Source organism: Aeromonas sp. FDAARGOS 1407 (assembly GCF_019048725.1).
Lineage (GTDB): Bacteria > Pseudomonadota > Gammaproteobacteria > Enterobacterales > Aeromonadaceae > Aeromonas > Aeromonas enteropelogenes.
The window spans coordinates 1,502,050-1,557,206 of sequence record NZ_CP077399.1 but is presented as its reverse complement, the minus strand read 5'-3'; the positions used below and the strand labels follow the sequence as shown (position 1 = coordinate 1,557,206).

At 59.0% G+C, this 55,157-nt stretch carries 58 protein-coding genes and 1 pseudogene (2 of these 59 only partly in view); 25 read left to right on the top strand and 34 right to left on the bottom strand.

The annotated features are described in order from the left end of the window. The 3 genes from ileS to murJ form a co-directional block, all read right to left on the bottom strand. A protein-coding gene (gene ileS / locus I6L37_RS07565; RefSeq protein ID WP_216993668.1) for an isoleucine--tRNA ligase crosses the window boundary here: on the bottom strand, window positions 1-1,063 show its 5' end (the start). The gene continues 1,799 nt to the left of window position 1, outside the view; the window shows 1,063 of its 2,862 coding nt (coding positions 1-1,063); its start codon is at window positions 1,061-1,063; the stop codon falls past the left edge of the window. After that, window positions 1,063-2,037: a bifunctional riboflavin kinase/FAD synthetase gene (gene ribF, locus I6L37_RS07560; RefSeq protein ID WP_216993667.1), complete on the bottom strand. Its 975-nt coding sequence runs from the start codon at window positions 2,035-2,037 to the stop codon at window positions 1,063-1,065. The genes ileS and ribF overlap by 1 nt, the downstream gene beginning before the upstream one ends. A 61-nt stretch (window positions 2,038-2,098) precedes the next feature. Beyond that, window positions 2,099-3,664: a murein biosynthesis integral membrane protein MurJ gene (gene murJ / locus I6L37_RS07555; RefSeq protein ID WP_216993666.1), complete on the bottom strand. Its 1,566-nt coding sequence runs from the start codon at window positions 3,662-3,664 to the stop codon at window positions 2,099-2,101. Between the two features lie 191 nt (window positions 3,665-3,855). On the opposite strand from murJ, the gene rpsT reads away from it, so the two are divergent. Beyond that, on the top strand, window positions 3,856-4,119 hold the full coding sequence (gene rpsT, locus I6L37_RS07550; protein WP_042025858.1) for a 30S ribosomal protein S20: 264 nt from the start codon (window positions 3,856-3,858) through the stop codon (window positions 4,117-4,119). A 49-nt stretch (window positions 4,120-4,168) separates the two neighbouring features. Here rpsT and I6L37_RS07545 read toward each other — a convergent pair whose 3' ends face one another. The 5 genes from I6L37_RS07545 to I6L37_RS07525 all read right to left on the bottom strand — a co-directional run bounded on the left by I6L37_RS07545 (window position 4,169) and on the right by I6L37_RS07525 (window position 8,080). Next, complete coding sequence (locus I6L37_RS07545; RefSeq protein ID WP_026457879.1) at window positions 4,169-4,471, bottom strand: metalloregulator ArsR/SmtB family transcription factor; 303 nt, start codon at window positions 4,469-4,471, stop codon at window positions 4,169-4,171. 48 nt (window positions 4,472-4,519) lie between these two features. Then, window positions 4,520-5,452 (bottom strand): transcriptional activator NhaR, encoded by a 933-nt coding sequence (gene nhaR, locus I6L37_RS07540; RefSeq protein WP_042025859.1) that lies wholly within the window; start codon window positions 5,450-5,452, stop codon window positions 4,520-4,522. After that, a complete protein-coding gene (locus tag I6L37_RS07535) occupies window positions 5,439-5,843 on the bottom strand; it encodes a hypothetical protein (protein WP_042025860.1) in 405 nt (134 codons plus the stop codon). The genes nhaR and I6L37_RS07535 overlap by 14 nt, the downstream gene beginning before the upstream one ends. Then, window positions 5,840-7,030, bottom strand: a complete 1,191-nt coding sequence (gene nhaA, locus I6L37_RS07530) for a Na+/H+ antiporter NhaA (protein WP_026456084.1) — start codon at window positions 7,028-7,030, stop codon at window positions 5,840-5,842. The genes I6L37_RS07535 and nhaA overlap by 4 nt, the downstream gene beginning before the upstream one ends. A 468-nt stretch (window positions 7,031-7,498) precedes the next feature. Continuing rightward, on the bottom strand, window positions 7,499-8,080 hold the full coding sequence (locus tag I6L37_RS07525; protein ID WP_216993665.1) for a YjaG family protein: 582 nt from the start codon (window positions 8,078-8,080) through the stop codon (window positions 7,499-7,501). 163 nt (window positions 8,081-8,243) lie between these two features. Between I6L37_RS07525 and I6L37_RS07520 the strand changes: the two genes are divergently transcribed. Further along, a complete protein-coding gene (locus I6L37_RS07520; RefSeq protein WP_042071058.1) occupies window positions 8,244-9,188 on the top strand; it encodes a D-2-hydroxyacid dehydrogenase in 945 nt (314 codons plus the stop codon). A 75-nt stretch (window positions 9,189-9,263) separates the two neighbouring features. On the opposite strand, the gene mepM is transcribed toward I6L37_RS07520, so the two are convergent. Then, a complete protein-coding gene (gene mepM, locus I6L37_RS07515) occupies window positions 9,264-10,601 on the bottom strand; it encodes a murein DD-endopeptidase MepM (protein WP_026456082.1) in 1,338 nt (445 codons plus the stop codon). Window positions 10,602-10,861: 260 nt separating this feature from the next. Between mepM and I6L37_RS07510 the strand changes: the two genes are divergently transcribed. Both I6L37_RS07510 and I6L37_RS07505 read left to right on the top strand, forming a co-directional pair. Beyond that, window positions 10,862-12,160 carry a LapD/MoxY N-terminal periplasmic domain-containing protein gene (locus tag I6L37_RS07510; RefSeq protein ID WP_216993664.1) on the top strand — a complete coding sequence of 433 codons (1,299 nt, stop codon included), beginning with the start codon at window positions 10,862-10,864 and terminating at the stop codon, window positions 12,158-12,160. Further along, window positions 12,157-13,086: a TAXI family TRAP transporter solute-binding subunit gene (locus I6L37_RS07505; protein WP_042071054.1), complete on the top strand. Its 930-nt coding sequence runs from the start codon at window positions 12,157-12,159 to the stop codon at window positions 13,084-13,086. The genes I6L37_RS07510 and I6L37_RS07505 overlap by 4 nt, the downstream gene beginning before the upstream one ends. Here I6L37_RS07505 and I6L37_RS07500 read toward each other — a convergent pair. Together I6L37_RS07500 and znuA are read right to left on the bottom strand one after the other, a co-directional pair. Next, entirely contained in the window at window positions 13,081-13,755 is a 675-nt protein-coding gene (locus tag I6L37_RS07500; protein ID WP_042071052.1) for a transglutaminase-like cysteine peptidase, read from the bottom strand. The two genes, I6L37_RS07505 and I6L37_RS07500, sit on opposite strands and share 6 nt — an antisense overlap. A 73-nt stretch (window positions 13,756-13,828) precedes the next feature. Next, on the bottom strand, window positions 13,829-14,743 hold the full coding sequence (znuA, locus tag I6L37_RS07495; protein WP_042071050.1) for a zinc ABC transporter substrate-binding protein ZnuA: 915 nt from the start codon (window positions 14,741-14,743) through the stop codon (window positions 13,829-13,831). 95 nt (window positions 14,744-14,838) lie between these two features. Here znuA and znuC point away from each other — a divergent pair, with 95 nt between their 5' ends. Both znuC and znuB read left to right on the top strand, forming a co-directional pair. After that, entirely contained in the window at window positions 14,839-15,603 is a 765-nt protein-coding gene (gene znuC / locus I6L37_RS07490) for a zinc ABC transporter ATP-binding protein ZnuC (RefSeq protein ID WP_026456078.1), read from the top strand. A gap of 21 nt (window positions 15,604-15,624) precedes the next feature. After that, on the top strand, window positions 15,625-16,404 hold the full coding sequence (gene znuB / locus I6L37_RS07485; RefSeq protein ID WP_026456077.1) for a zinc ABC transporter permease subunit ZnuB: 780 nt from the start codon (window positions 15,625-15,627) through the stop codon (window positions 16,402-16,404). A 97-nt stretch (window positions 16,405-16,501) separates the two neighbouring features. Here the strand turns inward: znuB and I6L37_RS07480 are convergent, their stop codons facing one another. After that, window positions 16,502-17,419 carry a LysR substrate-binding domain-containing protein gene (locus tag I6L37_RS07480; RefSeq protein ID WP_216993663.1) on the bottom strand — a complete coding sequence of 306 codons (918 nt, stop codon included), beginning with the start codon at window positions 17,417-17,419 and terminating at the stop codon, window positions 16,502-16,504. A 91-nt stretch (window positions 17,420-17,510) separates the two neighbouring features. On the opposite strand from I6L37_RS07480, the gene I6L37_RS07475 reads away from it, so the two are divergent. After that, window positions 17,511-18,368 carry a DMT family transporter gene (locus I6L37_RS07475; protein ID WP_216993662.1) on the top strand — a complete coding sequence of 286 codons (858 nt, stop codon included), beginning with the start codon at window positions 17,511-17,513 and terminating at the stop codon, window positions 18,366-18,368. A gap of 13 nt (window positions 18,369-18,381) precedes the next feature. Here I6L37_RS07475 and I6L37_RS07470 read toward each other — a convergent pair whose 3' ends face one another. Further along, entirely contained in the window at window positions 18,382-18,963 is a 582-nt protein-coding gene (locus tag I6L37_RS07470; protein ID WP_216993661.1) for a uracil-DNA glycosylase family protein, read from the bottom strand. Window positions 18,964-19,061: 98 nt separating this feature from the next. Here I6L37_RS07470 and rarD point away from each other — a divergent pair, with 98 nt between their 5' ends. Then, entirely contained in the window at window positions 19,062-19,949 is an 888-nt protein-coding gene (rarD, locus tag I6L37_RS07465) for an EamA family transporter RarD (RefSeq protein WP_216993660.1), read from the top strand. On the opposite strand, the gene I6L37_RS07460 is transcribed toward rarD, so the two are convergent. Further along, the gene (locus I6L37_RS07460; RefSeq protein ID WP_201979709.1) at window positions 19,931-20,665 is read right to left on the bottom strand and encodes an ABC transporter substrate-binding protein; all 735 of its coding nucleotides are present in this window, start codon (window positions 20,663-20,665) and stop codon (window positions 19,931-19,933) included. The genes rarD and I6L37_RS07460 overlap by 19 nt on opposite strands. Before the next feature lie 44 nt (window positions 20,666-20,709). Here I6L37_RS07460 and I6L37_RS07455 point away from each other — a divergent pair, with 44 nt between their 5' ends. Further along, entirely contained in the window at window positions 20,710-21,045 is a 336-nt protein-coding gene (locus I6L37_RS07455; RefSeq protein ID WP_216993659.1) for a GIY-YIG nuclease family protein, read from the top strand. A 75-nt stretch (window positions 21,046-21,120) separates the two neighbouring features. Here I6L37_RS07455 and pspG read toward each other — a convergent pair whose 3' ends face one another. From pspG to I6L37_RS07435, 4 genes are all read right to left on the bottom strand, one after another. After that, entirely contained in the window at window positions 21,121-21,339 is a 219-nt protein-coding gene (gene pspG / locus I6L37_RS07450; protein WP_042025875.1) for an envelope stress response protein PspG, read from the bottom strand. 45 nt (window positions 21,340-21,384) lie between these two features. After that, window positions 21,385-21,591, bottom strand: coding sequence for a PspC domain-containing protein (locus tag I6L37_RS07445; RefSeq protein WP_026457503.1), 207 nt, complete (start codon window positions 21,589-21,591; stop codon window positions 21,385-21,387). A gap of 2 nt (window positions 21,592-21,593) precedes the next feature. Further along, window positions 21,594-22,256, bottom strand: a complete 663-nt coding sequence (pspA, locus tag I6L37_RS07440) for a phage shock protein PspA (protein ID WP_216993658.1) — start codon at window positions 22,254-22,256, stop codon at window positions 21,594-21,596. 208 nt (window positions 22,257-22,464) lie between these two features. After that, window positions 22,465-23,193, bottom strand: coding sequence for a 1-acylglycerol-3-phosphate O-acyltransferase (locus I6L37_RS07435; RefSeq protein WP_216993657.1), 729 nt, complete (start codon window positions 23,191-23,193; stop codon window positions 22,465-22,467). A gap of 164 nt (window positions 23,194-23,357) precedes the next feature. Here I6L37_RS07435 and I6L37_RS07430 point away from each other — a divergent pair, with 164 nt between their 5' ends. The 9 genes from I6L37_RS07430 (at window position 23,358) to I6L37_RS07390 (ending at window position 30,719) form a co-directional block, all read left to right on the top strand. Next, on the top strand, window positions 23,358-23,732 hold the full coding sequence (locus tag I6L37_RS07430) for a hypothetical protein (protein ID WP_216993656.1): 375 nt from the start codon (window positions 23,358-23,360) through the stop codon (window positions 23,730-23,732). A gap of 51 nt (window positions 23,733-23,783) precedes the next feature. Then, a complete protein-coding gene (locus I6L37_RS07425) occupies window positions 23,784-25,838 on the top strand; it encodes a protein-disulfide reductase DsbD (protein WP_216993655.1) in 2,055 nt (684 codons plus the stop codon). A gap of 10 nt (window positions 25,839-25,848) precedes the next feature. Further along, entirely contained in the window at window positions 25,849-26,595 is a 747-nt protein-coding gene (locus I6L37_RS07420; protein ID WP_216993654.1) for a DsbA family protein, read from the top strand. Window positions 26,596-26,598: 3 nt separating this feature from the next. Beyond that, entirely contained in the window at window positions 26,599-27,120 is a 522-nt protein-coding gene (locus I6L37_RS07415; protein WP_216993653.1) for a protein disulfide oxidoreductase, read from the top strand. 299 nt (window positions 27,121-27,419) lie between these two features. Next, window positions 27,420-27,704 carry a J domain-containing protein gene (locus tag I6L37_RS07410; protein ID WP_026458058.1) on the top strand — a complete coding sequence of 95 codons (285 nt, stop codon included), beginning with the start codon at window positions 27,420-27,422 and terminating at the stop codon, window positions 27,702-27,704. Between the two features lie 6 nt (window positions 27,705-27,710). Further along, window positions 27,711-28,241 carry a hypothetical protein gene (locus tag I6L37_RS07405; RefSeq protein ID WP_216993652.1) on the top strand — a complete coding sequence of 177 codons (531 nt, stop codon included), beginning with the start codon at window positions 27,711-27,713 and terminating at the stop codon, window positions 28,239-28,241. A gap of 12 nt (window positions 28,242-28,253) precedes the next feature. Beyond that, window positions 28,254-29,021 carry a hypothetical protein gene (locus I6L37_RS07400; protein ID WP_124240262.1) on the top strand — a complete coding sequence of 256 codons (768 nt, stop codon included), beginning with the start codon at window positions 28,254-28,256 and terminating at the stop codon, window positions 29,019-29,021. An 11-nt stretch (window positions 29,022-29,032) separates the two neighbouring features. Then, window positions 29,033-29,935: a hypothetical protein gene (locus tag I6L37_RS07395; protein WP_216993651.1), complete on the top strand. Its 903-nt coding sequence runs from the start codon at window positions 29,033-29,035 to the stop codon at window positions 29,933-29,935. 343 nt (window positions 29,936-30,278) lie between these two features. Further along, window positions 30,279-30,719, top strand: a complete 441-nt coding sequence (locus I6L37_RS07390) for a hypothetical protein (RefSeq protein WP_197064454.1) — start codon at window positions 30,279-30,281, stop codon at window positions 30,717-30,719. 199 nt (window positions 30,720-30,918) lie between these two features. Here I6L37_RS07390 and I6L37_RS07385 read toward each other — a convergent pair whose 3' ends face one another. From I6L37_RS07385 to I6L37_RS07370, 4 genes are all read right to left on the bottom strand, one after another. Next, on the bottom strand, window positions 30,919-32,133 hold the full coding sequence (locus tag I6L37_RS07385) for an aromatic amino acid transporter (RefSeq protein WP_042072636.1): 1,215 nt from the start codon (window positions 32,131-32,133) through the stop codon (window positions 30,919-30,921). A gap of 82 nt (window positions 32,134-32,215) precedes the next feature. After that, window positions 32,216-33,673, bottom strand: a complete 1,458-nt coding sequence (tnaA, locus tag I6L37_RS07380) for a tryptophanase (protein WP_216993650.1) — start codon at window positions 33,671-33,673, stop codon at window positions 32,216-32,218. Between the two features lie 180 nt (window positions 33,674-33,853). Continuing rightward, window positions 33,854-33,928: a tryptophanase leader peptide gene (tnaC, locus tag I6L37_RS22210; RefSeq protein WP_223380490.1), complete on the bottom strand. Its 75-nt coding sequence runs from the start codon at window positions 33,926-33,928 to the stop codon at window positions 33,854-33,856. Between the two features lie 421 nt (window positions 33,929-34,349). Continuing rightward, window positions 34,350-35,771, bottom strand: a complete 1,422-nt coding sequence (locus tag I6L37_RS07370; RefSeq protein ID WP_032495448.1) for an IS66-like element ISKpn15 family transposase — start codon at window positions 35,769-35,771, stop codon at window positions 34,350-34,352. Between the two features lie 435 nt (window positions 35,772-36,206). On the opposite strand from I6L37_RS07370, the gene I6L37_RS07365 reads away from it, so the two are divergent. Continuing rightward, window positions 36,207-36,458, top strand: coding sequence for a hypothetical protein (locus I6L37_RS07365; RefSeq protein ID WP_042025886.1), 252 nt, complete (start codon window positions 36,207-36,209; stop codon window positions 36,456-36,458). 140 nt (window positions 36,459-36,598) lie between these two features. On the opposite strand, the gene I6L37_RS07360 is transcribed toward I6L37_RS07365, so the two are convergent. Together I6L37_RS07360 and I6L37_RS07355 are read right to left on the bottom strand one after the other, a co-directional pair. Beyond that, on the bottom strand, window positions 36,599-36,811 hold the full coding sequence (locus I6L37_RS07360; protein WP_026457462.1) for a hypothetical protein: 213 nt from the start codon (window positions 36,809-36,811) through the stop codon (window positions 36,599-36,601). 64 nt (window positions 36,812-36,875) lie between these two features. Next, on the bottom strand, window positions 36,876-37,199 hold the full coding sequence (locus I6L37_RS07355; RefSeq protein WP_216993649.1) for a hypothetical protein: 324 nt from the start codon (window positions 37,197-37,199) through the stop codon (window positions 36,876-36,878). Window positions 37,200-37,413: 214 nt separating this feature from the next. Here I6L37_RS07355 and I6L37_RS07350 point away from each other — a divergent pair, with 214 nt between their 5' ends. Both I6L37_RS07350 and I6L37_RS07345 read left to right on the top strand, forming a co-directional pair. Next, the gene (locus I6L37_RS07350; protein ID WP_216993648.1) at window positions 37,414-38,133 is read left to right on the top strand and encodes an SDR family oxidoreductase; all 720 of its coding nucleotides are present in this window, start codon (window positions 37,414-37,416) and stop codon (window positions 38,131-38,133) included. A 111-nt stretch (window positions 38,134-38,244) separates the two neighbouring features. Then, window positions 38,245-39,633, top strand: a complete 1,389-nt coding sequence (locus I6L37_RS07345) for a hypothetical protein (RefSeq protein ID WP_216993647.1) — start codon at window positions 38,245-38,247, stop codon at window positions 39,631-39,633. 78 nt (window positions 39,634-39,711) lie between these two features. On the opposite strand, the gene parC is transcribed toward I6L37_RS07345, so the two are convergent. The 9 genes and pseudogenes from parC to nudF form a co-directional block, all read right to left on the bottom strand. Continuing rightward, a complete protein-coding gene (parC, locus tag I6L37_RS07340) occupies window positions 39,712-42,003 on the bottom strand; it encodes a DNA topoisomerase IV subunit A (protein WP_216993646.1) in 2,292 nt (763 codons plus the stop codon). Window positions 42,004-42,066: 63 nt separating this feature from the next. Next, window positions 42,067-42,378: an antibiotic biosynthesis monooxygenase gene (locus I6L37_RS07335; protein WP_216993645.1), complete on the bottom strand. Its 312-nt coding sequence runs from the start codon at window positions 42,376-42,378 to the stop codon at window positions 42,067-42,069. Window positions 42,379-42,398: 20 nt separating this feature from the next. Next, on the bottom strand, window positions 42,399-44,285 hold the full coding sequence (gene parE, locus I6L37_RS07330) for a DNA topoisomerase IV subunit B (protein ID WP_216993644.1): 1,887 nt from the start codon (window positions 44,283-44,285) through the stop codon (window positions 42,399-42,401). Window positions 44,286-44,399: 114 nt separating this feature from the next. Next, window positions 44,400-44,513 (bottom strand): annotated as a pseudogene (locus I6L37_RS07325) (GFA family protein); the annotation flags it as partial. A gap of 36 nt (window positions 44,514-44,549) precedes the next feature. Next, window positions 44,550-45,173 (bottom strand): NUDIX hydrolase, encoded by a 624-nt coding sequence (locus I6L37_RS07320; RefSeq protein WP_216993643.1) that lies wholly within the window; start codon window positions 45,171-45,173, stop codon window positions 44,550-44,552. Window positions 45,174-45,175: 2 nt separating this feature from the next. Beyond that, window positions 45,176-45,763 carry a YqiA/YcfP family alpha/beta fold hydrolase gene (locus I6L37_RS07315; protein WP_216993642.1) on the bottom strand — a complete coding sequence of 196 codons (588 nt, stop codon included), beginning with the start codon at window positions 45,761-45,763 and terminating at the stop codon, window positions 45,176-45,178. Between the two features lie 10 nt (window positions 45,764-45,773). Beyond that, a complete protein-coding gene (gene cpdA / locus I6L37_RS07310) occupies window positions 45,774-46,592 on the bottom strand; it encodes a 3',5'-cyclic-AMP phosphodiesterase (protein WP_201941705.1) in 819 nt (272 codons plus the stop codon). Between the two features lie 22 nt (window positions 46,593-46,614). Beyond that, window positions 46,615-47,064, bottom strand: coding sequence for a DUF1249 domain-containing protein (locus I6L37_RS07305; RefSeq protein WP_026456746.1), 450 nt, complete (start codon window positions 47,062-47,064; stop codon window positions 46,615-46,617). Window positions 47,065-47,160: 96 nt separating this feature from the next. Beyond that, the gene (nudF, locus tag I6L37_RS07300; protein WP_026456747.1) at window positions 47,161-47,802 is read right to left on the bottom strand and encodes an ADP-ribose diphosphatase; all 642 of its coding nucleotides are present in this window, start codon (window positions 47,800-47,802) and stop codon (window positions 47,161-47,163) included. A gap of 309 nt (window positions 47,803-48,111) precedes the next feature. Between nudF and tolC the strand changes: the two genes are divergently transcribed. Beyond that, window positions 48,112-49,434: an outer membrane channel protein TolC gene (gene tolC / locus I6L37_RS07295; protein WP_026456748.1), complete on the top strand. Its 1,323-nt coding sequence runs from the start codon at window positions 48,112-48,114 to the stop codon at window positions 49,432-49,434. 101 nt (window positions 49,435-49,535) lie between these two features. Here tolC and hldE read toward each other — a convergent pair whose 3' ends face one another. After that, a complete protein-coding gene (gene hldE, locus I6L37_RS07290) occupies window positions 49,536-50,963 on the bottom strand; it encodes a bifunctional D-glycero-beta-D-manno-heptose-7-phosphate kinase/D-glycero-beta-D-manno-heptose 1-phosphate adenylyltransferase HldE (protein ID WP_042025895.1) in 1,428 nt (475 codons plus the stop codon). A gap of 204 nt (window positions 50,964-51,167) precedes the next feature. Between hldE and lpxL the strand changes: the two genes are divergently transcribed. From lpxL to I6L37_RS07275, 3 genes are all read left to right on the top strand, one after another. Further along, entirely contained in the window at window positions 51,168-52,091 is a 924-nt protein-coding gene (lpxL, locus tag I6L37_RS07285; protein WP_042025896.1) for an LpxL/LpxP family Kdo(2)-lipid IV(A) lauroyl/palmitoleoyl acyltransferase, read from the top strand. A gap of 643 nt (window positions 52,092-52,734) precedes the next feature. Further along, a complete protein-coding gene (locus tag I6L37_RS07280) occupies window positions 52,735-54,663 on the top strand; it encodes a PTS mannitol transporter subunit IICBA (RefSeq protein WP_216993641.1) in 1,929 nt (642 codons plus the stop codon). Between the two features lie 37 nt (window positions 54,664-54,700). Continuing rightward, a protein-coding gene (locus I6L37_RS07275) for a mannitol-1-phosphate 5-dehydrogenase (protein ID WP_042025898.1) crosses the window boundary here: on the top strand, window positions 54,701-55,157 show its 5' end (the start). Its footprint extends 692 nt past the window's final position; the window shows 457 of its 1,149 coding nt (coding positions 1-457); the start codon lies at window positions 54,701-54,703; its stop codon lies off the right edge, out of view.

Here is a 55,157-nt window from a genome sequence, read left to right as displayed (position 1 = left end):
ATTTCTGGCCGACCACGAAGTCTTCCTGACCATGGCCAGGAGCTGTGTGAACGGCGCCGGTACCGGCATCCAGGGTGACGTGATCACCCAGCACCACAGGCACGTCGAAGCTGTAGAAAGGGTGGTTAAAGCGCAGCAGCTCGAGGGCCGCCCCCTTGGCGTAACCCAGGTTGTGGTAGTGCTCGATGCCGGCGCGGTCCATCACATCCTTGACCAGCTCTGCAGCCAGGATCAGGCGCTCGGGGTTGTCACCTTCGACCTGCACCAGGGCATAGTCGAGGTCGGCATGCATGGCGATGGCGCGGTTGGCCGGCAGGGTCCACGGGGTGGTGGTCCAGATCACCGCAGAGAGGGTGCCCTTGCCGGTGTGCCCTTCGGCACAGTCAAACTTGGCCGCAACGGCTGCTTCATCGACGGCCTTGAAGCGCACGTCAATGGAGGGGGAGTTCTTGTCGTAGTACTCCACTTCGGCTTCAGCCAGGGCAGAGCCGCAATCGGTACACCAGTGCACCGGCTTGGAGCCCTTGTGCAGGTGGCCGTTCTCGACGATCTTGGCCATGGAGCGGATGATGTTGGCTTCGGTGCCAAAGTCCATGGTCAGGTAGGGGTGTTCCCAGTCACCCAGCACGCCCAGACGGATGAAGTCGGTCTTCTGCGCTTCAATCTGGGTCTTGGCATACTTGCGGCACTCGGCGCGGAACTCGGCGGCGGAAACCTTCTCGCCCGGCTTGCCGACCATGCCTTCCACTTTCAGTTCGATGGGCAGACCGTGGCAGTCCCAACCCGGGACATAGGGGGAATCGAAGCCGGACAGGCCCTTGGACTTGATGATGATGTCTTTGAGGATCTTGTTGACCGAGTGACCGATGTGAATGTTGCCGTTCGCATAGGGGGGGCCATCGTGCAGAATGAAAGAAGGCTTGCCCGCTTTGGCGCGGCGAATAGCGCCGTAGAGATCCTGATCGTACCAACGCTTGAGCATGTTGGGTTCGCGCTTGGCCAGATCGCCACGCATCGGAAACTCGGTTTCCGGAAGATTCAGGGTGTGTTTATAGTCGCTCATCAGTCCTGGGTTCCCTTCTTTTCTAAAAGAGTGCTGGGTAAATGAAATTGTGGCAGCCCGAACCAGGCTCGGGCCGCCAGGGCATCTCGTTCGATTTGCTCTTTCAAGGCAGAGAAAGAGGCAAACTTCTGCTCTTCGCGCAGCTTGTGGCGAAGCAGCACCTTGACCTGTTGACCATATAGATCACCAGAAAAATCAAATAGATGTACTTCCAATCTAGCTTGTGTACCGCTCAAGGTAGGCCGTACACCCACATTGGCGACACCGGGGAAGGTCTTGCCGGAACATAACACTTCCACCGCGAACACGCCACCGACCGGGATAACCTGGCGCTTGAGGGCCAGATTGGCGGTAGGAAAACCTATGGTGCGCCCCAGCTTGTCGCCGTGGGCCACTCTGCCGCTGATGGTATAGGGGCGGCCAAGCATCAGTTCCACCTCGGCCATCCGGCCAGCCTTGAGGGCTTCGCGAACCAGGGTGCTGCTCACCCGTTGGCGGGACAGCTGGAAACTTTGGGTGCTGATCACTTCGAAACCGAAGCGGCGGCCCGCCTCTTCCAGCAGGTGAAAATCCCCTTCCCGCCCCTTGCCGAAGCGAAAGTCATCGCCGACCACCAGGTAACGCACGCCGAGTTTCTCGACCAGCAGTTGCTCGATGAAGGTAGACGCCGCCTGTCCGGCAAAACGGTGGCTGAAGCGCACGCAGAGCAGGCGATCGATCTGCAGCCCCTTGAGCGCTTCATACTTTTCCCGCAACCGGCTGAGCCGGGCCGGGGCCGCAGCGCCAGCAAACAGCTCCAGCGGCTGGGGCTCAAACAGCATGACGCAGGCGGGCAATCCCAGATGGGCCGCTTTCTCCTTGAGACGTGTCAGTACCGCATGGTGACCCTGATGAACCCCATCAAAGTTGCCAATGGTCAATACACATCCCCGGTGTCGGGGCTTGAGATTATGAATGCCGCGAATAAGCTCCATCGGTGCCTTGTACGTTGCTGTTATGAAAATCGCCGGATTATATATCAGGCAGCAATCAGGATCAGCCCTCATGCCCCGATTTCAGGTGTCTTGGCCGAATTCCCAGCGCCAGCAGCGCCACCGCATAGATGGCAGCCCCCAGGGAGAGCAACATGGCCAGTTCCAGGGTGGCCTTGCCCATGCCCCAGGCGCCCCACTGGGCCAGATCCGGCGACAGATAAGCCAGCACGCCCCCCATCAGCAAGGTCGCCGCCAGCAATTTGAGACAGAACACTCCGGTCTGGCGGGATGGACGGTAGACGCTCTGCTGATACAACCCCTTGAACAGCAAGGCCGCGTTCAGGGTGCCGGAGCAAGCGGTGGCCAGCGCCAACCCCACATAGCCCAGGGGATAAATAAAGATGAGGTTGCATACCATGTTGGCCACCATGGCCATGATGCCGATGCGTACCGGGGTTTTGGTGTCCTGACGGGCGTAGTAACCGGGCGCCAGCACCTTGATCAGCATCAGCGACAGCAGGCCTGTGGTGGAAGCCAGCAGGCTCGCGCTGGACATGCTCACCTCGTGCAGCCCGAACTCGCCGCGCATGAACAGTACCCGCAGTATGGGCTCACGCATCACCGCAATCCCCACCATGGCAGGCAAACCAAGCAGCACCACCATCCGCACCCCCCAATCCATGGTGTGGGAGAAATCGGCCGGGTCGGCATCCACATGTTTCTTCGACAAGGCTGGCAAGATCACTGTGCTGATGGCCACTGCAAACAGGCCGAGGGGGAATTCCAGCAGGCGATCAGAATAGTAGAGGTAGCTGATGGCACCGGTGGCCAGAAAAGAGGCCAGCATGGTGTTGATCAGCAGGTTGATCTGGCTGACCGAGACGCCGAACAACGCCGGGATCATCAGGGTGCGGATTTTCACTACACCGGGGTGATACCATCCCCACTTGGGCCAGACCAGCATGTTGATTTGCCGTAAAAACGGGAACTGGAACAAAAATTGAACCAAGCCGCCCAAAAATACCCCTATTGCCAGCGAGAGCTCGGGCTTCTCCATCATGGGCGCTATCCACCAGGCGGCCGCAATCATGGTGATGTTGAGAAATACCGGGGTAAATGACGAGACGGCAAAGCGGCCGAAGGTATTGAGGATGGCCCCCGCCATGGCGGTAAAGGTGATGAACCAGAGATAGGGGAAGGTGATCTTGAGCATCAGACTGGCCAGCTCGAACTTCTCGGCGGCAGGTCCGCCATGCAGCCAGTCCCAGAACCAGCCCCAGCCAAAGATGGCGGTCAGTACGCCCGATCCCACCACGCCGAGCAGGGTCACCACGGTAACTATTCCCCCCAGAGTGCCCGCTACGGCGGCCAGCAACTCGCGCACCTCCCGCTCGTCACCGTTCTTTCTGTACTCAGTCATCACGGGGACAAATGCCTGGTTGAAAGCCCCTTCGGCGAACAGGCGGCGCAGAAAATTGGGAATGCGATTGGCAAAGAAGAAGACGTCGGCAGCCACCCCGGCACCGAGCAGATTCGCGATGACCACATCGCGGATCAGCCCCATCACACGGGATGCCAACGTCATTCCGGACACTATCATGCCGGATTTGATCAATTTCTTACTCAAGACGGGGCCTCTGGAACTGTCAGAATGAAAAGAATGCTGCTAGAATCGGCCGACAGTTTAACCGTCTCCCATCTGACACACCACCGGGGGGCGGTGTTTATTTGCACAAATCATTTGACAATATGTGGTTGGGAAGGCATATTTCTGGGCCTTTTCAATACACTCGCTAAGACAGTTTTAGGAGTTTTACCTTGGCTAACATCAAATCTGCTAAGAAGCGCGCGATTCAGGCAGAAAAACGCCGTCAGCACAACGCCAGCCGTCGTTCCATGACCCGTACCTACCTGAAAAAAGTAATTGCTGCCATCGCCTCTGGCGATAAAGCTGCTGCTGTTGCTGCTTTCGCTGTTGCTCAGCCGATCATGGATCGCATGGCGACTAAAGGCCTGATCCACAAGAACAAAGCAGCTCGTCACAAGAGCCGCCTGTCTGCCCAGATCAAAGCTATGGCTTAATCAGCTCACGCTGATCAAAGCTGAAAAAACCGGCCATTGTGCCGGTTTTTTATTTCTCTTCGCTGCAGTAGAGTCGATGCAGCAAACTGATCACCTCACGCACCTCATGGCTACGCAGCGAATAGAAGACCGTCTGGGCCTCTTTTCTGGTCGTGACCAATTCATCCCGCCGCAACAAAGCCAGGTGCTGTGACAGGGCAGACTGACTCAGCCCCAACCGCTCGTTAAGCTCCCCGACCGACAGCTCTCGCTCCAGTAGCTGGCACAGGATAAACAGCCTGCGTTCATTGGCCAGCGCCTTGAGAAGCGCCACCGCCTGACCGGCTTTGGCTTCCATCTCTTCCAGTTGCATCAAATGTCTCCTCTGCCAGTCGGCGATGATACGTGGTGACGAGCCGTTTTAAAACGACAGGGTGGCAGGCTGGATCGCCGAGAAGTTCTCCTGCCCGGCAAACAGGGAGGTGAAATCACTCTCGCATACCCGTTTGACTGCGGGGTGCTGGATCATCCGCTCGGCGAAGATGACGTAGTACTCCTCCGTCAAATCCTGGGTTTCCCCCAGCAACATCACCTCTTCCCCCTCCAGGATCTCCTCCCGGTAGATGGTGGGAGCCATGAAGATACCCTGATTGAAGAAACCGAATGCCTTCATCAGGGCCGCATCGTCGAACTCACCCAGGATACTCGGCGATACCCCCTGCTGCTCGAACCACTGGGTCAGTTGACGTCCCATGGCGGTACGGCGTCCGGGAATAAGCAGCTTGCGCTCCTCCAGACAGGCCGGAAAGGGTTTCTCGGGCAACGGCGCCTTGCAGAAGAAGCTGACACCACAGCCCCCGAGCCGCTTGGAGAGCAGCCCCGCATGCTGGCTGGAATCCACCGGACAGTCGGAGAGGATCATGTCGAGCTTGTGCTCACTGAGCTGCTCCAGCAAGAGTTCGTGGGTCGATTCGAAACAGCGCAGATGAATGGAGCCATCGTTGGGGATGACAGATAGCAGCACCCGGCTGGCGAGGCGTTTGGAGAGGGCATCGGCAATACCAACGTCGAACAGGATCTGGCTCTCCTTGCGATAGTTGACGATATCCAGCATCTCGTAGGAGAGGCTGAACATCTTGTCGGCATAGCGAAAAACCAGTTGGCCAAGTTCGGTCGCTTCGAGGGAACGTCCCTTGCGCTTGAGCAGTTTGCCACCCAGGCGCTGCTCCAGCAGCTTGATCTGGCCGGTCACGGTTTGTGGTGTCAAAAAAAGGGCTTCCGCTGCCTGGGTAACGGAGCCCTTCTTTTGAGTCATCCAGAAATAATAGAGGTGGTTGTAGTTAAGGTGTGACATCCGATGGGGTTACCGCTTTTCGCGGGCTCCGGTAGCAGCTGAGTTCAACCGCCAGAATGTCATACATGTCGCTGACCGAGTCAACCTTGTTCAAGGTAAACTGCTCCATCAAGCTGGCCTTGAGACGATCTTTATCCGGCTGGCGATCACCACAATAACGCTTGTTGGTGTGCTTGAGCCGCTCCCCCGCCCGGCTGCTCAAGGCCCGCTCATAGAAGGTTTCTCCGAAACGAGCCTTGGCCTGCTTGTCACCGAGCAGCAGGGCGCTGTCCACTACTCCGTTCAGGTAGGTAGAGCAGCTGGCCGAGGCTGCGTCCCGCTTGCACTCTTCCAGACCATCAGCCCAGACAAGGGGGCTGGCCAGTAACAGTAACAACCATGGTGTTTTCATAATCCCTCCGCATTTTGATCTCCCTCCCCCTTGGGAAGAGACAACCGCAGTGCCAGATAGCCAACCAGCGCTGCCATGGTGGAACCCGCCAGGATCCCGAGACGGGAGTAACTGCCATAATCCATCCCGCCATGCTCGAAGGCCAGCGATGCGATAAACATCGACATGGTAAAACCGATACCACAGAGAATGCTGACCGCAAAAATCTGCTTGAAATTGACTCCATTCGGCAACTGGGCGATCCCCAGCTTGACCGACAACCAGCTGATGGTAAACACCCCGAGCGGCTTGCCGACAAACAATCCCAGCATGATCCCCATGGGCACCGGGCTCATCAGGGAGGAGAGACCTATCCCCTCCAGCGAGACCCCGGCGTTGGCAAAGGCAAACAGCGGCAGGATCAGGAAGGCGGACCAGGGGTGCAGCGCATGCTCCAGATGCTTGAGCGGCGACGCATAACGCTTGCCATTGAGCGGGATCATGAAGCCCACCACCACACCAGCCAGAGTCGCATGAACACCGGACTTGAGCACGGCCACCCAAAGTACCAGACCCACCACCATGTAGAGGCTAATTCTGTCCTCGCCACGGCGGTTCATCCAGAACAGGATCAGGGTCGCCATGATGCCTACCGCCAGCGCTGCCAACGACAGCTGTTGGGTATAGAAGAGCGCAATGATGATGATGACCCCCAGGTCATCCATGATCGCCAGCGCCAGCAGGAACACTTTCAGGCTCACCGGCACTCGCTTGCCCAGCAGCGCCATCACGCCAAGGGCAAATGCAATATCGGTAGCGGCAGGGATCGCCCAGCCAGCACGGGCTACTTCGTCCGAATAGTTGAAGAAGGCATAGATGAGGGCCGGAGCCAGCATGCCGCCTACGGCCGCAATGGCCGGGAAGGTCGCCTGCACACGGGACGAGAGCGCCCCTTCCAGCATTTCGCGTTTGACTTCCAGACCAACCAGCAGGAAGAAAATCGCCATCAGGCCATCGTTGATCCAGAGCAGCAGCGGCTTGTTGATGTCAAGGGCGGAGATACGTACCTGTACCTGGGTATCGAGGAATGCCTGATACCCACCAGCCAATCCTGTGTTGGCCAATACCATTGCCAGCAATGCCGCCATGATCAGAATAATCCCGGAGGCAGCCTCCAGTTTCAGAAACTTCTTGATTACGTCACTCATGGTTAAAAAGTCCACAGTATTGCTTTTGTTTGAGTCTATAACGCGTAACAACTGATGGAAAATCGTTTCTTGTTGCTCAATACAACGGAAATACCGAAACGAAAAACGAAGGCGCACAATTTCCATGCGCCTTTTCCATCCCCATTCACTACCGATAACCTAGTCATTAAAATGAATTTCCAGTTATTTTCATGAATAAACTCCACTCTGGTTGGTACTGCTCCATCCAGGTTGTCACAGGCTTGCTCAAAGGCCCCATGAGCCGTCGCCGGAGTAGTTGAGTCATGTTCATCCTGGTGCGTTGGAAATCTTCGCAAGCAACAACATATGACGCGCCAGTCACCCCTCCCCCCTGACTTAAGGCTATACCCTGAGACGGTAAATAAAAACTCGATAAAAAAAGCCAGTCAGGAGAATGACTGGCTTTTTGATTGAGTGACGAAGGTGTCACCTCGAATTAAAGAGAGATTACTCTTCCAGGCTGATGCCTATGTTGGAAACGCCCCCTTGGGAGGCAAACTTCTTGATGGCAAGGATGCGATCACCGTCGCGCTCGTGAGCAACCCGCTTGAGTAGTTCAACCTGAAACTCCAGCTCGGCCTCCATGTATTCGTGCTCGTAGAGCTCCTCTTCGCTCAGCTCGCGCTCTTCCAGCATATCGATAAAGCCTGCCACGGTACCAACCGAGGCATGGCTGGCGTCATTGGCCTCTTCCCCCACCCGGCAAATGACAGAGTTGTAGGCACAACCCAGCGCCACACAGGCATCCAGTGCCGGGTAGGCACCGTAAGATTCAAACTTGCGGGGATCCGGAATGTGCGACTCGAAATCTTCGAGGATTGCCCCCAGATTGACCCGGGATCCCTTGACGGTGAGGTAGTTCCACATCTGGTCCAGCGCATGCCGGAAAGAAGCGGCATTGCCAAAACCGGAGGCCTGGCTGAACAGGGCATAGTTGGGGTACATGCGCTCTGCCAGCGCCAGGGTGTAGACGGTCTGCTGCCAAGGCTGTAGCTCGGCCAGTCGCTTATAAAACTTGTCACCAAACACTGGAGTCGGATCCTTTGCAAAATGTGGGGCAGATTGTAGCCCACACAGGACGTGGCGAAAACGAAAATGCGCCCTGGTCGGCTATGTTGCAACATCAACTCGGGTAAGATGAGGGCAAGGGCGACATCTCGTTGCGCCGCGAATTCTGATAAGGAACAAGAGTATGAGCCAACGCACCCTTCTTTTGCTCAGCCAGGATAATGCTCACTACGAACGTCTGCTCAAGGCCGCCAACCTCCCTCACCTGCGCATTCTGCGGGCAGACAATCAGGCCGATGCGGAAAAACTGATCGGCGAAGCCCATATCCTGATGGCGGAACCGGCCCGCGCCAAACCCCTGATCACCAAAGCCCGCAAGCTGACCTGGTTGCAATCCACCTATGCGGGGGTCGACGTCTTGCTGGAGGCGGGTAGCCGTCGAGATTACCAGCTAACCAATGTACGCGACATCTTCGGACCGCTGATGAGCGAATATGTGTTCGGCCATCTGCTCAGCCTGATGCGTCAACTACCGCTCTACCGGGAGCAACAGAAGCAACGCCTGTGGCAGAGCCACCCCTATCAGGGTCTCAAGGGGCGCACCATGCTGATCCTGGGTACCGGCAGCATTGGCCAACATATCGCCCATACTGGCAGACACTTTGGGATGAAGGTGCTCGGCATCAGCCGATCCGGGCGGGAACGAGCCGGATTTGAGCAGGTCTATCAGCTCCCAGCTCTGAACAAGCTGCTGGCCCAGGCCGATGTCATCGTCAGCGTGCTGCCTGCCACGCGGGAAACTCGCCATCTCTTCAATGCGGCCCGTTTCGAACACTGCAAGCCGGGGGCCATTTTGTTCAATGTGGGACGTGGCAGCGCGGTCCAATCCGATGATCTGCTTGCCGCCCTGCGCACCGGCAAGCTGGCCATGGCGGTACTGGATGTGTTCGAACAGGAACCCCTGCCGGCTGACAGCCCGCTTTGGGGGCAGCCCAATCTGATCGTGACCCCGCACAACGGCGCCTACAGTTTCCCGGAAGATGTGGCCCAGATCTTCGTGCGCAACTATATCCGCTTCATCGACGGTCAACCGCTGGAGGGTAAGATCGATTTCGACAAGGGGTACTGATCCGGCCCCACCTCCCAATGAAAAAGGCCCCGCCTGTGTGGCGGGGCCTTTTTATTACGTCAGCAAGAGACGATATCAACTCGCCTCCAGCTCCTTGCGATAACTCTTCACCTGGGCCAGGAACTGACGACGTTCCTTGCCACTGAGCGCTTCGGCCATCGGCAACTTGGCTGTCATGGCATTGACCGGACGGTTGTTGATGCGCAGCTCGTAGTGCAGATGGGCACCGGTAGAGCGGCCGGTATTGCCCGACAGGCCAATCTTGTCGCCCATCTTCACCCGTTGGCCCGGCTTGACCAGCAGCTTGCTCAGGTGCAGATAGCGGGTCGCCAGGGTTCGTCCATGTTTGATGACGATATAGGTGCCCGCCAACGGGTGACTGGTCGCCTTCTGGACGACGCCATCACCGGTTGCCAACACTGGCGTCCCTATCGGCAAAGCAAAGTCGGTGCCTTCATGGGGACGGATAGCCCCCGTCACAGGGTGTTTGCGCGCCGGGTTGAAGTTGGAACTGATCCGGTAACGGCTGTGGGTGGGATAACGGCGGAAACCGCGCTCCAGACTGTTGCCCTCACCATCGTAATAGTTGCCATCTCCGGCAAGCCAGGCCGATACCGTCTTGCCCTGACTGGTCACTTCGACTCCCAGCAGCTGGCTGTTGCCCGTGCCCTTGCCTTCAACCGTCTCCTGACGCACCAGCACCTTGAATTTGTCGCCCTTTTTCAAGTCCTTGGCAAAGTTGAGCCGCCATTGAAACAGGTTTGCGATCTTCTGGATGTGGTTGGCCGGAATGCCAGCATTACGGGCACTGACATAGAAGCTGCCGTTGATCACCCCGTTGTAACGCTGCGGCTGCCACTCCACCTTTTCGTTGAGCATGGAGGAGGTGTAGGCATCATCGCTGCGCGACATTACCAGTGTTTGCTTGATATTCAGACGGATCTTGAGTTGCTGCAGTATGTTGTCCTGATCGATCAGCAGCTCGATATTTTGCCCGGGTTTGAGACGAGCCAGATAGTTCTTGTTGTCAGCATCCAGCACCTTGTAAAGGGTGGTGGTAGAGAGTCCCAGATTGTTAAAGATCGCCGTCAGATTCTCGCCACTGCGGACCTGATAATCCTGCCATTGTGGGGTGGTATCGACCGGGATGTCATCTTCGGGTGTGCTCGGCTCAACCAGCTCGTGATCCGGGATTTCGTTGAAGTCGGTGTTGTTTTCGTTGGTTGCCGTACCGGCAGTATCAATTGGCAACTCAAGGCGCAATGGCCGTTCCAGGATATCGCCTGGTGCCGGGAGCAATGCGACGGCTGAAAGGGTCATGGCCGTCAACATTACCATGGCATAAAAGTGTTTGCGGGGAACCGGTGGTTCCCAGTTGGCAGCCTGCGCGACCAAGGGACGGAGACGTTTCATCCGCTATCCTGTGTTTAGATCTAAATAGTGTGAGTTGCGATGTCAGTTGTGACAAAACCGTATAAAACTGATTTTTGGACAAATAAAGATACAAAAAGTTCATCGCAATCTGCATGAACCTCACATTTTATGCATAACCTTCCCTTATGGGCAGAAATGATCGCCTTTTTTAACGATTTTTTCTTATTTTTAAGAACTGGGTCAGACTCGATTCGGAACAAGGCACATAAATGTTGCAATAACTTTTCCATGGAGTGGATATGTCGCTAGCCAAATTGTTAAACAGAATGATTTTCGTTCTGTTTCTAATCGGTGCCGTTCTGCTGCTTCTGCTTGAGATCACGACCGTCCGCCAATCCATCATCGACCAGATGTCGGCCAATCTGGAGACGGCGATTACCGCCCTGGGTCTGGTACTGCAGGGCACCCTGCTCAACGATGACAAGGTACTGGCCGAAACCATCGTCAATGCCATGTTCGATGGCGGTTTTGTCAGCGCTGTGACCCTGGTTGATCCCGATGGCCAAATACTGCTCAACAAGGTATTTCAATCCTCCCAGCAGAATGTGCCGTCCTGGCTCCCTTCGGTCATTGACATGCCACCTGTCAGGAGCGAACAAGAGCTGACCGATGGTTGGCGCATACTGGGCACACTGACGCTGGAAGGACACAGTGGTTATGCCTATCAGCATCTGTGGAATGCCATCAGCCGCACCGGCTTTGCCTTGCTGGCAGGGCTGCTGGTTTTTACCCTGGCGATCTCCTGGGCCTGCAAGCGACTGCTGCAACCACTGACAGAGATCAACCTGCAACTTGGCCGGCTTCGCAAGCATCAGTACAACAACACCTTGTCCACCCCCTGGCTGCACGATCTCAGAGAAGTGACATCCTCCATCAATCAACTGATCTCGGAACGAAAACGGGATCTGCTGCAACAACGCCTCAAGATCACCCAACTGGGTAAACAGCTTCCTATGACACCTCACGTTCCGTTGCATGGAATGGTTTCACAAGCTAGAGGAGGCTATCTGCAAACATTTTTCTCAACCCAGGGAGAGATCCCCCTCTATCAACGATTCCTGCCTGAGCAAACAGTGTCAGCCGACAGTGAGCTCTCAGTTATCGAAGCGGCCCTGGCGCCATGGCTACAACAAAACGTCGAGGGCATCTCTTTGCCGCTTTCCCTGCTCAACCACCCACAATGGCCGGAAATAGCCCCCTTGCTGACCCAGGGCCGTGGCAAGACACTGGATTGGCGCTGGGATCTCCCCGCCTTTCCGAATCAAGGGCAGTCCCTCCTGCTCTCACTGCAAGAGCAGGGGGTTGAACTCGCTTTCAGCGCCATTCCTCTCAATGCGGACACCCTCAATCAACTCGATCCTCTCAATCCCGTGTTTATCTGCTGCCAGATAACGGAGGCTCCTCTTTACTGGCATCTGGTCTCGCAAACCATGCATGCAGCCGGTTACACCCTGTTGGCCGAGGCGGGCGAGCTGGCTGAAGTAGACAAGTTGCGCAGTTGGGGGATCGACGGATATGCCAGGGAGGTTCAATCATGAGAAGGATAAGCCTGTTATTGGCCCTGCTTTGGCAACCGGCTGCCACGGCAGCCTCCGTCACCATTGGCACCGGGGGTGAACAGGGGATATACCATCAAATCATGGGGGAATTTTGTCGCCTGGCTCCGCAGTTGAACTGCCAGTTGCAAGCCACCTCCGGCTCACTGGAGAACTTGCAGCGCCTGAAGAGCAGCGACGTCTCTTACGCCATGGTGCAGTCAGACTGGCTCTACCAGGCCAGCCAGGGCGCAGGCCCTTTCACCGGCAAGCCACAACCCGAGTTGCGAGCCTTGTTCGCCACTCATGCCGAGCCTTTTACCATAGTGATCCGCGCCGATGGTGATATCACCAAACTGGAGCAGCTCAAACTTGCCCCCATCGACATGGGATTGAAAAACTCCGGTACCCGCCAAACCGCTCTGGCGCTGTTCAACCTGCTGGGAATAAAAGAGCAGGATCTCGACCTCAAGAGCATGGCGAACCTGCCCGAGTCCCTGTGCAGCAAACAGATAGATGCCTTCGCCGTCGTCATGGGCCATCCGAACCGCCATGTACTCAATGCCGCCAAACGCTGCGCCATTAGTTTCTTGCCGGTAGATGGAGAGCTCAGGGAACAACTGATCAAAGACGTCAAATACTACCAGCGCAGTCAAATACCAGCCCGCATCTATCCGGGCAATCTCAAGGCGACCCCGACCTTCGCCATCGCCGCCACTCTGGTCACCAATGCCACTATGCCGGAAGAAGCTGTTTACCAGCTGACCAAGGCCATGGTGGACCAGCAAACCAAGTTCAATGAACAGACCTATGGGTATGCCAATATGTTTTATCGGGCCCGCAACAAGACGGGTCCTGTGCTGAGCATTGAACAACACCCCGGTGCGGCGCGTTATTTTGCCGAGTTGAAAGCGGCCGGGAAACTATAACTGACGGCGTGGCGTGCGCAGATGTTCGCTGGAAAAGCGGGTCTTCATGGCAGTCCACTGCGCCAGCCTGTCTGCGCTCCCCGCCAGGGTTCCCTCCCGACGGGACTTCATGATCCAGATGCTTTTGGCATCGAAGCTGTAGACGGGAATAAGATCGGTGCGCTTGCTGCCTGGCAGGATCCGGCTGTTGATATTGTCGAGCACTAGCGGGTCTGATTTTGGGGTCGGAAAATAAAGCGTCACCATGTGAAACTGGTTGTATCTCACCGCCTTGACGTAAGCCAACCGCAACTTCCCCTCCGCTACCCCCAGCTCCATGAGTGTGTAGTATTTGGAAATGCTGTAGTCCTCGCAGTCACCACCGCGGGCGCCGATAAATTCCAGCGGATTGGCCCAGTAATCCTCCATCCCCCACAGCTTGGGATCATCGCTGTAGGTCAGATTGTTGAAGTAATTGTTCACCAGCTCGAGCTTTTGCTGATCCGTGGTGCCGGCCCGCGGCGCAAGCAGGCGGGAGAATGCCTCGGCCCGCTGGATCGCCCTGCCGCCATACACTTCCTGCAATTTGGCCTGCAATTCGGGGCTGGCGATATAGTCGGAGAGACGAGAGGCCTGCACGCTGTTCCCCAAAAGGACCAACGCACAGGCAGGGATGAGCCACCATTTCATACCGGACACTCCATGCCAGATGCTGGAGGTCAGTATAGTAGGCGGGCCAAGCGCTATCGCGACAAGGACAGGCTTAACGGCACTGGGCGAAGGCATCCGCCAATTGCTGCATGAACTGGGGATAGCCATCCGGACCGAGCGGCACCTGCTCACCCACTTCGTCCAGCAGCAATACCCTGGCCCCGGTATTGCGGGCCACCGACTCTATGACGGCGGGGGAAAACTGCGGCTCGGCATAGATGCAACTGGCCTGCTTCTCTTCCAGCGCCTTGCGGATCTCCACCAGCGTCCTGGCTCCCGGGCGGCGTTCCGGACTCACGGTGAAGTGGCCCTTCGAACTCATGCCGTAGTGGCGCTCCCAGTAGCCATAGGCTTCATGGAACACGAAATATCCCTTCTGGTTCACCGCCTTCATCTGTTCGGCAATGATCTTGTCCTTGGCATCGACCTTGGCATCAAAGGCGGCGAGATTGGCCTCATAACGAGACTTGTTGGCCGGATCCTGCTTGCCGAGCTCGACGGCGATGGCGCGAGCGATGACCTTGGCCTGGGTCGGTCCCAGCCAGAGGTGGGGATCGATGCCCTCGTGGTGATGTCCCTCGTGGCCATCGTGGTCATGACCTTCATGTTCTTCATCTGCGTGCTCTTCATGCCCCTCCTGCCTGGCGTAGTCAAACAGCGGCATGCCCTCGACCTGGGTCAGGGTCAACACATGAGGATGGTTGGCCAGTGGTTTGGCCATGAAGCCTTCCAGTTCAGGGCCGACCCACACCACCAGATCGGCGTCATTGATGCTGCGAATATCGGAAGGACGCAGGGAGAAATCATGGGGAGACGCGCCGGTGGGCAGCAGAACCTTGGGCTCGCTCACGCCGTCAGTGATGGCGGCGGCGATAAAACCGAGGGGCTTGATGGTAGTCAGTACCTCGAGGGCACGAACGGGCAAACTCACTGCCAGCAGGGCAGTGATCAGGGCAAGAATTCGCATTGGGGGTCTCGTCAGCAGGTGTCAGTGTGATAATATAACAAACCATTTTTTTTGTTATATTATAACTCTCACTGGCTGTAAACCCCGGAGTTGTCATGACCCAACTGGTGGAGCTGAAAGAGGTCAGTCTGTCGTTCGATGGACGCTCTGTGCTCGACAAGGTCTCCTTTACCCTCAATAAAGGCAAAATTACCACCCTGGTCGGCCCCAACGGGGCAGGCAAAAGCACCCTGAGCAAACTGGTGCTGGGCCTGCTCACCCCGGATTCCGGCGAGATCAACCGTAGCCGTGATTTACGGGTCGGTTATGTCCCCCAGCGCCTCTATCTCGATCCCACCTTGCCGCTGACGGTTCGCCGCTTCCTGCAACTGGGCAAAAACAGCCGCCTCTCCATTGAGGAGGCACTGGGCCGGGTCGGTGCTCAGGAATTGCTGGACAACCGGATGCAGAAACTCTCAGGCGGCGAGATGCAGCGGGTGCTGCTGGCCCGCGCCCTGCTGGTCAAACCCGAGCTGCTGGTACTGGACGAACCGGTACAGGGGGTCGACATCAACGGCCAGATCGAGCTCTATGCCCTCATCGGTCAACTGGCCGCCGAGCTCAACTGCGCCGTGCTGATGGTCTCCCACGACCTGCACCTGGTGATGGCCAGCACTCACGAGGTGATCTGCCTCAATCGCCACGTCTGCTGCCATGGCGAACCGGAGAGCGTGGCGCGCCACCCCGAATTTGCCCGTTTGTTCGGGCGGCCCGAGCAGGAGGTACTGGCGGTCTACACCCACCATCACCACTGCGATGGCGAACACCATCATCATGAACCGCAGGCTCCCGTCATTCGCCTGCCCTCTCGCAACAAATAGCGCAAGCAATAGGACCTTCAAGTGGACAGCTTTCTGTTATACGCCCTCGCGGCAGGTCTCGGCATCGCCCTGCTGGCCGGCCCCCTCGGCAGCTTCGTGGTATGGCGCAAGATGGCCTATTTTGGCGACACCCTCTCCCACGCCTGCCTGTTTGGCATCGCGCTGGGCATCCTGCTGCAGGTGGACCTCACCCTGGCGGTGGTGGTCTGCTGCCTCGCCATGGCCATGCTGCTGGTGATCATGAGCCGCAACCAGCAGGTGGCCACCGACACCCTGCTCGGCATCCTGGCCCACAGCGCCCTGTCGCTGGGTCTGGTTACCTTGAGCTTTATGGACAATGTACGGGTCGATCTCATGGCCTACCTGTTCGGTGACCTGCTCTCGGTGCAGCCGATGGACCTGATCTGGATCTATGGTGGCGGCGCCCTGGTGCTGCTCACCCTGTGGCGATTGTGGGATCCCCTGCTCTCCATGACCATCTCGGAGGAGCTGGCGCGGGTTGAAGGGATCCGGGTCGATGTGCTGCGCTGCGTGCTGATGTTGCTGATTGGCCTGGTGATCGCCGTGGCGATGAAGTTTGTCGGGGCTCTGATCATCACCTCGCTCTTGATCATTCCCGCTGCCACCGCTCGCCGCTTCAGCCAGACGCCGGAGCAGATGGCCGGCTTTGCCGCGCTGATCGGCTGCCTGGCGGTACTGGGCGGCCTCACCCTCTCCTGGTATCAGGACACCCCGGCCGGTCCATCGGTCGTCGTCTGCGCCACCAGCCTCTTTATCCTGAGCCAGTTCAAACGCGCTTAAACATCGCACCTCCTGATAGCGGTGGACTCTCCACCGCTATCAGGGCACGCCCGGGATCGGCCCCTCGGCCATCCAGTCTCTTTATCCAGAGCACAGTTCAAACGCGCCTGAGCGGCTCCGTCTCCCCGGGGCGCAGGCTGGCCTGCGCCTCCTGCCAGAGCCACTGGCGCAGCCGGTTGATGGCGGGTTCATGGGCCCGCGAGCGCTTGCAGACAAAATAGAAGTTGTCCCCGGTCTCGAGGGCATGCAGCGGCAAGCGCACCAGACGGGGATCCTCCGGCTGCAGCATGTAGTCATTGATGAGTGCCACCCCCTGATCCCAGTTGGCCGCCTCCAGCGCCAGCAGGATATGGCTGAAGTGGTGCATTCTTGCCTCGGGCGCAATCATCAGCCCGCCCGCCTCCGCCCAGCGCCGCCAATCCTCCCCCTTCTCCCTGTAAATCGCCTGGATGGAGAGCAGCGGCAGCTGCCACAGGGCTGACGGCCACTCCCCCTCCACCTGCTGCCACAGGCGCCGGCTGCACACCGGCATCAACCGCTCCCGATAGAGCAGATCGTGGACATAGCCGCGCCCCTCGGGGGAGACAGTGATGAAGCAATCCGCCACCCGATCGGAAAGTTCGGGATCCTCTGCCACCATCTCCAGGCTCAGATCCAGTTCGGGGTAAAGTTGGCGCAGACCGGCCAGGCGCGGGATCAGCCACTTCACGGCAAACGAGCTGTAGACCGCGAGGCGCAGCCGCATCTCGCCGCCACCACGCAGCTGCTCGCTGCACTGGGCAATCTGGGCCAGACCCGCAGCAATGCCCTCGAAATAAACCTCCCCTTGCGGCGTCAATGACAGCACTCGCCCCTGGCGCAACAGCAGCCGCTCCCCCAGAAAATCCTCCAGCAAGCGTATCTGGTGGCTGACCGCGCTCTGGCTGACGTTCAGCTCAAGGGCCGCGCGGGAGAAGCTCAACAAACGGGCAACCGCCTCAAAATATTGGACGGCGCGCAGGGGGGGCAACTTCATTATCCAAAAATCTCATAGATGGTTATTTTTTATCATTTTACTGGATAACTGCGCCCGAGCTACCCTTCTCTACTCTGAAACGGGAGGCGGTATGAATGCAGTCGGGATCGGCATCCTCTATCTGGTGCTGGGCAACATGGTGGCGGTTTTTTCTGATGCGCTGGTCAAGGTGCTGGAACCAAGCCAGCCCGTCTTTCAGTTTGTCTTTTTCCGCCAGCTCTCTGCCGCCATCCTGCTGGCCCCCTGGCTGCTCTGGTCGTGGCGTCGCCACCCGCCGGTGGCGCTCAAGTGGCATCTGCTGCGTGCCCACATCTGGGCGGTCGGCGTCTGCCTGATGGTGATCGCCCTCACCCGCTTGCCACTCGCCACCGCCAACGCCCTCTTCTACGCTGCGCCCCTGATGATGGTGCCGCTGGCGGTATGGCTGGCGGGGGAGGCCATCTCGCGCCAGAAGGTGTTGACGGCCTTTATCGGCTTCGTCGGGGTGCTCATCGTGCTGCGCCCGACCGAGGTGAACTGGGCTGCACTCGCGGCACTCGGGGTGGCGCTCTCCATGGCGGTCAACAATTTGCTGATCAAGCGGATCCCGCTCAAGCAGCCCATCGCCCAGACCCTGTTCTTCACCAATGTGCTGAGCATGCCCTTCATCCTGGCGCTGGCCTTCTGGGAAGGGGGAGAGTGGCAATGGCAGATGTGGTGGCCCGCCTTCGGCTCGTCGGCACTCATCATGGTCTATGCCGGATTGTGCGTGATGGCCTATCGCAAGGCGGAGGCGAGCAAGATCGCCTCGGCGGAATACACGGGGCTGTTGATGGCGGTCGCCATCGGGGTCTGGCTGTTTGACGAGCAGCCCGGCCTGCCGCTGCTGCTGGGCTGTCTGTGCATCATATTGCCGCTGGTGGCCATGGCTCGTGGCAAGCCAAAACCGCTGGCCGAACCTGTGGTCTGAACAAAACCTAGGGTCACGCCAGCAGGGGAGCGACCCTCTTCCTCAGGTGCGGGAGCACATCCTGCTCGAACCAGGGATTTTTCCTGAGCCAGAAGGTGTTGCGCGGTGAAGGGTGCGGTAACGGCAGCCAGCCGGGCCCGTACTCTGCCCAGCTGCGCACTGTTTCGGTCAGCGACCCCTTGCCCGCCTCGCGCAGATAATAGTTTTGCGCGTACTGGCCGATGAGCAGGGTCAGCTCGATATTGGGCAGCAACATCAGCACCTTGTCGTGCCAGGTCGGGGCACACTCGGGCCGGGGCGGCAGATCCCCCGACTTGCCCTTGCCGGGGTAGCAGAGGCCCATCGGCATGATGGCGATGCGGGATTCATCGTAGAAGGTGGCCTTGTCCACTCCGAGCCAGTGACGCAGCCGGTCGCCGGACGCGTCGTCCCAGGGGATGCCGCTGGCATGAACCCGGGTACCGGGCGCCTGGCCGATGATCAGCAGGCGAGCACTCCCGGCTCCCCGGATCACCGGGCGCGGCCCCAGCGGCAGATGGGCTTCGCACAGACGGCAGGCCCTGATTTGCTCAAACAGGATATCGATTCGTTGCATGGGGCTCATAGTAACAGCTTTTGCCAGCTTTCCTCTTGTGAAAGCCAAACGAGACACATATCATCTCAACGTGTGTTTAATTTAATAAACAGGTAATCATGAAAAACTGGCTAGGTACAGGCACGGCCGCCCTCTCCTTCATTCTGTGGGGCATGCTGCCGCTCTATTATCAGTTCATGCCCGAGGTCAACATGTGGGAGCTCATCTCTCACCGGGTGCTCTGGTCCGTGGTGCTGCTGGGTGCCCTGTTCCTGTTGATCGGTCACAAGGTTCCCTGGGCCAGCCTGCGCAGCGAGCCACGCCAGCTTGGCCTCATCCTGCTGGCGGGCCCCGTCATGTCCATCAGCTGGTGCATGTTCACCTGGTGCCTGACCACCGGCCAGGTGCTGGCAACCAGCCTCGCCTTCTTCATGACACCGCTGTTCAATATCGTGTTCGCCGTGCTCTTCCTCAAAGAGAGGCTCACTCCGCAGAAGCACCTGGCGGTCGCCCTGGCGCTGGCAGGGCTCGCCTACATGCTGTTTTGCTACGGCCAGTTGCCCTGGTTCTCCCTCATCATGGGTGCCAACTTCGCCCTCTATGGCCTCATCAAGAAGAAGATCCACTACGACACCGGCACCTGCCTCTACCTTGAAGCGCTGGTACAGCTTCCCGTCGCCTTGCTGCTGATCGGCCTGCTCGCGTGGCAGGGCGAGGGAATGTTCGTCAATGGCGATCTGACCGACAAGCTGCTGCTGATGGGCAGTGCTCCCGCTACCCTGCTGCCGGTGGGGCTGTTCTGCTACGCCGTCGCCAGAACCCGGATGAGCACGGTGGGATTGTTGCAATATATCGAGCCGAGCCTCGCCTTCCTGATCGCCATCTACTGGTTTGGCGAGACGCCGGACCCGGTGAAATCGGTAGGATTTGCCTTCGTCTGGGCCGGCCTGCTGGTCAGCCTGCTGCCGCTGCATCGCCTCAGACGACCTCAGGGGGCCGTGCGGTAGGACTCCAGAACCTGATGCCAGCGGGGATCCCTGTCCATCTGCTCGGCGATGTCGTTCAATCTGGTATGCAGATCGCGGCGAGACTTGGGCAACAATATGTGGCGGGAATAGGTGGACTGGGCAAAGGGAGAGACGAACAGCTTGCCCTCGAACGCAGGATCCCGGGTAAAGAAGGCCAGCGCCGAGCCCGGGACCAGGGTCACATCGATACGGCCCCGCACCAGCATGCTGAAATTGCTCTTCACCTTCTTGGCATCATGGCGAATGACCTCTCCCCTCGCCACGGCCTCATCAATACCCTGATAGCGATACCCCTCGACGCCCCCGAACACCAGCCCCTTGAGTGAATCCGGCCCGTGATAGATGACCGGCTTGTTCACGCTGGAGATGAGTTCGTTGGTATCGCGCATGATGGGCAGGGTCCAGAGGTAGCGTTCGCGCATGGGATCCCCCATCCAGGCCGGATTGACCCAGGCAACCAGGCTGTCGAAGCCGGGATCCGACATTTCCAGCGCCAGTCTGGCACGATTGACCGGCCAGAGCTCTATTCTGGGTTCACCCCCCAGCTTTTCATTGAGATACTTGACCAGCTCCCGACTCATCCCCGCATCAGGCCCGGTGTTGAAAGGGGGATGCTGATGGTAATCGTAGAGACGGAGCGTCTCTCCCATCGCGGGTGTCGCCAGTAGGAACCACAACCAGAGCCAGAATCGCATTGCACCTCCCAAGGTTAGCCTTGAGTTTGGCACAGAGAGCACGAATGAAAAAATCCGCGGCACAGCCCGCCTTATCTTCCTCCCCGCCCGTCGACTGGTTCGTCTATATGGTGCGCACCGCCACAGGTGCCCTTTACACCGGGATCAGCACGGATCCGGGTCGCCGCCTGCGCCAACACCAAAGTGGCAAGGGATCCCGTGCCCTGCGTGGCAAGGGGCCGCTTATCCTGGCATGGCAACAACAGGTAGCAGACAAGGGCACGGCCCTGCGCATCGAATACCGTCTCAAGCAGCAGTCCAAAACGGTCAAGGAGCGGCTGGTGCAGGAGCCCGCCTTCTGGCCGGCCTGGTATCGGGAGTGGCAATCCCGGCACGTTTGAGCGCAAACATAAAAAAGGCCACTCTATTGAGTGGCCAACAAAGGGAGTTCGGGAAGCATTAACAACGCATGACAACTAGAGGTAGGTGTTGGTACGGCGCTTGCGGTTGCTGATGAGCCAGCAGACCACCAGTACCAGCAGCAGCCAGGGCGCCAGCTTGATGATGAGAGCAAGCATGCCGCCCAGGGCTCCCAGCAGCACGAACAAACCGCTGACCAGCAACATGGCAATCAGGGTAAAGCCGGTCAGCGCCATGATCACCAACACCACCAGCAATACGAAAAATTCCAGCATATCTTGCTCCTTACAGAGGATGGGGCCGACTCGCTGACCCTGCGGTCAATCCAGCCAGCGTTTCAATTCATAACGGGGTGGCATCACCAGCACTGCCAGCAGATAGGCGGCCAGAGTCACGGGCGGAAGCAGGATCAGGGCGATCAGTGCCACGATTCGCACCGTGACACGGGAAACCCCCAGCCGATTGGCAATCCCGGCGCACACCCCGGTCAGTTTGCGATGCACCAGATCCTTGGGCCAGGGGCGCATGATCACACCTCCGCCTTCTGGCCTTTCAGGCGAGCCAGCTCACGCTCTATCTCGTCATTGAGCTCCAGCTCGCGGAACTGTGCCTCGAGCGAAGGATTCTGGCCCAGGGTCGCCGCTTCAAGCTGGGCTTCCAGCTGATCGATCCGCTCCTGAAAACCGTCGAAACGGGCCATCAGCTCGTGCATCCGCTGGTTGTCAACCTGGGCGCGGGCCCGCAGCCGGCTGTGGGCAGTTTGCTCGCGCAGGGTCAGCATTTTCTGCTTCTCGCGAGCCTCGGTCAGCTTGGCCGCCAGCCGTTCGCTGTCGGCGGTCAGCTGGGCCAGCACCTCGGCTACCCGGGCCTTGTCCTGCTCCAGTTGCTCGCAACGCTTGACCTCAGCCAGCTTCTCGGTGAGGGCGGCACGAGCCAGATCCTCACGCCCCCTCTGCAGGGCCAGTTCGGCCTTGGCCGACCACTCCTGGATCTGGTGCTGCAATGTCTGCTGGTGCCGCTCCAGCTGTTTCTGTTCGGCGATGATGCGGGCGGCCTGGGTACGCATCTCGACCTGGACCTGCTCCATCTCCTCGATCATCAGGCGCAACATCTTTTCCGGCTCTTCGCTCTTGTCGAGCAGGCTGTGCAGGTTGGCATTGATCACGTCGGTCAGGCGGCTGAATACGCTCATGGTCTGGCTCCTTGTTGATGGGATGGTTAGCTCTTCCCAAAGCATTACAAGTGCCGTGCCAAGATATTTTTATGTTTTTTTACAATGAGATGGGTATTAATGACACCGAATAACCGGCAATGGGTTAGCGAATATCACCAACAAAATGGTGAAATTCACCAATAAAAAAGGGAGCCAGCGGCTCCCCTTCATTTTGCGCGACGAGGCGTCATGCAGCCTTGTGATGGCCGAGCTTGCTGTCCAGTTCGACCAGCTTGGCCTCCATCCGGCTGCGGCAGACCTCGGACAGCTCGCGGATGCCGGCGGCGCCGTGCTCCTTGCTGCATACCGGAGCCATCACCTCCAACAGCACCTCGCCGTTGTCCCAGCGATTGAGGTCGATCTGGCCAAAGTAGCTGGAGCAGACGATGGGCACCACGGGCACCTCGGCCTGCACGGCAGTATGGAAGGCACCGGCCTTGAACGGCAACAAGCCACGCCCCTGGGAGCGGGTCCCCTCCGGGAACATCCAGATGGAGGTGCCGCGCGCCTTGATGCGATCCACCACCTGGCCAATGGTGCCAATGGCGCGGGAACGGTTGGATCTGTCGATCAACACGTTACCGGAGAGCCAGAAGATGAGGCCGAAGAAGGGCAGCCACAGCAGGCTCTTCTTGCCCACCGCCACCACGCCGGGTTGCACGGCGCCGGTCACGGTGAAGATGTCGTAGTTGCTCTGGTGGTTGCAGACATAGACCGCTGGCCCCACCGACTTGACCGCCTCATCCACCATCACCTTGACCCGGATCCCGATCAGCGGGCACACCGCGTGATACATGCGGGCAAATACATAGACGTTGTTGGGGTGACGCGGACGGGCCAGACAGAGCAGCAGACCGAACAGGAACCAGAAGACGAGCAGCAGACCAAGCAGCAGCACACGGGCAAGTTTGAGCATCGAACACCTCGAATTTGAACTCGGCGCAGTATACTGATCCCCCTTTTAGCGAACAAGCGTTCGCCAGACAGAACTGACCAGGCTCACCGCCACGGCCGGCCCCCCGGCTTGCCCCGCTTGCCATTGCTCGCTAGGATGTGGCCATCTTGATGGACGGGGCGAGCATGATTCACCAACAACGCGTGGCGAAACACCTACTGCTGCTGGTCTGCCTGCTGGTGCTCAATTGTGCGGCCCAGCCGCTGGCCCGGCTGGCCCTGCTCGATCAGGCCATCGGCTGCCAGCTCCAGCTCACCCAGGTAACGGGCGACGAGCAGGCCAAGGCCAGCCCCAGTCCGCAACCCACCAGTTGCCAGCTCAATGGCAAATGGCTGAGTGCCACCACCCTGCTCTGCATCGAACAGATCTTCTTTGCCGTCGCGCTGCTGATCGCCCTGCTGGCGCCGCTCTGGCGCTACACGCCACCCTTGCCGCCCCCGAGAGCCATCTCGCCGCCGGAGCGGCGTCTGCACCTCACCCTCTGCGTCTGGCGGGAATGAGCCCGGCTGCGTTCTTCGTCAGTCATCACTCATTTTTGCGAGACCAAACAGATGTCAAATCTCTTCAAGGCAACCCTGCTGCTGGGTTGCTTGCTGTGGCAATCCATAGGGTTGGCCAGCGACACGGGCTGGCTCACCAGCCCCCAGAACGATCACGCCAGGGTGCGGCTGCAGGCCGATCGCAGCACACCGGAGAAGGCCCGCATCCTGCTCGATGTCGAACTCGAGTCGGGCTGGAAAACCTATTGGCACAGCCCGGGTGAAGGGGGGATTGCACCCCGGATCCTGTGGGACGAGCCGGTCGAGGCATTCCAGTGGCGCTGGCCCGCGCCGCGTCATTTCGAGGTGGCCGGCCTCAGCACCCAGGGTTACGAAAAGAGCGTAAGCTTCCCGCTCAGTCTGAACTATCCCGCTGACAAGCCGCTCAAGGGGACTCTGCGTCTCTCGACCTGCAGCAATGTCTGCATTCTCACCGACTACCCCTTCACCCTCGTGGCTGGAGGCGAGGCGCCGGCCGGCTTTGATTTTGCCTATGCGAAGGCGGCGAGCAACCTGCCCCAGCCGCTGCCCGCCGATATCCGGATCACCTTGGGTTATCAGCAAAACCAGCTGCAACTGATGGCCGAGCGGCCCGCCGGCTGGCAGACACCGGCGCTCTTTATCGATGCCCTTGAAGGGGCGGAATTCGGCAAGCCCGAGCTTGAAGTGAAGGAGACCACCCTGATCGCCCGGGTACCGGTCAGCGATGGCTGGCAGGGGGATGCGCCTGACTTGCGCGCCAAAGCGCTAGGGGTACTGCTCACCAGCGGGGAGCAGGCCTGGCAGGGCCAGGCCCCCATCGGCGAGCCCCTGAACCTGCCCGAACCGAGCCAGCCCCTGCTCTGGTTGCTGGGGGCGGCGCTGCTTGGCGGCCTCATCCTCAACCTGATGCCCTGCGTGCTGCCGGTGCTGGCCCTCAAGCTGGGTTCCGTGCTGCAACATCAGGAGCGAAAACAAAGCGAGGTACGCAAGCAGTTTCTCGCCGCCAGCGCCGGGATCATCGCCTCCTTCTGGGTGCTGGCGGCCATGAGCAGCCTGCTGCGCGCCCCAAGTTTCGGAATGAGTGGAGCAGTCGGCTGGGGCATCCAGTTCCAGAGCCCGACGTTCATCGGCTTCATGGTGCTGGTGACCCTGCTGTTTTGCGCCAATCTGCTGGGGTTGTTCGAGATCCGTCTGCCCAGCTCCCTCACCACCCGGCTCGCCACCCGCGGTGGCCAGGGTCTGGGTGGCCACTTCCTGCAAGGGAGCTTTGCCACCCTGCTGGCCACCCCCTGCTCGGCCCCCTTCCTCGGCACTGCGGTGGCGTTTGCGCTGGCGGCGCCGCTTGGCCAGCTCTGGCTCGTCTTCACGGCACTCGGTATTGGCATGAGCCTGCCCTGGCTGCTGGTGGCTGCCGTGCCGCGCATCGCGCTCTGGCTGCCCAAACCCGGCCGCTGGATGAGCCATCTGCGCCTCCTGCTCGGGCTGATGATGCTGGGCTCCAGCCTCTGGCTCGCCAGCCTGCTCGGCAATCATCTGGGCAGCACGACCACCGGCTGGCTGATGGTGGTCATGGTGCTGGTGCTGCTGGTAGGTATCATCTGGCGTTACGGCATCCGGGGCTTCACGCTGGCCCTCTCCCTCTCGGCCCTCATCGGCGGTGCCCTGCTGCTGGGAGGCGCGTTCACCGTTCAGGGCAGCAACAGCGTCGATCGGGTAGTCTGGCAGCCTCTCTCGGAGCAAGCCATCACTGCGGCGCTGGCCCAGAAGAAACGGGTCTTCGTCGATGTCACCGCCGACTGGTGCGTGACCTGCAAGGCCAACAAATACAATGTGTTGCTGCGCGATGAGGTACAAACCGCCCTCTCGGCCCCTGATGTGGTGGCCCTGCGCGGCGACTGGAGCAGACCCGACGACGCCATCGCCGCCTTCCTTCGAAAGCGCGGCGCCGCAGCCGTCCCTTTCAACCAGATTTACGGCCCCGGCCTGCCACAGGGGGAGACCCTCTCGCCCCTGCTCGACCAGGACGACCTGCTTACTCTGTTGAGCCAGGCGGGCCTCATCCGCCCCGGCATAACCCGATTCTAAGGAGAACCCCATGAAACCGACTCTTAGCGCTCTCGCCCTGTTTACCGCCCTCTCTGCCGGCATGCTGACGGCGCCGGCCCTGCACGCCGCGCCCTTTACCCCGGAGCAGGAGGCGCGCATCAAGGAGCTCATTCGCGAGACTCTGGTGGCCAACCCCAAGATCCTCGACGAGGCGGCCGAATCCTGGGAGAAGCAGAACGCCGCGGCCCAGGCGGCCCAGCTCGGCGATTTCATCAAAGGCAACAAGGATGTGCTGTTCAACAGCACCACCAGCCCGCGCCTTGGCGCCAAGAATCCCAAGCTGACCCTGGTGCTGTTCACCGACTACAACTGCCCCTACTGCAAGCAGTTCGATCCCCGTCTCACCAAACTGCTCAAGGCCTATCCCAACGATCTGGGGCTGGTGATCAAGCTGCTGCCATTCAAGGGGCAGAGCTCCGCCAAGGCGGCCCAGTACAGCCTGACCCTGTGGCAACAGGATCCGGCCCGCTTCCTCACCCTGCACGACAAACTGATGAGCAAGCAGGGCATGCTGACCGAGGCGGACATCAACAAGGCGCTGGCCGCCACCGGCAATACGGCGCTCAAGCCCGATGCCAAGGCGACCGAGGAGCTGCGCAACAGCTTGCGCATCGGCACCATCCTGGGGGTGCAGGGCACGCCGGCAACCCTGATCGGCAACCAGCTGGTACCGGGGGCCATCCCCTATGAGGAGCTGGAGCAGCTGGTAAAAGACGAGCTGGCCAAGCTGGGGTAAATCATGGCGACCACACCCACCCGGCCCCGCTGGCAACGCTGGGGCAAGGAGGCGCTCTGGCTGCTGCTGATGGTGCTGGTCATCTCCACCCTGCTGGATCTGTGGCGCAGCCCCACCCTGCCTGAGGGAGCCATAAGTGCTCCCATTACCCTGCAGGATGGCACCACCACGGATCTGGCAACACTGAGCCGGGGCAAGCCACTGTTGGTCTATTACTGGGCCAGCTGGTGCGGGGTATGCCGTTTCACCACGCCAACCGTGGAGACCCTGTGGCAGGAGGGGGATAACGTGCTGACAGTGGCGCTGCGCTCCGGCAGCGACGCCCAACTGCGTGAAGGGATGGCGAAGAAGGGGCTCACCTTTCCCATCCACAATGACGAATCGGGAGCGCTCGCCGCCCGCTGGCAGGTGGGGGTGACCCCCACCTTCCTCATCGTCAAGGATGGGGCGCTGGTAAGCAGCACCACGGGCTGGAGTTCGGGGCTCGGGCTGACGCTGCGCCTGTGGTGGGCGAGCCTTCACTAACCCGGCGCCACGCCAATTGCAAATGCCCGGCCATGCCGGGCATTTTTTCAACCGCCGTCACAGATAGCACCTCTCGCCATTGCCAGAATGGTAACAATCGGCACTTACGCTGTGTCTGACGCCATTCGTCCGCCTGCCAACGAGCTCGGTGATGCAACTTGCTCGCCATATCATCGCCAATGCGTGGCGGTGCGGATCCGTTTCCGTTAAAATGACGGGTTTTTGCCGTGCCTGGTTTGCCAAGCCCGACCAGGCACCCGCAGTGTGAATTCCAAGATGCCAGCGATGCAGGATCTGTCATGAACAACTACTTTCGGGTGCTGGGCGTCAAGTCCAACGCCAGTGAAAACGACATCAAGAAAGCCTATCGACGGCTGTCGAACCAGTACCACCCCGACAAGCTGATCGGGGCCACTGACGACGAGAAAGAGCAGGCTGCCATCAAGCTGCACCAGATAAAGCAGGCCTATGAAGTGCTGTCCGATCCAAAGCAGCGGGCCGCTTTTATCAAGGATTTCAACAACGTCATCGTGACCGATCCCGCTTCTGCCATGCAGGAGATGTGGGACCAATTCTACCCCTGAGGCATCATGCAAAAAAAATGGGATCAGGCACGACTCAAGACCCTCTTGAGCGATGCCAGTGAAAATATCGAATCCTACCGGGATCAGGACGATCCCAAGGCGCTGGAACAGTTCACCGGCAAGATGAAGGCCCTGCTGCTGGCCGACATGAGCATGCTGGAGTTTATGCCCGAATACCTGCCGCTCGCCCTCTATGGTCGGGTGCAGTTTCCGCCCAAGGCCAAACCGCAGTGGACCCGCTGGCTCACCAGTGGCGAGCAGCCCTCCTGGGACGAGTTCAAGGTGTCGGTGGCGTTCAGCAACGCCGAACTGCCGCTGGTCAAAGCGGTGCGCGCCCAGAGCGAAGATCAGCTGATGGAAGCCTGCGCCGTGCTGTTCCAGCTCGACAATCCGCTGCCGCGCGGCAGCCGCCGTGCCGATGATGACTATGAGCTGCGCGACGACGAGGATGAAGACGGGGAAGATGCCGACGCCGACTACAATGGCGATGAGCACGACGACGGCGATCAGGATATGTACGACGAAGTACGTTTCTAATTGGGGCAACGCATGAACAACAGTCTGATAGAAATTACCGCCATCGAGATCAAAGAGCTGGCCGTGGTCGAGCCGAAGCAGGCCAGCGAGAAGTTCGAGCTGATCGCCAAGACCATGTCTGACGATCAGCTGGCAGAAGTGATTGAAAACATTGATATCGTTACCCTGACCCAGATCAACGGCCAGCACGACATCTCCTTCCCCTCCATCATCTCCGAGCTGATGACCCCTGAGCGGATCCGCGACATCGTCTGCCAGCAGCCCCTCTACTGGGAAGAGGCGATCAAGAACAACGCCGACGAGCTGCAGCAGCACACCTTCGACTTCCTCAACTACCTGATCCGCACCCAGGAGAGCGAAGCCAAGCAGCGCGAGATCCTGGAGTGCATCGCCGAGGATCCGGCCGGCCTCTTCTACCTCGCCATCCCCTTTATCGAGTTCTATCGTGGCGATCGCTACGAGGACGACGAAGGCTACCGCGACGTGCTGCACGCCGAGGAGGAAGATCTCGAAGAGTCCCTGCGCTACAGCGAACGCCAGCAGAGCGAGGATGTCCACGACTACGCCCTGGATGACCCGAGAAGCCTGCTGATGCTCATTCGCGAGCTGGCCCCCGAGGTGGAGAAATCCATCAAGGCGCTGCTGCGCAATGAGCACTCCACCTGGGATGGCATCATCAACAAGTTTGCCGCCGAGCTGGTGATGCAGGCCAAAGAGAAGAACAAGGTCGAGGAAGACGAGTACGGCGACGTCGACGACATGTTCAGCTTTCTGGATTAAGGAGCCCATTCATGCAGTTAGTCATTCGCGATGCCAACCAGGGCCCCTTTCTCACCCAGGTGCTGCGCTTTGGCCGCGACAACGAGCGTTTGAGCCAACAGCAACTGGCCGCCATCAAGGGCAAGGCGGTGCTGATGAGCCTCAAATTCGCCGACAAGTACTACAACAAGTACAAGATGCACCTGCTGGAACAGGCCGCTCACGACGTCATCGGCGTGGTGAGCTTAGGGTTGCAGGAACTGTCCCAGCGGGATCCGGCCAAGGCGCTGGTCCTCTTGCAGGCGCCGGAGGGGCCCATCAAGCCGTTTCAGAAAGGCTGGTCGATGCTCATCACCGTCAGCCCCAGGCAGAGCGGCAACAGCCTCTACGGTGATGTGGATGCCCGCCTGCTGGACAAGATCTCCAGCCCCCCCGATGTGGAGGAGTGGCAGGGGTGGCAGGAGTACGAGAAGGCGCTGGCCGAGCACAACAAGAACCGATTGATGGGGCTTATCGACCAGCACTTCTTCGCCTGCGAGAGCGACCACCCCACCATGGAGGACAAGCTGGCCGAGGCCCTGCTCTATCGCATCCTCTGCGGCAAGGGCAGTGGCGCCGCCCCCCTCAAGGTGAAGCAGGATCTCAAGCGCAAGCTGGCGCGGGAGATTGAGCTCAAGGAGGAGTGGTACGACACCGATCATCTGGCGACCCAGCTCGCCCTGATGCTTGGCGAACTGCCCGCCGACATGGCCGCGGCGATCCGCCAGGAGCTGAGCCCGGGCTTTGTCCCCAACCTGCTCCACACCCTTGGGTTTGTGCGCCAGTACCAGCTGCTGCAAAAAGAGAACGCCTCGCCGGAGAAGCTCGACAGCTTCGAGATGCGCGCCGGCATCAAGCACCCGCTGCTCGGTTGGCCCCTCTATCACGACTTCTGATGGCCAGCCTGCCAACAGGCGGCTCTCTTTGTAATCCAACGCCCGGCTTGCCGGGCGTTGTGCTATCCGGCAACCAGCACAATATTTCCCCCCGAGATCAAAAACAGGCCTAGAGATCAGCACACATCGAACGACTGGTATTTTTTCATCACAGTACGGGAATAAATAAACACCGGGGTCAAGATGCAATGAAATACCGGCGGGAAACCGTAGGAAGGAGGATATCGGTCACAAAAGGGAGCCATTTGATTTTGGTATGCTCTCGATTAATATGCCCGTGATTCACACTCACAGTTCAGTGCATTAATCCAAGTCCTATCCACTATTATCCATGAGACACATCATGAAAATGAAATACTTGGCGATCATCGCAGCTCTTTTCCTGTCGCACACCGCCAATGCCGGCCCCTATGGGGATGATCTTGCGAAATGCCTTGTAGAATCAACAACAAAAGATGACAGAACGTCTCTCGTCAAGTGGATGTTCGCCTCGGCATCGGCACACCCTGCCGTCAAATCCATCAGTAACGTATCACAAAAAGAACTGGATGATTCCAATGCCACGCTGGGCAAACTCTTTACCAAATTATTGACCAGTTCATGCCGGGATCAGGCAACCAAAGCACTGACTTATGAAGGAACCAATACCATCAGTACCAGCTTCCAGTTATTGGGACAGGTTGCCGCCAGCGAATTGTTTTCCGCTCCTGAAGTGCAGAAGGCCATGTCTGGTATTGAGAAAGGAATCGATAAGGCAGAATTTGAAAAGTTGATGAAAAAATAATTTGGCCAGAAGGGAGTGCGGGGGAAATATCGTCATCTCCCGGATGAAATTAAATTGGCCATGATTTATTGATCCGTTGGCTGGGTAACAGATCTCATGTTGCCGCTTAACGAATCCATCTTGCCTGTTACCTCCCCTCTCTCCTTATAACAACGCCCGGCTTGCCGGGCGTTGTGCTGTCCGATTTCTGCCTGCGCCACTACCCGGTAAAGATGGGTAGCAGGTTTGCCATATTGAGCAGATGGAACAGCGCTATCAGGATGCCAAACAGGATCACCCCCATCACCATGCCCTGGCCACCCGGTGCCACGAAGCCCTGATCTCCCCCTTCCGCCTTGCGCGCCTTCATCACCAGCAGGGCCGGGACTATGCAGGTCCAGACGGTAGCGGCCGCTCCGGCGTAACCAATGGCGATGATAAAACCGAACGGGAACAGGAGTGACATCAGGAGCGGCGGCAGAAAGGTCACCGCCCACGACTTGGCGCGGCCACGGCGACTGTTGTCGAACTTGAACAGATCCGCCAGGTAATCAAATACCCCGAGCCCCACCCCGATAAAGGAGGAGAGAATCGCCGCCATGGAGAAGGCGTGCACCGCATGGTCGACCCTGCGGGAGTCGATCACCGATCCCAGCGCATTGAGCAGCGCATCCACCTCGCCCCCTTGAGCGATGACGGGGCCAAACTGCTGGCGCGGCAGGTTGCCGAAGATGCTCACCAACCAGAGGATGTAGAAACCGAGGGCGATCAGGGTGCCCCCCAGAATGGCCCTCTTGGCCTTGTGTTCGCTCCCGTAATAGGCCCGCATCGAGGCCACCGAGTGGTGATAACCGAACGAGGTCAGCGCCACCGGCAGCAGGGCCAGGGCGTAGGGGGCATAACCCATCTCCTGGTGCATGGAGTCAAACAGCTGATCCACATTGACCCGCATCGCCAGCCCGGAGACCCCGAACACGAAGCTCAACAGCATGAAGGCGATCAGCACCACCGAGATCCGGTCCACCGCCCGGGTCGAGTGCCACACCAGACTGGAGAAGAGCAGCACAAACAGCACGGAGGCGATCTTGCTGTCGATGCCAAGCAGCCCATGCAGGATCAGCCCGGACGAAGTGATATAGGCGTAGAGCAGGATCCCGCCGACAAAATAGACCGCCAGGTTGTTGAACATATTGACCCTGGATCCCAGCAGATCCCGGGTCACCGTATTGAAGGAGACGGTCAGCTCGTAGCCCTTGAATGCCTCCAGCAGCATCCAGCCAGAGACCGTCATCACTATCATGGTCAGGGTGATGACCAGAGTGGACCAGCTGGCCCAGGCCCCCGCCCCGGCGCTGGGCAGCCCCAGCATCCCTGCCCCGACACAGACGCTCGCTATGATACAAGCGCCCCCCACTATGGATGGATTTTTGGCCATCGTATTCCCCCCTGTCTTGTTCCCTGAATGCAGATTCAAAAAAGGCACAGAATCTTCTGTGCCTTGCTTTGCTTATTGGTTGTTATGCTTCGGCCAGCTGTCTGGCCGTCGTCGCCGTATTTGGCGCCACCTCTTCAAGCCGGGCGGTGAAGTGACGCAGCACCGGCGGCTCATAGGTGAAGGTCAGCCCCTTGATATTGGCGGCGTTCTTTTTGACCTCCTGGAAAGCCTCAATGATGAAGTCCATGTGGGTCTGGGTGTAGGTGGCGCGCGGTATGGTCAGGCGCAACAGCTCGGCCGGGCAGGCCATCTGCTTGCCGGTGGCCGGGTCACGACCCTGTAGCAGGGAGCCTATCTCGACCGCACGAATGCCGGCGACCTTGTAGAGCTCGCAGGCCAGGGCGTGGGCCGGGAACTGATCTGCCGGGATGTGGGGCAGCAGCTTGCCCGCATCGACGAAAGCCGCGTGTCCCCCTGCCTGCTGGCAGACCACGCCGATCGCCTCCAGCCCGTCCACCAGGTACTGCACCTGCTGGATGCGGTAAGCGAGCCAGTCCTGGCGCATACCGTCGCGCAGGCCGACCGCCAGCCGCTCCATGGCGCCCCCTTCCAGGCCGCCATAGGTGGGGAAGCCCTCCTGCACCACGCACAGAGTGCGGCACTCGTTGTAGACATCCAGCATCGACTCATCTTTGAAGCAGAGCAGGCCGCCCATCTGCACCATGGCGTCCTTCTTGGCGGACATGGCGAGGCCGTCGGCATACTTGTAGGCCTCACGAGTGATCTGCTCGATGCTCCAGTCGGCGTAGCCGGGCTCGCGCTGCTGGATGAAATAGGCGTTCTCGGCGAAACGGGCGGAGTCCATGATCACCGGGATATCGTATTGACGGGCGATGGCATAGACCGCCTTGAGGTTGGCAATGGAGACCGGCTGGCCCCCGGCCGAGTTGCAGGTGATGGTGCTGACGATATAGGGCACGTTGGCCGGGCCTGCCTCTTGAATGGCCGCCTCCAGCTTGTCGAGATCGAAATTGCCCTTGAAATCGGCGGTGACGCTGGTGTCGAACGCTTCCTTGGTATAGACGTTCTTTGCTACGCAGCAGTTGATCTGGGTATGGCCCTGGGTGGTGTCGAAGAAGTAGTTGGAGAGCGCCACCATCTTGCTGCGATCCAGCCCCTTCTCCTGCTCACGCTTCTTGATGAGAACCGGAATGTAGATCTGCTCGGCGCCGCGCCCCTGGTGGGTCGGGATGGTCAGCTCATAACAGAAGATCTCCTGCACCGCCTTGCGCAAGGCGTGGAAGCTGCGGCTGCCGCTGTAGGCTTCGTCGCCGCGCATCATGGCCGCCTGCATGTCCTGGGTGATGGCGCCGGTGCCGCTGTCAGTCAGCAGATCGATAAAGACGTCTTCGCTGTCGAGCAGGAAGGGGTTCATACCGGCCTGCTTGATGGCGGCCTCGCGGTAGTCACGAGTGGTGCGTTTTACCGGTTCGATAACGCGAATGCGAAACGGCTCGGGCAGGTGTTTGAAATGTTCCATGGTAAACCTCGGCATTATTTTGACGAACAGGATCGCCATCCGGCGCAAATTAAAGAGTGCGCAGGAAAATAGATAAATAGAGACCCGGCTTGGCTACATATGGCGACAAACCAGATATCAGAGACAGAATGTCAGCACAGGAAAATGTGCAGAAGGGGCCGCCGGCCCACAACGGAAGGCTTATTTGATTGGGAAGAAGAAGGCTATCTTGCGATCAAGATTGAACCATTTGCAGGAAGTGAATGTGCGATTCATGGTGCCCACCCAGTTGAAAATAAAATGTCGATATGACCAGCTCATTATGAACAGAAGGCATCCGGGTTCAATACGCCAGATAAGTAAACTGGGATCTTGATAACATTTTATACAACTCTTTTTGTAACGGGAGTGACGCTCGCCCCGTCACGGCATAGAGCCAAGCGCAGCCAAATAAAGTGTAAACATAACAGGGGAAACCATAACATATTGTATTTAATGATTTTTTAAATACAAAGAAATATAAAAAGCCATCCACCTACCGGGTGATTTCACCAACGGATGGCCATCAGTCCATGTTAAATTTTGTTGCACTTGCAATCAGCTTGGTTCCCCCTCCTCCCCTTATCAAGGACCACCATATGCCCCTGTTCCTGGCCGCAAGATGACCGACTGATGGCCAACCTTTTATAGTATCTATTCACCAGGACGGGGTTGACGGCATCAGTTCTGCCGGGATGGGATAATCTGTCTTCTCGATGCACGCCCTGACCACGGCCCTCAACCACTCCTGTGGGCAGCGGCCCAATCGCTTGCCGGTCTCCACCAACGACAGGATGCGCTGGCGAAACAGCTCGCCCCGGTGAGACCACACGCCGTAGCTACCCTTGCGCCAGAGCACATAGCCACGCAGCGCCCGCTCCGCCTCGTTGTTGGTCAGCGCTATTTCGTCGTCAGTCATAAACCGCCACAGCATCTCGTCATCCCGCAGCAGCAACTGGCATCGTCCACGGTAGCGTTTGCTGCACAACAGGGCGCCGCGCTCCAACTGGCTTCGCCAGCTTTGCCGGTAACGCGCGAGCCTGCGCAGGTATTTCTGCTTGCTCAACGCACCGCTTTCCCAACGGTGCCGGGTACGAAACACCGCATCCGCCAGCAAGACCAACCGGGCACCGATGGGCTGGTTGCACTGCTCGCTACTCTCGGCGATGGCCACGAGATTGCGGGCCACGTGGGCCCAGCACAGTTGCCGCTGGTCGGCGTCGATAAACCGGTAGCCGGCGTACTGGTCGGTCACCAGCACCCCGTCAAACTCGGCGCCCAGCAGCCGCTTGGCCGCCTCCTGACCACGGCCATAGGCCGTCATGAAGCAGACGGCTATCTTGCTCAGCGCCAGCCACATCCAGCGGCGCTCTCCACCCCGCTGATGCCGGGTCTCATCGGCATGAACGTGGGTGGCCGTCTGCACCTGCTGCTTGATGGCCTGGTAGGTCGGGGTGAGCATGGCACTCACCCGCCCCTGCGCCTCACTGATGGCGCCCCGGCTAAAACTCAGGCCGAAATGCTGTTTGAGCTGCTGCTGTATCTGGCTGACGCTCTGGTGAAACTGGCCGCTTTGCAGCGCGATGTAGCTGAGCAGATTGGCCCCCATCTGGCTGCTGCTGACGTTGTCTGGCAGTGCGGCCTGGGTCGTGCCGATACACCGTGAGCAGGTCGCACGATACAGTTGGTGTTCGGTGACGAGATAGCTCACCTCGGGCAGCTCGAACACCTGATGAACCTGATAGGGTTTGGCATGGGCCACCATGTCCCCGCCACAGCAAGCGCAATCGGCGGCAGGGTAATGCGGGACCAGGGTCAGGCGGGCATCAAGCGGATGCCGCTCGCGGCGATGTCCCTTGTGACCGGGCTGCGCCCCCCGTTGCTTGCCGGACGCCGGACGCTTGCGGGCCGGCGGCGGTGCACCGGGGCCGTCGCTGGAAGGCGGCTTGGAGGAGTTGCCGCTGTGCTGATTGAGGCGGTCCTCCAGCTCGGCGATGCGGTCGAGGAGCTTATAAATCAGCTCGTTGGCCTGCTCCAGAGTGGTGGGCATTCCCGCGGAATGCATGGTGTTTTTGCTCATGGGGGGAGCGTATCTAAGGAGCAGGATCAAGCAAGCAGGAAAGTGGGATCAAGAGACGATCGTCTCATTTTTCCTGTGTCAATACTGTTCCGGTGAATACTTACCTTTTATATTCCTCTGTATTCAAGAGATTAAGGTCAGGGGTCGTCACTCAATATAGAAAAGAGAAAACCAGAAATACGCTACCCGTTGGAATGAGATGAGAGGTTATTAATCAACTGATAATTTAACAGACAGATTAAACCGACTCGTTACGTACACCATCATCGGCATTTCGTGATAAATAGCCTCCCCAACAAAAGCTCTGGATATATCCAGTCACCGTGTCTACCCCCTTTGCGCAATTGTGCCGCTAGGCTCAGCGTTTATAATTCCCGCCTGATATGAAGTGGAGTATTTGACAAGATGAGCAGAAAACCGGACCGCATTACCGCGATGCAACAGATCATCGATGCCGTCAAACAGGAGTTCCCCCTCTATCAGGCCGACACCTTCAAATGCGGCCCCGACAACACCTGCATCGGCTGCCCGAAGAAACTGATGGAACTGGTCGATACCGAGCTCTGCTACTGGCAATACCAGATCAATCGCGGCATCCCGCCCACCTTTGACGAGCTATCCAGCTTTGGCAAGATGTGCCGCAATATCCGGCGGGCATTGGTGCGCAACGGCCGGATCCCCGCCTGACCATTTCACTGCGTCTTAAACCTCTGATAGGGCTGGCGGAGTGAAGCCAGCGCTCCCGCGCCCTGCTTTGGCAAACCAGAATGGAAGAAGGAGCCTTATCGGCTCCTTCTTGTTATCTGCGGTGGTGCAGCCTGACCTGCTCAGGTCAGGTAGTAGCGCCACATCCGCACCGGCTCCGAGTAACCGACCCGGATGCAAAACGGCGAGAGGTCTTGGTTGGCCTGCTCCAGTGTGAGAGTCTGCTGGGCATCCTCCTCGCACCACTGCACAAAATCGTCGCTGTTGAAGCTGTAGTGATCCCCGTGAAAGATCCCGTGAGCCTCGATAAGCCCGATGGCTTTTTCTGTTTCCATGATTGGCCTCCTGGCACTGGGGTGTCCCCTTCCAGTTTAGGCCCCGGGCAGGAAGTTGGCAGGGTCAGGGGGTGATGGTCCACATGGCGCTATCCATCCCGGTCTCGCGAAAATCGATGACCACGGGATACTCGGTGCCGCAGCCCGTCACCGTCCAACGCTCTTGCCAGTAGCGACTCCCCGGATCCCCCTTGGGCAGTTGCAGCACGGCGGGTACAAAACGCTCCGGCGCCTCGCAACCCTGGGTTGCCACCCAGCCCGCGACACCGACCATGGCATCCCGGATCAGTTGCTGGTTGGCCATGGTCCCCTCCTGCACGGGTTCACGGGTCTCGGCATGCAGCGGCAATAGCCAGGCAGCACACAACAAAAACAGGGCAACTCTCATCCTCTCACCATCCTTGCATCAATAACGCCAATACATGGTTCGATTGGCACTTAACCATCATGCCCTGAAAGACATTCAAACAGAACCCGGCCATGCCTTCACCAATACAAACCGCGATGCAGCTCCCATCTCGCTATTACCGGATGTGTATTGAGGTTCGTATCGTGCTCCAATCAGAACCCTCAATCACTAACGACACCACACAGAGCCCAAAATGACCCAACCCCTTGTCGTGATCACCGGTGCCAGCTCAGGGATTGGTGCCGCCTGCGCCACCCTCTTTGCCGAGCGAGGCCACCCCTTGCTCCTCTTGGCTCGCCGCATCGAGCGTCTCGAAGCGCTGGGGCTCCCCAATACCCAATGTCGTCAGGTAGACGTGACCGATCGTGCGGCTTTGAGCGAAGCCGTCGCCGAGGCAGAGGTCCGCTTTGGGCCGGTGGATCTTATCGTCAATAACGCGGGTCAGATGCAGCTCGCTCCCCTCGCCGAACAGTCGCCCGAGGAGTGGGATCGGATGCTGGATGTGAACGTGAAGGGGGTGCTTAACGGCATTCACGCCGTGCTGCCGACCATGCTGGCGCGCCGCCACGGCACCATCATCAATATCGGCTCGGTTGCCGGACGCAAGACCCACCCCAGCCATGCCGTCTATTGCGGCACCAAATTTGCCGTGCACGCCATCTCGGAGAACCTGCGCGAAGAGGTGGCACAGCACAATGTGCGGGTCATTACCATCGCCCCCGGCGCCACCGACACAGAGCTGGTCAGCCACTGCGGCAAGGCTATTCAGGAGGGGTTCGAAGCCTGGAAAGCAGATATCGGCGGCGTGATGTCGTCACGCGATGTGGCCGAAGCGGTGGGCTTTGCCTATGCCCAGCCCCAGCATCTGTGTATCCGCGAGATCGTGCTGGCGCCAACCCGGCAAGAGCCGTGATGCGCCCTATTATCTCGTTTGTATATGGGCGTCGTTTCGCGAACGTCTGATTACGCTTCGCTAATCAAACCTACGGCCCTAACTTAATAAAATTAAAGCCAAGGATAAAGAATGACTATAAGAATAGAATACCTACCCCATGCGAAGCGTTTTTTACAGTTTCTGATTGATGAGATGGGTGATGAAAACTGGCTTAGACGCAGAGAGACCCTTAGAAAAAGAATAGAATCTTACGAGTCAAAAATATCTCCAGACAATGGACCGCTGGAGCTACAGATGTTTCCTGCACCAGAAAATGACCTTACATGGTATATGTTTCTTATTGACATACAAGGAAATGATTTATGTTCTGATCATAGCTTTGAATCCCATAGAATATTGCCTTTCTTTGCTTCAATAGGAGAACAAATCGACAGCATATCTAAAGTAAATGGCGTGACTCATATAATTAGAAAGTTGATATCTGAAAACTCAAGAAACACTGATGAAGTATTGCTCGAATTACTTGTTGCTGCTCTCTACTTGAGAAATGGTTATGAAATAGCATTCATAAAAGAAACTCCTCCAAAAAAACAGCCAGACATTAAAGTAGTAACTGGCCAAGGGTGCGATCTGTACGTTGAATGTAAAAGAGTATTAAGAAAAGGAGAATATTCAAACTCAGAGAAATCGCAATGGGATTTAATTTGGCAACAACTGAGTGAAAAAATGTTATCTACAAATAGAAACTATTGGGTCGACATTACCTTTAAAAGGGAGCTGAGTGATACCTCGGCCAAAAAAGTGATTAATGCTTTTAAAAAGCTACATATTTCTGGCGTTGGTCCAGTTGGGATAAAGTTTCACTCAAGTGCTTTTGACATGAGCTTGCATAGAGTCAACCAAGTAAAACTTGACTCACACTTTTCCAAAAACCTAGTGAAACCACTAACACCACAAATAGATGAACTAATTTTTGGAAACGTAGACTCTAACGAAAAAAGATCTACTGCATGTCTAGCTAAAAACATTGAACGATACGGTAATAAAGACTCTGTATTAAATATATTTATTGATGAGTTAAAACTATGTGCTGGGGCACAATGGCGATGTTCTGATACAAAATCCATATCTAGAAGGGCAAGATATTTTACATCTCTTGTAGGTAGGGCAGTCCAACAAATCCCTCAAGATGAGCTAGGAGTTGTCCATGTTTTATACGAAACAAACGAAGGTCCAGAAATAGAGATTAAGCGGAGAGAAAAACATATAGAAGAGTTCAACAAATTTTCATCTAAAAATACTCTAGGGGCTTTTCTACATGGAGTTCATTTTTATCCAATGACAGATCACTTTGAATGGGCTGAAACACTCAGTGAACACTCTACTATAGATAACTTACAAGATGTTATTTTTGAAAAACCATTACTATTAGACTTCGACGTGCAAAGAGGAACAGGGATTACAGGGCAGACACACTGGGAGCAAGACATTGAAAATAGAATTTCTCAGTCAATTTAAATAAAGCCATTTTTATGTTAGACATTCTAAATAGTATTTATGCTAGCAGGGAGCGACTAATCGCTCCCTTCATATTAATTACCCTTCCTGATTTTCCGCAACTACCGGTTCGGCACCGGCGACGGGTTCAATCTCTATTCTATCCACCCGCTGCAAACCGCGGGGCAGCTTGGCGCCGCGGCGGCCGCGCTCGCCGCGGTAGTAGTCGAGATCCGAGGGTTTCAGGGTCAGCTTGCGCTTGCCGGCAAAAAGAGTCACCGACTGGCCTTGCGGGATGACGGCGGCCATCACCACAAACTCCTCCCGCGCCTTCACCCGCGCCGACGGGATGCTGATGAGCTTGTTGCCCTTGCCCTTGCCGAGCACCGGCAGGGTATTGAGCGGGAACAGCAGCATGCGCCCCTCGTTGGAGATGGCCATGCAGAGATCCGTGTCCGGCGCGCCTATCCTCTGGGGCGCCATTACCAGGCCCCCTTCCGGCACGGTGAGCAGCGCCTTGCCGTTCTTGTTCTTGCCAATCAGATCGTCATATTTGCAGACGAAGCCGTAACCTGCGTCGGAGCAGATCAGATACGGTTCGCCCTCGTTGCCCATCACCAGATGGCGTACCTCTTCGCCGGCCCCCAGCGCAAAACGACCGGTGAGCGGCTCGCCCTGGCTGCGGGCAGATGGCAGAGTGTGGGCCTCGAGGGAATAGGTGCGTCCCAGGGTAGAGAGGAACACCGCCTGCTGGTTACTGCGACCGCAGGCGTGGGTGAGATAGCTATCCCCCGCCTTGTAGGAAAGCCCCTCGGCATCCACATCGTGGCCCTTGGCCGCGCGCACCCATCCCTTGTCAGAGAGGATCACGGTGACCGGCTCGCTCGGGGTGAGCTCCTTCTCGGTCAAGGCCACGGCGGTGGCACGCTCCACCAACGGGGTGCGGCGATCGTCGCCGTACTTCTCGGCGTCCGCCAGGATCTCTTTCTTGAGCAATGTGCTGAGACGACGCTCGGAGCCCAGGATGAGTTCGAGCTTGTCGCGCTCTTCGGCCAGCTCATTCTGTTCGGCACGCAGCTTGAACTCTTCGAGCTTGGCCAGGTGGCGCAGTTTCAGCTCGAGGATCGCCTCGGCCTGGGTCTCGCTGATGTTGAAACGCTCCATCATCACCCGGCCCGGCTCCTCCTCGGTACGGATGATCTCGATCACCTCGTCGATGTTGAGGTAGGCGATCAGCAAGCCTTCGAGGATATGCAGGCGGGCCAGCACCTTGTCGAGACGATACTGCAGGCGGCGGCGCACCGTCTCGCGACGGAAAGTCAGCCATTCGGTGAGGATGGTCTTGAGGTCTTTCACCTGCGGCCGGTTGTCCAGCCCCAGAATGTTGAGGTTGACCCGGTAGTTCTTCTCCAGATCCGTGGTGGCGAACAGGTGGGCCATCAGCCCCTCCACGTCCACCCGGTTGGAGCGCGGCACTATCACCAGACGGGTCGGGTTCTCGTGGTCCGACTCATCGCGCAGATCGGTAACCATGGGCAATTTCTTCGCCACCATCTGGGCGGCGATCTGCTCCATGATCTTGGCGCCGGAGGCCTGATGGGGCAGCGCGGTGATGACGATGTCGCCATCTTCTTCGCTCCAGACCGCCCGCTGCTTGATGGAGCCCTTGCCGGTCTCGTAGATTTTGCGGATGTCATCGCGCGGCGTGATGATCTCGGCGTTGGTCGGGTAGTCCGGCCCCTGCACATGGGCCATCAAATCGTTCAAACTGGCGTTGGGATTATCGAGCAGCTCCACGCAGGCGTGGGCCACTTCCCGCGCATTGTGGGGCGGGATGTCGGTCGCCATGCCCACGGCGATGCCGGTCACCCCGTTGAGCAGGATGTGCGGCAAGCGTGCGGGCAGCACCACGGGTTCTTTCATGGTGCCGTCGAAGTTCGGCGTCCACTCCACCGTGCCTTGGCCGAGCTCGGAGAGCAGCAGCTCGGAGAAGCGCGACAGGCGCGCCTCGGTATAACGCATGGCGGCGAAGGATTTGGGATCGTCCGGCGCCCCCCAGTTGCCCTGACCGTCCACCAGCGGGTAGCGGTAGGAGAAGGGCTGGGCCATCAGCACCATGGCTTCGTAACAGGCGCTGTCGCCGTGGGGGTGGTACTTACCGAGTACGTCACCCACGGTACGGGCCGACTTCTTGTGCTTGGAGAGGGCGGAGAGCCCCAGCTCGCTCATGGCGTAGATGATGCGCCGCTGCACGGGCTTGAGGCCGTCGCCGATATGGGGCAGGGCCCTGTCCATGATGACGTACATGGAGTAGTTCAGGTAAGCCTGCTCGGTAAAGGCGCGCATGGGCTGGCGCTCTACCCCGTCCAGACTGAGCTCTAGATCACTCATGTGGTGCTTCTCTTGGTTATTTGGGTCGCGGCCGTGGCCGCCAAAATCGTGGGCAAGGGCGCGTTACAGACCGTAATCGCGCTCCACCCTTGCAATGCGTGTCTTGAAGGTGCGATACCACTGCTCGCGGCCGAGGCGCTGGGCCTCCTGGTGCTCGAGATCACCCTTCCAGTGGCGGATCGACTCGAGATCGCGCCAGTAGGAGACAGTGATGCCCACCCCGTCACGGGCCGACTCCACACCGAGAAAACCCGGCTGGGTGCGGGCCAGTGCCAGCATGCGTTCGGCCATGGCGGCGTAGCCCTCATCCACGTCGGTGCGCTCTGAGGTGAAGATCACCGCGTAGTAAGGGGGTTCCGGGGTATTGGCTATCATCTGTGCTCCTTGTCCGGCTCTCACACCTCGGCGAGGTTGCCCTTCTCTTCCAGCCATTCGCGGCGATCACCGGCGCGCTTCTTGGCCAGCAGCATGTCCATCAGCTGCAGCGTCTCTTCCCCTTCGTCCATGGTGAGCTGCACCAGGCGACGGGTGTTGGGATCCATGGTGGTTTCCCGCAGTTGCTTGGGGTTCATCTCGCCCAGGCCCTTGAATCGGGTCACCATCACCTTGCCCTTCTTCTTCTCGGCCTCGACCCGCTGCAGCACGCCGTTCTTCTCGTCCTCGTCGAGGGCGTAGAACACCTCCTTGCCGATATCGATACGATACAGGGGCGGCATGGCCACATAGACGTGCCCCTGCTCCACCAGGGCGCGGAAGTGCTTCACAAACAGGGCGCAGAGCAGGGTGGCGATGTGCAGACCGTCCGAGTCCGCATCCGCCAGGATGCACACCTTGCCGTAACGCAGGCCACTGAGATCGTTGGAGTCGGGATCGAGCCCGATGGCCACCGAAATATCGTGCACCTCCTGCGAGGCAAGCACCTGACCGGCCTCCACCTCCCAGGTGTTCAGGATCTTGCCGCGCAGGGGCATGATGGCCTGGAACTCGCGATCCCGCGCCTGCTTGGCGCTGCCGCCTGCGGAGTCCCCCTCCACCAGGAACAGCTCCCCCTGCATGGGATCGGCGCAGCCGCAGTCGGTGAGCTTACCGGGCAGGGCCGGGCCTTGCGTTATCTTCTTGCGCACCACCGTCTTGGCGGCGCGCATCCGGCGCTGGGCGCTGGAGATGCAGAGCTCGGCCAGCTGTTCGGCCAGCTCGGTGTTGCTGTTCAAGTAAAGGCTGAAGGCATCCTTCACCACGCCGGAGACAAACGCCGAGCTCTGGCGGGAAGAGAGCCGCTCCTTGGTCTGGCCGGCAAACTGCGGATCCTGCATCTTGATGGAGAGGATGTAGGCGCAGCGATCCCAGATGTCTTCCGGGGTCAGCTTCACCCCGCGCGGCAGCAGGTTGCGGAACTCGCAGAACTCGCGCATGGCGTCGAGCAGGCCCTGGCGCAGACCGTTGACGTGGGTACCGCCCAGGGCGGTGGGAATGAGGTTCACATAGGATTCGGCGAGGCATTCGCCCCCTTCCGGCAACCAGCACAGCGCCCAGTCCACCGCCGACTGATCGGTGCTGAAGGTGCCGACGAAGGGCTGCTCCGGCAGGCAGGTGAACTGCTTGACCGCGTCGACCAAGTAATCCTTGAGGCCGTCTTCGTAGCACCACTCAAGCTTGATGCCGGTGTTCTTGTCGAGGAACTTGATGGTGAGGCCAGGGCAGAGCACGGCCTTGGCCTTGAGCAGGTGTTCGAGCTTGGAGACCGAGAACCTGGGGGAGTCGAAATAGCTCGCCTGCGGCCAGAAACGCACCCGGGTGCCGGTGTTGCGACGCCCGCAAGTGCCTGTGATGGTCAGCTCCTGCACCTTGTCGCCACGCTCGAAGGCGATGCCATAGACCTGGCCGTCCCGGCGCACCGTCACCTCGACCCGATCGGACAGCGCGTTCACTACCGAGATCCCCACCCCGTGCAGACCGCCGGAGAACTGGTAGTTCTTGTTGGAGAACTTGCCCCCCGCGTGCAGCTTGCAGAGGATCAACTCCACCCCGCACACCCCTTCCTCCGGGTGGATGTCGACCGGCATGCCGCGGCCATCGTCGATCACCTCGAGGGACTGATCCTCGTGGAGGATCACCTCCAGATTGCGGGCATGCCCCGCCAGCGCCTCGTCGACGCTGTTGTCGATGACCTCCTGGCCGAGGTGATTGGGCCGGGTGGTGTCGGTATACATGCCGGGGCGACGACGCACCGGTTCAAGGCCATTGAGGACCTCAATGGCATCCGCATTGTATTGAGTAGACATGGAGGGCCTTGCGAATTGACGTTTGGAGGGAATCTTAACTGCTAGGCGGGATCAGGACAAACGCCCCGCACAGAAAGCTTGATCTGAATAGGCGCGCGGCCCGCTTTTGACTCATCGGCGGGGTGTTACCACACCGTCCGGCAAGCTGAGTTCCAGCACTACGGCCCCGCAATGACAGCTGGCCTTGTGCTTCGCCTGAATGGGGGGATTGCCGATGCGCTTGATCATCTTGCCTCCTTGCCACCAATCCACGTACCGAGTGCATCAATCGAACAGGGTATCGCTCCGCCCCTCTTGCACATGCCGGTGCAGGGTATGCAGTTGGGATTCCACCACCCGGTGGCGGGAGAGTGGGGGCAGTGCCTCGATGGGGAAATAGGCCGCCCCCCGGGTTTCATCGGTTTCGGTGAGCAGCTGGCCGCCGGCCACCTCGCACAGAAAGAAGGCCTTGTGGGCGTGGGGCAGCTGGGGCGGATGGGGGTGTTTGAGTTTGTCGAACAGGGCCAGCAGTTGCACCGCCCGGCACTCGAGGCCGGTCTCTTCCACCACTTCGCGCACCACGGCAGCAGCCGGTGAGTCGCCGATATCGCACCAGCCACCCGGCAGAGTCCAGCCGCCGTCGCTGCGCTCCTGCACCAGCAGGATCCGTCTTGCCTCATCCACGATGAAAGCACGCACATCCAGCTTGGGGGTGGGATAGCCAGTGTCGAGGGCGATCCAGTCGCTGATGGCCTCGGGGGCCAGCTCGCTCTGGCTGGCGATAAGAGCAACCGTGGCCGCTCTCAGCGCCTCGAAGCGGCCGATATCGAAAGGGTCTTTGGAGTAGGTGAGCCCCGCCTGCGCCGTGGCCAGTACCTGTTCCAGAAAGGCGGCCAGCGGCGGTGGCATGATCAGAGCCCGAGGAAGCGGACGATTTGGGCGGGGTAGCGCTCGAACGCCACGAAGGCGTGGTTACCACCGCACTCCAGCGACAGGCGGGCGAAGCGGTACTCCTCCAGTGCCTTGCGATAGTCCAGCACCTCATCTTCCTGCTGTTGCAGCACCCAGAGCCGCTCGGGGGCGGTCACCGGCACCGCCAGCGCTCTCAGTTCGTCCATGTGCGCCGGCAACAGCTCGTAGCGCTCATCGGTATAGGGATTGGTTTGGGGGCCAAGATAGTCGCACAGGAGCTCATGGGGACGCACCGCCGGATTGATCAGGGCCGAGCGGCAGCCATACAACTCACTGACTCTGGTCGCCATAAAGCCGCCGAGGGAGCTGCCCACGGCGCCGAGCCGCAGCGCAGCGCCATGGCGAGCGACAAGATCCGCGATGGTCTGCTCGATGGCCGCCCAGGCCGCCGCCGGAGTATTGGGCTGGGCCGGGATCACCACCTCGATATCGGGCCTGTGTTCTGCCACCCAGGCCGCCATCTGTTGCGCCTTGGCGGAACCCGGCGAGGAGTTGAAACCGTGCAGGTAGAGGAGGACGGGTTTCATGCAGTACTCCTCAGTAACCGGTGGCATTGGGGTCGGGCACGAACTGGCCGACCGGCAGACGCCACACCTGGCTGGCGATGCGGCCATCCGGGTAGAGGGTGAGGTAGCGCCAGCCCGGGCCGGACTCGTCCAGCGCGAAACCATCGGAGAGCGGCTTGAACTGGATGCAGGTGGAGGGACTGGAAATCAGCCGCACCCCGCGATGCACCTCGTCAAACTCCTGATGGACGTGGCCAAACAGTATGGTCTTCTGCTGCGGGTGGCGGGCAAGTACGGCAAACAGGTCGTCGGCGTTTTTGAGGTTGTGCTGATCCAGCCAGGCGCAGCCCACCGGCACCGCCTGATGGTGCAGGGCGATGAGGGCGTGACGATCCGGATATTGGCGCAGAGCGTTGTCGAGAGCCTCCAGCTGGTGATCCCCGATCATGCCGTGGGGTTTGCCGCGCACCTGGGTGTCGAGCAGGATCACCTGCCAGTGCTCGCCCACCAGCTGCTTGGCCTCGCTGATCCCGGCGGCATGCAGGTGCTCCGTCATCAGGGGGCTGTCGTCATGGTTGCCGGGCAGCCAGTAGATGGGGCGGGAGAGCGGCGCCATCATGGTGGCGAAGCGCTGGTAGGACTCCGGACTGTGGTCCTGCGACAGATCGCCGGTGGCCAGGATCAGGTCGTAAGGGTGGGCGTTGGCCTGCACCTGCTCCAGCACGGCGGCCAGGCTCTCTGCGGTGCGCACAGCCAGCAGCCGACCCTCGGCGCTGGCGAAAAGATGGGTATCGGTAATTTGCAGCAGGTGCACACTGCCGTCCTGCGCCTGAGGTAGCTCTGTTTCCAAAATCACGCTTCTTTATATTTGTTCAACTGGAGATATTGATCGGACTGGTACCATGTCTGAGACAAAATTTCAGCCATTCGGCCAGAAACAGATTTACCTGCTCCTTTTCATCCCGCTGGTGCATCTTTTTATTGGGATAATCATAACGTGGTTGCAAACGAGAAATCTGTTGCGTTGCACACACTTCCGCCATTCGCACATCATGATACAAACGGATCTCTATTTGCGCCTGCAGATATTCGGGCAATTCGGGGTTGTGCTGGCTCAGCAGCACCTCGCTGGTGAAGCGGCTCTCGCCACAGACGGTGAGCTGGAACTGCAGATCGTTGCCGACCCGGTAGCGCCGCTCGGCCCCTACCTCTCCACCCGGGGGCAGCAATTTCATCAGCGCCATGTAGTTAACCTCACAGGTGCGCTGCAAGGACATCAAATCAGGTACATAGCGTTTGAACGGGCTCTGGACTAACGACATGTTGCAGCTCCATCAATCCCATCCCACGGGTAGTTGAACTCGCAGGCGAGCAGATCTGGCACGTGAACGCTGGCCTGAAGCCGGGTCATCGCCATCTCAGCGATCCGCCAACCAGCGGGCGCGCAGCTCGCCATGATTGAGAGCCAGCCACTGCAGGGCGATGACGGAGGCGGCGTTGTCGATGCGCCCCTCCTTGAGCCAGGCATAGGCCTGCTCGCGGCTCACCACGTGCACCCGGATATCTTCCCCCTCTTCCGCCAGACCGTGCAGTCCCTCGGCCTTGCTGGCATCCACCTCGCCCACATAGACCTCGATCCGCTCCGTGCTGCCACCCGGACTCACCAGGTAGCTGATGGCGTGCTCGCAGCGACCCACCTCGATGCCGGCCTCTTCCACCGCTTCGCGACGTACCACGGCCTCGGCAGTCTCCCCTTCATCTATGATGCCGGCCACCAGCTCCAGCAGCCAGGGGGTGCGACTGGTTTCCATGGCGCCGATGCGGAACTGCTCCACCAGCACAATCTGGTCGCGTACCGGATCATAAGGTAGCAGCGCGGCGGCGTGGCCCCGCTCGAACAGCTCGCGGACTATGGGTTGATTCCAGCCACCAGCAAATAACCTGTGCTGCAAACGATAAACGTTCACCTTGAAGAAGCCGTTATAACCCGATGATTTTGAAATTATTTTTACGTCTTCGGCGGCATAGTGCCGATCCTGCGGCAGGGGATGCTGTGACATTCGAGGCTCCCGTCAGCTTGACTTGAATCTGTTTGACCATAAAATCCGAGGAACATGAATGAACATTCATTCACTCTCTGCACCAAGGTCAATGAGGGGTGGATTTTAGCAGCCACAGACCATTTGGCTAGGCACAGGGGGGAGAAAATAGCGTTCGGTTCTTGACGTTCCCGTCACTGGACCGGAGACTCTTGGCATTAAATTTTGCTAACTAGTAGAGTGATTAAGCTGCAATCAAGCTTGGTCGGTGACAATATTTGCCCTCTTCCAGCAACCATTTTGGGTTACTACATAAGGTTAAAACGATCTATGAAAAGAACACTCTTGTCCGTCATGGTGTTGCTGGGCGTCAGTGCCGGTGCCCATGCCGAGAACCTGCTCGACATCTACCAACAGGCCCAGCTCAAAGACCCGCAGTTGCTGCAATCCAAGGCAGTACGCGACCAAGCCTTCGAGAAGATCAATGAATCCCGCGCAGCCCTGTTGCCCCAGATTAATCTGGGCGCCGGTCTGAACTACCTGCAGAACAAGAACGATACCCAGACCGGTACCACCGCCAGCGGCTCCCTCTCTCTGGATCAGTCCATCTATCGTCGCAGCAACTGGGTCAACCTGGATCTGACCGAGAAGAGTGCCACCCAGTCTGACGTCGCCTACAACCTTGAAATCCAGAACCTGATGCTGCGTACCGCCCAGGCCTATTTCAACGTGCTCAAGGCGATGGACACCCTGGAATTCGTACGTGCCAACAAGGTGGCCGTAGAGCGTCAGCTGGAGCAAACCCAGCAGCGTTTCGAGGTGGGTCTGACCGCCATCACCGACGTGCATGAAGCCGAAGCCTCCCGTGACCAGGCGCTGGCGGACGAGATCAGCGCCGAGAACGAGCTGGACAACAGCTACGAGACCCTGCGCGAGCTGACCGGTATCGACCATCGTTCGCTGGATGTGCTCAACACCGAACGCTTCAGCCCGCAGAAGACCGCTTTCGGCTCCGACAAGTGGCTGGAGCTGGCGCTGGACAAGAACCTGCAACTGCACAGTGCCCGCATCGCGAAAGACATCGCCAAGGAGCAGATCGATCTGGCCAAGACCGGCCACGAACCGACTCTGGATCTGGGTGCCGGTCTCTCCGCCAGCAACACCGACTACAAGGATGAAGTGATCAACCCCGAGAGCAATGGCAACCAGGCCAATGTCGGGCTGACCTTCAAGCTGCCCATCTACAGCGGCGGCGCCACCAGCTCCCAGGTCAAACAGGCACAGTTCAACTATGTGGCCGCAAGCGAGCTGCTGGAGAAGAACTTCCGCTCGGTGCAGAGCACTGTGCGCTCTTCCTACAACAACGTGAACGCCAGCATCGGCTCGGTACGTGCCTACAGCCAGTCCGTCATCTCCGCCGACAGCGCCCTGAAGGCGACCGAAGCCGGTTATGAGGTCGGTACCCGTACCATCGTCGACGTGCTGGACTCCACCCGCAAGCTGTACGACGCCAAGCAGAAGCTCTCTGCCGCCCGTTACAACTACATCCTCAACATCCTGAGCCTGAAACAGGCGGCCGGCATCCTGGAAGAGCAGGATCTGGTAGAAGTGAACCAGGGACTGATGCCCGCCAGCGCCAAACCCAAGGCCTGATAGCATCACCCGAATATGAAAAAGGCGACCACAAGGTCGCCTTTTTGCTGCCCGTTACTGGGCTTGAATGCGGGAGCCGCCAGAGAGGGCCCCGCTCGACCTTAACCGCGCTCGCGGATGGTCTTGATGATGTCGGTGGTGGAGCAGCCATCCTCGAAGTTGAGAACACGCACCTCGCCACCGTTGGCAGTCACCTCGGCGTAACCGGCGATCTCTTCCGGCTTGTAGTCGCCACCCTTGACCAGCAGGTCTGGCAGGATCTCGGCGATCAGACGCTGCGGCGTGTCTTCACCAAACGGCACCACCCAGTCCACGGCTCCCAGCGCAGCCAGCACCGCCATGCGACGCTCGGTGGGGTTGACCGGACGGCCAGGCCCCTTGAGGCGGCGCACCGACTCGTCGGTGTTGACCGCCACGATCAGGCGATCCCCCAGCTTGCCGGCATTGGCCAGATAGGAGACGTGACCGGCATGCAGGATGTCGAAGCAGCCATTGGTCATCACCACCTTCTCGCCACGCAGGCGGGCGGCGCGCACGGCCACCTTCAGCTGGGCCTCGGACATGACGCCGAAGCCGGTCTCCTGCTCGGTGTAGAGCGCGTTGGCCAGCTCCACCGGGCTGACGGTGGAGGTACCCAGTTTGCCGACCACGATGCCGGCAGCCGTGTTGGCCAGGGCACAGGCTTCATCCAGGCTCTTGCCTGCCGCCAGTGAGGTAGCCAGGGTGGAGATCACGGTATCGCCGGCACCGGTGACGTCATAGACCTCGTGAGCCTGGGCCGGCAGGTGCAGCTCTGGCTGCCCTTCGCGGATCAGGGTCATGCCGTTTTCGGAACGGGTCACCAGCAGGGCATCCAGCTCGAAACGCTTGACCAGTTCCAGGCCTTTGGCGACCAGCTCGTCTTCACTCTTCACCTTGCCTACCACGGCTTCGAACTCGGACATGTTGGGAGTCAGCAGGGTGGCGCCACGATACTTCTCGAAGTCGGTTCCCTTGGGGTCGACCAGCACCGGGATACCGGCGGCGCGGGCACGCTTGATCATGCCGGGCACGTCGTTGAGGGCACCCTTGCCGTAGTCGGAGAGGATCATCACGTCGGAGTTCGGCAGCGCCTGCTCCACCTTGCCCATCAACAGGGACGCATCGACCGCATGGAAGCCCTCTTCAAAGTCGAGGCGCAGCAACTGCTGGTTGCGCGACAGCACCCGCAGCTTGGTGATGGTCGGATAGTCGGCCAGGCGCACGAAGTCACAGGCGACCTTGACGCCGGCCATCTGGCCAGCCAGGGCATCGGCCGCCTCATCCTGACCGGTCAGGCCCAGCAGCACGGCCTGGGCACCCAGCGCGGCGGAGTTGAGGGCCACGTTGGCAGCGCCGCCCGGGCGCTCCTCGATGTGCTCAACCTTGACCACGGGCACCGGTGCCTCGGGCGAGATCCGGCCGGTGGGGCCATGCCAATAGCGGTCAAGCATGACATCGCCAACGACCAGAATGCGGGCTTTTTCAAACTCGGGCAGGGTGATCTTCATCTGTATAGACTCTCAAAACCTGAAAAATCAGCCGCCGATTTTATCACACTCTTTTAGCCGGTGTAGAAAAAGCCGAACGCGGTTGCCAACCCTTGTCACGTAAAGCGGACGCAACGACCCCTCTGACCAGCGCACGGCTATTCGCCCACTCGCCCCCTTTTCGGATAGAATCTCCCGATTGTGTTTGCGAACAAGAGATTAGCCATGGCACACGACAACGCTCCCCGCCTTGAGCCCCGCCTGTTTCATCCCCGTTACTGGGCCAGCTGGTTCGGCCTCTCCCTGCTTTGGCTGCTGACCCTGCTGCCGTGGCGCAGCCAGATGTGGCTGGGGCGCCACCTCGGTCGTCTCGCCGCCAAGGTGCTCAAATCGCGAGTCAGGATTGCCCGCCGCAATCTGGAGCTGGCGATGCCCGAGCTGACCAAGGATCAGCGGGAGAAGCTGCTCGTGCAGAATTTCGAGAGCGTCGGCTGCGCCATCTTCGAGGTGGGCATCGCCTGGTTCTGGCCGGACTGGCGGATGCGCAATCTGATGAAGGTAGAAGGAGAAGAGCACGTCATCGCCGCCGTGGAACAGGGCCAGGGCATGCTGTTGCTCTCCTGTCATTTCCTGACTCTGGAGCTCAATGCCCGCTGCTTTGGCCTGGTACGTCCCGGGGTCGGCGTCTATCGCCCCAACACCAACCCGGTGCTGGAATATGCCCAGTACCATGGCCGCTGTGCCTCCAACAAATACCTGGTGGATCGCACCGACGTGAAGGGGATGATCAAGGCGCTGCGCAACGGCGACGCCCTCTGGTACGCGCCGGATCACGACTACGGTGCTCATGCCAGCGTGTTCGTACCCTACTTCGCGGTGGAGCAGGCCGCCACCATCACAGGCACCGCCACCCTGGCGCGGGTGAAGAACACCGTCACCCTGCCCTGCTACAACATCCGCACCAAAGAGGGCTACACCCTGCACATAGGGGCACCGCTGGCCGATTATCCCACTGGCGATGACCTGGCCGATGCCGCCCGCGCCAACAGGGAGATAGAAGCCGCCGTTCGGCAGGCGCCGGAGCAATACATGTGGCTGCACCGCCGCTTCAAGACCCGCCCCTCCCCCGAGGACGCCGGCTTCTACTAACGACCCCTGTGATAAAAAACCCATAAAAAAAACCGCCTGCTGGCGGTTTTTTTATGGGCCTTCCACGAACCTCGATGCTCTCTCTTATCACCCTCATCAAACGACCTTTGGCAAGAGAAATCGACGCTCACATAAATCCCTTTCTCCCCTCTGCAAGTAACACCTGATGGTAAACGAACGAGACCTAGTTACTTAGGGCAAAAACTGAAAGTGGGCTACAAATTTATTGATTCATTGATAAGCAGGATCTGATCGCCAGAAATCGATTGCTACCACCCCGAATAGTCGCACTCGCCAGCAAGCCTCATTTGGATGCAAAAATTAAACTTGTGACGTAGATCACTTATTACAATATCTTGCGCAAACGATAAATAGTGATGGCGATCCCAAAAAATGGGAGTCAAAAACAGGAAATGTCGAAATGTAGCCGAATTACACGAATTTAATGTGACCGTCGTCACTATGGAACTAGGTATCACCCCGGGGTATGTGAGATGTAGATCACAAGACACCCCGTTTTCAGCCTAATTTGATCGCAAGCTGGTAGATTGAAGTTGCTTAGACGACTAGGGATGGGGGTTCGGCAAAACCCGTCATCCCGACTACTACTTTCAATCAAACAGGCTTAAAACGGGGTGCCGTCATGTTATCACCGGATACCAAAGTCAAGATACAGAATTTTGGACGCTTCCTGTCCAATATGGTCATGCCCAACATAGGCGCCTTCATCGCCTGGGGGTTCATTACCGCCCTCTTCATCCCCACCGGCTGGCTGCCGAGCGAAACCTTGGCCAAGCTGGTCGGCCCCATGATCACCTACCTGCTGCCGCTGCTGATTGGCTACACCGGCGGCAAGCTGATGGGTGGTGAGCGGGGCGGCGTGGTGGGCGCCATCACCACCATGGGGGTCATCGTCGGTACCGACATCCCCATGTTCATGGGCGCCATGATGGTTGGCCCCCTCGGCGGCTGGGCCATCAAGCGCTTCGACAAGGCGATGGATGGACGCGTCAAGAGCGGTTTCGAGATGCTGGTCAACAACTTCTCCGCCGGTCTCATCGGCATGTTGCTGGCCATCCTCGCCTTCTTCGTGATCGGTCCCTTCGTCAAGGTGCTCTCCGGCATGCTGGCGGGCGGTGTCGGCTTCCTGGTTGACAACAACCTGCTGCCCCTCACCTCCATCTTCGTCGAACCGGCCAAGATCCTGTTCCTCAACAACGCCATCAACCACGGCATCTTCTCGCCGCTGGGGATCCAGCAGGCCACCGAGCAGGGTAGCTCCATCTTCTTCCTGATCGAAGCGAATCCGGGCCCTGGCATGGGCGTGCTGCTGGCCTACATGGTGTTCGGTCGCGGCGCCGCCAAGCAATCTGCCGCCGGCGCCTCCATCATCCACTTCTTCGGTGGCATCCACGAGATCTACTTCCCGTACGTACTGATGAATCCGCGCCTCATTCTGGCCGTCATCGCCGGTGGCATGACAGGGGTCTTCACCCTGACCCTGTTCAACGCGGGTCTGGTCTCCCCGGCGTCTCCGGGCTCCATCTTCGCCGTGCTGCTGATGACACCCAAGGCTTCCCTGGTGGGCGTGCTGCTCTCCATCGCCGCCGCTACTACCGTCTCCTTCCTGGTCGCCGCCGTCTTTGTCCGTGCCCAGCAGCCGGAAGCCGACGAGGCCGATGCGCTGGATGAAGCCACTCGCAAGATGAAAGCCATGAAAGGCGGCAAACCGGAAAGCGCCCCCGCCAAGAAGAGCAATGGCGAACTGATGGCGGTACGCAATATCGTGGTTGCCTGCGATGCGGGCATGGGCTCCAGCGCCATGGGTGCCGGCATGCTGCGCAAGCGGGTGCAGGCCGCCGGTCTCGACATCAGCGTGACCAACCGCGCCATCGATCAGCTCGATGATCAGGTGGACTGGGTCATCACCCACAAGGATTTGACCGAGCGGGCCCGCCGCCATGCGCCGCACGCCCATCACATCTCGCTCACCAACTTCCTCGACAACGCGCTCTATCAGGAGCTGGTACAAAGCCTGACCCAGGCCCGCGCCGCCAACGACGACGTGGCCAACCCCAGGCTGCTGGTGGCTGCCAACGATGACAACTATGAGCAGCAGGAGCCGGAAGTCTTCACCCTGAGCCTGCAGGACGTGCATCTGGGCCTCAAGGCCGACAACAAGGAAGAGGCCATCCTGGCGGCCGGCAAGCTGCTGGCGGAGCGGGGCTATGTGGCCCCGGACTACGTCAACGCCATGCTGGAGCGCGAGCAGCTGGTCTCCACCTATCTCGGCGAGTCCATCGCCGTGCCCCACGGCACCATCGCCGCCAAGGAGCACGTCAAGCGTACCGGCATCGTCATCTGCCAGTATCCGGCCGGCGTTCCGTTCGGCGAGGCGGCAGACGAAGTGGCACGCCTGGTGATCGGCATCGCCGCCCGCAACGACGAACACATTCAGGTGATAACCCGCCTGACCAATGCACTGGATGAACCCGGTCTCATCGACCAGTTGGCCAGCACCACGGATCCCCAGGCTTTCCTGGATCTGCTGGGTGCCGAACAGGCCGCCTAATCATCCTTCATCGTCTTTGGTTATAGAGGTTAACATCATGAAAACTTTACATTTTGGTGCAGGCAATATCGGTCGTGGCTTCATCGGCAAACTGCTGGCGGATGCCAGCCACCAGGTCACCTTCGCCGACGTCAACGAGACCCTGATCGACCAGCTCAACCACCGTCAGGAGTACAGGGTCCACGTGGTGGGGGCAGACCAGAAGCTGGACGTGGTGCGCAACGTCGCCGCCGTCAGCTCCGCCGGTCATGAGGTGATCGCCCGTCTCATCACCGCCGATCTGGTGACCACGGCGGTCGGCCCCAACATTCTGGACAAGATTGCCAGCACCCTGGCCAAGGGGCTACAGGCACGCTTCGATGCAGGTAACCTGACTCCGCTCAACATCATCGCCTGTGAAAACATGGTGCGCGGCACCAGCCACCTCAAGCAGGAGGTACTCAAGTATCTGCCTGTCGCGTATCATGCCACCCTCGAATCCTGCGTCGGTTTCG

What these genes read in the sequence shown, in the direction of transcription:
- I6L37_RS07510 (WP_216993664.1), top strand. Translation starts at nt 10,862, where the DNA reads ATGTCGCTAGCCAAATTGTTAAACAGAATGATTTTCGTTCTGTTTCTA.
- I6L37_RS07360 (WP_026457462.1), bottom strand. Translation starts at nt 36,811, where the DNA reads ATGGAAACAGAAAAAGCCATCGGGCTTATCGAGGCTCACGGGATCTTT.
- tnaA (WP_216993650.1), bottom strand. Translation starts at nt 33,673, where the DNA reads ATGGAACATTTCAAACACCTGCCCGAGCCGTTTCGCATTCGCGTTATC.
- I6L37_RS07480 (WP_216993663.1), bottom strand. Translation starts at nt 17,419, where the DNA reads ATGAAGTTGCCCCCCCTGCGCGCCGTCCAATATTTTGAGGCGGTTGCC.
- I6L37_RS07370 (WP_032495448.1), bottom strand. Translation starts at nt 35,771, where the DNA reads ATGAGCAAAAACACCATGCATTCCGCGGGAATGCCCACCACTCTGGAG.
- I6L37_RS07395 (WP_216993651.1), top strand. Translation starts at nt 29,033, where the DNA reads ATGCAGTTAGTCATTCGCGATGCCAACCAGGGCCCCTTTCTCACCCAG.
- I6L37_RS07520 (WP_042071058.1), top strand. Translation starts at nt 8,244, where the DNA reads ATGAGCCAACGCACCCTTCTTTTGCTCAGCCAGGATAATGCTCACTAC.
- I6L37_RS07305 (WP_026456746.1), bottom strand. Translation starts at nt 47,064, where the DNA reads ATGTCGTTAGTCCAGAGCCCGTTCAAACGCTATGTACCTGATTTGATG.
- I6L37_RS07405 (WP_216993652.1), top strand. Translation starts at nt 27,711, where the DNA reads ATGCAAAAAAAATGGGATCAGGCACGACTCAAGACCCTCTTGAGCGAT.
- I6L37_RS07435 (WP_216993657.1), bottom strand. Translation starts at nt 23,193, where the DNA reads ATGCTCAAACTTGCCCGTGTGCTGCTGCTTGGTCTGCTGCTCGTCTTC.
- I6L37_RS07425 (WP_216993655.1), top strand. Translation starts at nt 23,784, where the DNA reads ATGTCAAATCTCTTCAAGGCAACCCTGCTGCTGGGTTGCTTGCTGTGG.
- pspG (WP_042025875.1), bottom strand. Translation starts at nt 21,339, where the DNA reads ATGCTGGAATTTTTCGTATTGCTGGTGGTGTTGGTGATCATGGCGCTG.
- tolC (WP_026456748.1), top strand. Translation starts at nt 48,112, where the DNA reads ATGAAAAGAACACTCTTGTCCGTCATGGTGTTGCTGGGCGTCAGTGCC.
- nhaR (WP_042025859.1), bottom strand. Translation starts at nt 5,452, where the DNA reads ATGTCACACCTTAACTACAACCACCTCTATTATTTCTGGATGACTCAA.
- nhaA (WP_026456084.1), bottom strand. Translation starts at nt 7,030, where the DNA reads ATGAGTGACGTAATCAAGAAGTTTCTGAAACTGGAGGCTGCCTCCGGG.
- lpxL (WP_042025896.1), top strand. Translation starts at nt 51,168, where the DNA reads ATGGCACACGACAACGCTCCCCGCCTTGAGCCCCGCCTGTTTCATCCC.
- I6L37_RS07470 (WP_216993661.1), bottom strand. Translation starts at nt 18,963, where the DNA reads ATGCAACGAATCGATATCCTGTTTGAGCAAATCAGGGCCTGCCGTCTG.
- I6L37_RS07320 (WP_216993643.1), bottom strand. Translation starts at nt 45,173, where the DNA reads ATGCCACCGCCGCTGGCCGCCTTTCTGGAACAGGTACTGGCCACGGCG.
- I6L37_RS07410 (WP_026458058.1), top strand. Translation starts at nt 27,420, where the DNA reads ATGAACAACTACTTTCGGGTGCTGGGCGTCAAGTCCAACGCCAGTGAA.
- I6L37_RS07475 (WP_216993662.1), top strand. Translation starts at nt 17,511, where the DNA reads ATGAATGCAGTCGGGATCGGCATCCTCTATCTGGTGCTGGGCAACATG.
- mepM (WP_026456082.1), bottom strand. Translation starts at nt 10,601, where the DNA reads ATGAAACGTCTCCGTCCCTTGGTCGCGCAGGCTGCCAACTGGGAACCA.
- parC (WP_216993646.1), bottom strand. Translation starts at nt 42,003, where the DNA reads ATGAGTGATCTAGAGCTCAGTCTGGACGGGGTAGAGCGCCAGCCCATG.
- I6L37_RS07365 (WP_042025886.1), top strand. Translation starts at nt 36,207, where the DNA reads ATGCAACAGATCATCGATGCCGTCAAACAGGAGTTCCCCCTCTATCAG.
- znuC (WP_026456078.1), top strand. Translation starts at nt 14,839, where the DNA reads ATGACCCAACTGGTGGAGCTGAAAGAGGTCAGTCTGTCGTTCGATGGA.
- I6L37_RS07535 (WP_042025860.1), bottom strand. Translation starts at nt 5,843, where the DNA reads ATGAAAACACCATGGTTGTTACTGTTACTGGCCAGCCCCCTTGTCTGG.
- I6L37_RS07420 (WP_216993654.1), top strand. Translation starts at nt 25,849, where the DNA reads ATGAAACCGACTCTTAGCGCTCTCGCCCTGTTTACCGCCCTCTCTGCC.
- I6L37_RS07280 (WP_216993641.1), top strand. Translation starts at nt 52,735, where the DNA reads ATGTTATCACCGGATACCAAAGTCAAGATACAGAATTTTGGACGCTTC.
- hldE (WP_042025895.1), bottom strand. Translation starts at nt 50,963, where the DNA reads ATGAAGATCACCCTGCCCGAGTTTGAAAAAGCCCGCATTCTGGTCGTT.
- pspA (WP_216993658.1), bottom strand. Translation starts at nt 22,256, where the DNA reads ATGAGCGTATTCAGCCGCCTGACCGACGTGATCAATGCCAACCTGCAC.
- nudF (WP_026456747.1), bottom strand. Translation starts at nt 47,802, where the DNA reads ATGTCACAGCATCCCCTGCCGCAGGATCGGCACTATGCCGCCGAAGAC.
- I6L37_RS07335 (WP_216993645.1), bottom strand. Translation starts at nt 42,378, where the DNA reads ATGATAGCCAATACCCCGGAACCCCCTTACTACGCGGTGATCTTCACC.
- parE (WP_216993644.1), bottom strand. Translation starts at nt 44,285, where the DNA reads ATGTCTACTCAATACAATGCGGATGCCATTGAGGTCCTCAATGGCCTT.
- I6L37_RS07400 (WP_124240262.1), top strand. Translation starts at nt 28,254, where the DNA reads ATGAACAACAGTCTGATAGAAATTACCGCCATCGAGATCAAAGAGCTG.
- I6L37_RS07345 (WP_216993647.1), top strand. Translation starts at nt 38,245, where the DNA reads ATGACTATAAGAATAGAATACCTACCCCATGCGAAGCGTTTTTTACAG.
- I6L37_RS07460 (WP_201979709.1), bottom strand. Translation starts at nt 20,665, where the DNA reads ATGCGATTCTGGCTCTGGTTGTGGTTCCTACTGGCGACACCCGCGATG.
- I6L37_RS07415 (WP_216993653.1), top strand. Translation starts at nt 26,599, where the DNA reads ATGGCGACCACACCCACCCGGCCCCGCTGGCAACGCTGGGGCAAGGAG.
- znuA (WP_042071050.1), bottom strand. Translation starts at nt 14,743, where the DNA reads ATGCGAATTCTTGCCCTGATCACTGCCCTGCTGGCAGTGAGTTTGCCC.
- I6L37_RS07445 (WP_026457503.1), bottom strand. Translation starts at nt 21,591, where the DNA reads ATGCGCCCCTGGCCCAAGGATCTGGTGCATCGCAAACTGACCGGGGTG.
- I6L37_RS07355 (WP_216993649.1), bottom strand. Translation starts at nt 37,199, where the DNA reads ATGAGAGTTGCCCTGTTTTTGTTGTGTGCTGCCTGGCTATTGCCGCTG.
- I6L37_RS07500 (WP_042071052.1), bottom strand. Translation starts at nt 13,755, where the DNA reads ATGAAATGGTGGCTCATCCCTGCCTGTGCGTTGGTCCTTTTGGGGAAC.
- I6L37_RS07390 (WP_197064454.1), top strand. Translation starts at nt 30,279, where the DNA reads ATGAAAATGAAATACTTGGCGATCATCGCAGCTCTTTTCCTGTCGCAC.
- I6L37_RS07350 (WP_216993648.1), top strand. Translation starts at nt 37,414, where the DNA reads ATGACCCAACCCCTTGTCGTGATCACCGGTGCCAGCTCAGGGATTGGT.
- rarD (WP_216993660.1), top strand. Translation starts at nt 19,062, where the DNA reads ATGAAAAACTGGCTAGGTACAGGCACGGCCGCCCTCTCCTTCATTCTG.
- I6L37_RS07385 (WP_042072636.1), bottom strand. Translation starts at nt 32,133, where the DNA reads ATGGCCAAAAATCCATCCATAGTGGGGGGCGCTTGTATCATAGCGAGC.
- I6L37_RS07545 (WP_026457879.1), bottom strand. Translation starts at nt 4,471, where the DNA reads ATGCAACTGGAAGAGATGGAAGCCAAAGCCGGTCAGGCGGTGGCGCTT.
- I6L37_RS07455 (WP_216993659.1), top strand. Translation starts at nt 20,710, where the DNA reads ATGAAAAAATCCGCGGCACAGCCCGCCTTATCTTCCTCCCCGCCCGTC.
- ribF (WP_216993667.1), bottom strand. Translation starts at nt 2,037, where the DNA reads ATGGAGCTTATTCGCGGCATTCATAATCTCAAGCCCCGACACCGGGGA.
- I6L37_RS07315 (WP_216993642.1), bottom strand. Translation starts at nt 45,763, where the DNA reads ATGAAACCCGTCCTCCTCTACCTGCACGGTTTCAACTCCTCGCCGGGT.
- I6L37_RS07430 (WP_216993656.1), top strand. Translation starts at nt 23,358, where the DNA reads ATGATTCACCAACAACGCGTGGCGAAACACCTACTGCTGCTGGTCTGC.
- I6L37_RS07505 (WP_042071054.1), top strand. Translation starts at nt 12,157, where the DNA reads ATGAGAAGGATAAGCCTGTTATTGGCCCTGCTTTGGCAACCGGCTGCC.